Below are 56824 nucleotides of genomic sequence, written 5' to 3'. Positions count from 1 at the left end.
GGGGGCCGATGTCGCGCCGGGGTCCCGCGTCACGCCGCCGGACCGTCCCGCCGTGCCGGCGTCCGGCCCTCGGCGGCCCGCCGTGCCGGACCGGTCCGCCGCGCCGCTGTCCGGACGGTCCGGCGCCGGTGAGCCGTGCTTCCGTGTCGGGTCGTCACGTCGCGTCCGCGCCCTCACGCCCCGCTCGCGCGCCCCGGCGCCCCGCTTTCCTGATCCCTCGGCCACCTCCGCACCCTACGTCGTACCCGCGGTAACTTTCCCGGTCGCGACCCCTACCCATCAGTACGCCGCTGCTCTACTCTCCCCATTGCGCCAGTGTTCACTGGCAGAGTCGCGCGGACCAGGGAGGCGTCGGGATGACCGAGCACGAGCATGTACGGGTGGCAGTGATCGGGTCCGGCTTCGGCGGGCTGGGGGCCGCGGTGCGGCTGCGCCGCGAGGGCATCACCGACTTCGTCGTCCTGGAGCGGGCCGGCAGCGTGGGCGGCACCTGGCGCGACAACAGCTACCCCGGCTGCGCCTGCGACGTGCCCTCCCACCTGTACTCGTTCTCGTTCGCGCCCAACCCCGAGTGGCCGCGCACCTTCTCCGGGCAGGAGCACATCCGGGCGTACCTGGAGCACGTGGCGGACGTCTTCCGGCTCCGGCCCCACCTGCGCTTCGACTCCGAGGTCAAGATGATGACCTGGGACGCCGAGAAGCTGCACTGGGCCATCGAGACCAGCAGCGGCCACCTCACGGCCGACGTCGTCGTGTCCGCCACCGGGCCGCTCTCCGACCCCAAGGTCCCGGACATCCCGGGGATCGACACCTTCCCCGGCAAGGTCTTCCACTCGGCCCGCTGGGACCACGACTACGACCTGCGCGGCAAGCGCGTCGCCATGGTCGGCACCGGCGCCTCCGCCATCCAGATCGTGCCGTCCATCCAGCCCGACGTGGAGCGGCTGACGCTCTTCCAGCGCACCCCGCCGTGGGTGATGCCGCGCGTGGACCGGGCCATCAGCGGGGCCGAGCGGTGGCTGCACCGGCAGCTGCCGTTCACCACCCAGGCCCGGCGCGGACTCCTGTGGGGCATCAGGGAGCTGCAGGTCCAGGCGTTCACCAAGCGGCCCGACGAGCTCGGCCTGGTGGAGCGGCTGGCCAAGCGGAACATCGCGCGTGCCGTGAAGGACCCGGCGCTGCGCGCGAAGCTGACCCCCGACTACCGGATCGGCTGCAAGCGGATCCTGCTGTCCAACACCTACTACCCCGCGCTCACCCGGCCGAATGTCGACGTGGTGGCCTCCGGGCTGGCCGAGATCGACGGCTCGACCCTCGTCGCCGCCGACGGCAGCAGGGCCGAGGTCGACGCGATCGTCTTCGGCACCGGTTTCCACGTCACCGACATGCCGATCGCCGAACGGGTCGTCGGCGCGGAGGGCCGGACGCTCGCCGAGACGTGGAGCACCGGGATGAAGTCGCTGCGCGGCGCCACCGCGGCCGGATTCCCCAACTGGATGACGATCATCGGGCCCAACACGGGTCTCGGGAACTCCTCCATGATCCTGATGATCGAGTCCCAGCTGAACTACATGGCCGACTTCGTACGGCAGTTGGACGTCCTCGGGGGCCGCGCCGCCCTCGACGCGCGCCCCGCCGCGGTGGACGCCTGGAACGACCGGGTCCAGGAACGCATGAAGCGCACGGTGTGGAACACCGGCGGCTGCACCAGCTGGTACCTCGACGCCAACGGCGTCAACACCACCATCTGGCCCGGTACGACGAGCGAGTTCCGCAGCGCCACGCGCCGCGTCGACCTCGGGGAGTACGAGGTGCTGCGCGCGCCCGAGCCCCGGGACACGCCGGAGCCGCGCCGCAAGGGCACCCGCAGGAACAAGGTGGAGGCAGGGGCATGAGCCGGCTGACGCACGTGACGCACGGGGCGTACGCGCCTCCCGTGCCGGCCCGGGAACTGACCGCCGTCTCCGCCGACGGCGCGCGGCTGCACGTCGAGGTGCACGGACCCGAGGACGCGCCCACCGTCGTCCTCGCGCACGGATGGACCTGCTCCACCGCCTTCTGGGCGGCGCAGATCCGTGACCTCGCGGCCGACCACCGGGTCGTCGCCTACGACCAGCGCGGGCACGGGCGCAGTCCCGCGAGCGCCGCGTGCAGCACCGAAGCGCTCGCCGACGACCTGGAGGCGGTGCTCGCCGCCACCCTCGCACCGGGCCAGAAGGCCGTCCTGGCGGGACACTCCATGGGCGGTATGACGCTCATGGCCGCCTCGGCCAGGCCGCGCTTCCGGGAGCACGCCGCGGCGGCCCTGCTGTGCAGCACGGGCAGCTCGCGGCTGGTCGCCGAGGCGCGCGTGGTGCCGATGCGCGCGGGGCGGCTGCGGACGCGCCTCACCCGCTCCGTCCTCGGCTCCCGGGCGCCGCTCGGTCCCGTCACTCCGCTCGCCCGGCGGATCCTCAAGTACGCGACGATGGGGGCCGGTTCGTCGCCCGCCATGGTCGAGGCGTGCGCGCGGATCGTGCACGCCTGCCCGCGCAAGGTGCGGCACGCCTGGTCGGCCGTCCTCGAAGCGCTCGATCTCGACCACGGCGTACGGGAGTTGCGGGTGCCCACGGCCGTGGTCGCGGGGACGGCGGACCGGCTGACCCCGGTCGTGCACGCGCGCGCCCTCGTGGCGGCGCTGCCGAACTGCGTCGGTGCCACCGAGCTGCCGGGACTCGGGCACATGACGCCGGTGGAGGCACCGGAGTCGGTGACCTCCCGCATACGCGAGCTCGTCTCGGCGTACACGGACAGCGCGGGCGGGGCGGCGAAGAGCGCCGCGGACGGCGCGGAGATCAAGGAGGGCGCATGAGCAGCAGGGTGAGCCTGGAAGGACAGGTCGCTGTCGTCACGGGAGCGGCGCGGGGCGTCGGTGAACTCCTCGCGCGCAAGCTCTCCGCACGCGGCGCGAAGGTCGCGCTCGTCGGGCTGGAGGCGGACGCGCTCAAGCAGGTCTCGGAGCGGCTGCACAGCGAGAGCGACCACTGGTACGCAGACGTCACCGACCACGAGGCGATGGCGCGGGTCGCCGAGGAGGTCAAGCAGCGGTTCGGCAAGGTGGACATCGTCGTCGCGAACGCCGGTGTCGCCAGCGGCGGTCCCTTCGTCGACTCCGACCCCGTCGCCTGGCGGCGGGTGATCGAGGTGAACCTCATCGGATCGGCGGTGACGGCCCGGGCGTTCCTGCCCGTGCTGACGGAGAGCCGGGGCTACCTGCTCCAGATCGCCTCGCTCGCGGCGATCACGCCCGCCCCGATGATGACCGCGTACTGCGCGTCCAAGTCGGGCGTGGAGGCGTACGCGCACAGCCTGCGCGCCGAGGTCGGCTACAAGGGCGTACGCGTCGGCGTCGGGTACCTGTCGTGGACCGACACCGACATGGTGCGCGGTGCCGACCAGGACGAGGTCATGCGCGAACTGCGGCAGCGGTTGCCGTGGCCGTCCAACAAGACCTATCCGCTGGGCCCGGCCGTCGACCGGATCGTCGCCGGGATCGAGCGCCGCTCCAGCCATGTCTACGCGCAGTGGTGGCTGCGTGGCATGCAGGGCATCCGCGGCTATCTCCCCGGGATCATCGGGGCGGTCGGGCAGCGCGAGATGCGCCGGTTCGAACCGCGGCTGAGCGAGGTCCGCACCGGGTTGGTCGGGGCCGGCGGGGCTGCCGACGAGGAGGAGCGGACACACAAGTGACCTGCGGTTTCCCTGGGTTGGTCACCATGCGTGACTGATCGAAATGCGTGCGTAGTCGTGCCGTGTCAGTCTGGTCGAGCCCGATCCCCCTCACCCGAAACGGGAGTGAATCTCATGGGCATGCAGGACCAGTTCAAGGAGAAGGCCGAGCAGATGAAGCAGCAGGCGAAGAAGAAGATGGGCGACGCCCGCCAGGAGCCGGGCCAGCGTTCGCCGCAGGGTCACGAGCGCTCGCCCCAGGGTCACGAGCGTCCTCAGCAGGGCGGCGAGCGTGGCCAGCAGGGCCGCGAGCGTGGCCAGCAGGGTCGTGACCGCTCCACGCAGGACGCGGAGCGTACCCAGCGTGAGGCGCAGGACCGCTTCGACCAGGACTACGACGCCTAGTCGCTGCGCTCGCTTGAGCCGGGAGTGGGGTGCCCCCTTTGCGGGTGGGCACCCCGCTTCTTTTGTGTGTGTGGGTGGGGGCTACGGGGGTGTGTGGTTGGGGGGTGTCGCCTTCTGCGGGTGGGTGGGGGCTGGGCGCGCAGTTCCTCGCGCCCCTGGGGGGTGGGGGGTTGAGGGGGCGTGGTCTTGTGCGGGTGGGGTGTGGCTGGGCGCGCAGTTCCTCGCGCCCCTGGGGGCGTCGCCTTCTGCGGGTGGGTGGGGGCTTGGCGCGCGGTTCCTCGCGCCCCTCGGGGGCGCGGTCTTCTTGAGTCGGTCCGGGGCGGCCCCGTCAGGGGCGCGGGGAACTGCGCGATCAGCCCCCACCCACCCGCGGCGCACCGCGAATGCTCCCCCGGGAGAACCCTGGCCCCGGGGCTACTGGTGGGGGCGCGGAGGGAGCTTGGGGCGGGAGCGGTTGGGGACCGTGGAGTAGTCCGGCGGGGAGGCCGCGGGGTGGGACTTCAGGAGGTCCAGGGCCAGCTGGATCGCGTCGTCGAGCTGGGCGTGCCGGCCCTCTGCCCAGTCGAGCGGGGTGCGCAGGATCTCCAGGTCCGGGATGACGCCCCGGTTCTCGACGGACCAGCCGTACGCGTCGAACCAGGCCGCGTTCATCGGGACCGTGATCACCGTGCCGTCGCCGAGGCGGTGGCGGCCGGTCATGCCGACGACGCCGCCCCAGGTCCGCTGCCCCACCACGGGCCCCAGCTTCAGCAGCTTGAACGCCGCGGTGATCATGTCGCCGTCCGACGACGTCGCCTCGTCGGCCAGCGCGACCACCGGTCCGCGCGGCGCGTTCGAGGCGTACGACACCGGCTGGGCGTTGCGGGTCAGGTCCCAGCCCAGGATCGTGCGGGTCAGCTTCTCGACGACGAGTTCGCTGATGTGGCCGCCCGCGTTGCCGCGCACGTCCACGATGAGTGCCGGGCGGGACACCTCCATCCGCAGATCGCGGTTGAACTGGGCCCAGCCCGAGCCGCCCATGTCGGGGATGTGCAGATAGCCGCAGTGGCCGCCGCTCAACTCCCGTACGACCTCGCGGCGTTTGGCCACCCAGTCCTGGTAGCGCAGCGGCCGCTCGTCGATCAGCGGCACGACCGCCACCCGCCGCGACCGGCCCTCGCCCGCGGCGGGCGTGAACGTCAGCTCCACCGTGGTGCCGCCCGAGCCCGCCAGCAGCGGGTAGGGGCCCGTCACCGGGTCCACCGGACGCCCGTCGACATGGGTGAGCACCGCGCCCTCGCGGATGCCCGAGCCGGCGAGCGGTGAGCGGGCCTTGGAGTCGGAGGAGTCGCCGGGCAGGATGCGCTTGAGCATCCAGCTGCCGTCGCGGCGTACGAAGTTGGCGCCCAGCAGGCCCTGCCAGCGCTGGTAGTGGGCCGGGCCCTCGTTGCGGCGGGCGGCGGCGACGTACGCGTGCGACGTGCCCAGTTCGCCGAGGACCTCGCGCAGCAGGTCCGCGAACTCGTCGGGCGACGCGACCCGTTCGACCAAGGGGCGGTACTGGTCCAGGATGGCGTCCCAGTCGACGCCGCACATGTCCGGTTCCCAGAAGTAGGCGCGGGTGATGCGGCCCGCCTCCGCGTAGGCCTGGCGCCACTCGGCGGGCGGGTCCACCTCGTGCAGGATGCGGCGCAGATCGATCCAGACCGTGGAGTCGCTGTCGCCGGCCTCGGTGGAGGGCACGGCCCGCAGGTCGCCCTCGTCGGCGACCACCAGCCGGGCCCCGTCGCCGCTCACCGCGAACCAGTCCAGATGCGAGACGAGTTCGGACTTCTTCGCCTTCGTGATGTTGAAGAACTCCAGGGTGGGGCGGCCGGTCGTGTCGTCGGGGTTGGCGAAGGTCTCGCCCAGCGCGCCGGAGATCGGCCAGCGCAGCCAGACCAGTCCGCCGCCCGCGACCGGGTGGAGCGCCGAGTACTTGGAGGCGGTGACCGGGAAGGGCGTCACCCGGCTCTCCAGGCCTTCGAGTTCGACGGTGACCGCGCCGTCGCCGCCCTCGTCCTCGACCGGGTCCAGGCCCCCGGCGACCGGCCGCCCGTCCGGGTTGAGCGCGAAGGGGGACGGTGTCGCGGAGGACAGCGGCACCAGGTACGGGCGGCAGCCGAGCGGGAAGGACAGGTCGCCGGTGTGCACGTCGTAGACGGGGTCGAAGCCGCGCCAGGACAGGAAGGCCAGGTAGCGGCCGTCGCGCGTGAACACGGGGTTCTCGTCCTCGAAGCGGCCGTTGGTGACGTCGACGATGAGGCGGTCCTTTATCCGCGCCATCTTGATCTGCCGCAGCGAGCGGCCGATCCCGGGGTGGGACCAGGTCACCCACGCTCCGTCGGGTGAGAAGGCGAGGTCCCGCACGGGTCCGTTGATCGACCGGATCAGCTCGGTGACCTCGCCGTTGGACTCCTCGGTCGCGTCGGCGAGCAGCAGCCGCCCGTCGTTCGAGGCGATGGCGAGCCGCTCGCCCGCCGGGTCCGACACGAGCTCCTGCACCACGCCGAGTTCGCCGGAGGCGAGGCGGCGCGGCTCGCGGTCGCCGCTCGCGCGCGGCAGGTAGGCGATCTCGATGGCGTCCTCGCCGTCCGCGTCGGTGATGCAGGCGACCTGTCCGCCCGAGCCGAGCATCTCCGGCAGCCGGACCCGTACGCCCGGGGTGTCGATGATGGTGCGGGCCGGCCCGTCGCGGTGCGTGAGCCAGTACAGGCTGCCGCGGACGACGACGGCGCTGGCGCGGCCCGTCTCGTCCACGGAGATGCTGTCGACGTTCTGCGTCGCGGGCACCTGGTAGGTGCGGCGGCCGGCGCGCGGACCGCCGAGGCGCACGTCGAGGCGGCGCGGAATGGAATGCGCGGTCAGGTCGTCGACGATCCACAGGTCGCCCGCGCACTGGTAGACCACCCGGGTGCCGTCGGAGGCGGCGTGCCGGGCGTAGAAGGCGTCGTGGTCGGTGTGGCGGCGCAGGTCGGTGCCGTCGTACGCGCACGAGTACAGATTGCCGATGCCCTCGTGGTCCGAGAGGAAGGCGATCCGCCCGCCCGTGAACATGGGGCACGACAGATGTCCTTCGATGTCGGCGAGCAGATGCCGGCCGTGCAGCCAGATGCGCCCCATCGCGCCGCCCCGGTAGCGCTTCCAGGAGGCGGGCTCGTGCGGCGGGGTGCCGGTCAGCAGCAGGGTCTTGCGCTCGCCCTCGATGTCGGCGACCGCGATGTCGGCGACCGGCCCCCAGGGCAGCTTGCCGCCGGGGTCGCCGTCGGTGGGGACCTTGTAGGCCCAGGTGAAGTAGGAGAAGGGCTGGCCGTGCGAGGCGACGGCGAGGATGTCGCCGTCGGGGGACCAGCTGCAGACCTTGGTGTCCGAGCTGCCCCAGTAGGTGAGCCGTCTGCCGGGGCCGCCGGCGACCGGCGCCAGGTGGATCTCCGGCACGAGGCTGCGCCAGCTCGTGTACGCGATGTGCCGGCCGTCGGGGGAGAAGCGGGGGTGGCCGACCTTGGTGCGGTCGACGGTGACCCGCCAGGCGCGGCCGGGGCTGTCGAGGGGCGCCACCCACAGGTCGTCCTCGGCGACGAAACAGAGCAGGTCGCCGCTGACGTGCGGGAAGCGCAGGTAGCCGGGCGCGTTGCCGTCCGGGGCCGACGTCTGGGACTGGTCCTCGTACTCGTCGCTCACGTCCCCATGCTTTTCCGCTCGGCGACCCCCGGCAACTCGTGCAAGCGGAGACGTGACCCAGCGCACGTACGAAACTGTTTCGTTTCGCTTGCGTTGAGGGTATCTTCATGGACGTACACAGAAGATGTACACGCAGTCTTTCGGAGCAGGGAAGGTGAGTGGGATGGCTGAAGCCGCGACGGTGCGCCGCAGTCGGATCACGCCGGAGCGCGAGGCCGAGCTGTACGGCGCCGTGCTCGACCTGCTCCGCGAGGTCGGCTACGACGCCCTCACCATGGACGCCGTGGCCTCCCGCACCCGGTCCAGCAAGGCCACCCTCTACCGTCAGTGGGGCGGAAAGGCCGAGCTGGTCGCCAAGGCGATCCGGCACCAGAAGACGTCTGCCGGCGATGTCGACACCGGGTCCCTGCGGGGCGACTTCCACGCGATGGTGACGCGTGAGGACGACTGTCAGATGGAGCAGAACTCCGCGCTGATGCGGGGCCTGGCCATGGCACTGCACGGAAACCCCGATCTCCTGCAGGCCTTCCGGGAGCTCATCATCGATCCCGAGACCGAGGAACTGCGCGCGGTACTGCGGCGCGCCGTCCAGCGCGGGGAGATCCGCCCGGACAACCCCGCGCAGGACTACGTGCTGCACATGCTGATCGGTGCCTTCGCGGTGCGCGGAATCATCGACCAGCGACCGCCCACCCAGGAGTTCCTCGCCTCCTACGTCGACGCCGTGATCCTCCCCGCTCTCGGCGCCTGACTCACCACTTTCTGATCTGTCCCCGCCAGCGCACCTGACGCGACCGCTCACGTCGTCGGGCTGATCACCCCTGCCCCACCGGGCGATCACACCAGCCCCTGCCATCCCACGACCTGACCGGGAGAACGCCCTCGTGGCCACGTTCCTCTACAAACTCGGCCGACTCGCCTTCCGGCGACGGCACTTCGTCGCCCTGATCTGGGTGGCGCTGCTGACGCTCGCGGGCGTCGGCGCCGCCTCCGCGCCCGCACCGGGCCCGTCCTCCTTCTCGATCCCCGGCACCGAGGCGCAGAAGGCCTTCGACCTGTTGGAGAACCGCTTCCCCGGCATGAGCGCCGACGGAGCGACCGCGCGCGTCGTCTTCAAGGCGCCGGGCGGCGAGAAGATGACGGACAAGGCCAACAAGGCCACCGTCAAGAAGACCGTCAAGGAGCTCGCGAGCGGCTCGGAGGTCACCTCCGTCGCCGACCCGTTCAAGGCGAAGGCCGTGAGCAAGGACGGCTCGGTCGCCTATGCGGCGGTGAAGTACAAGGTCTCCGGCATGGAGCTGGAGGACTCCTCGAAGGACGCCCTGGAAACGGCCGCGCAGGACGCGCGGGACGCCGGGCTGACCGTCGAGGTGGGCGGTGACGCCCTGCAGGCGACGCCCGAGACCGGGTCAACCGAGATCATCGGTATCGCGATCGCCGCGGTCGTCCTCGTCATCACCTTCGGCTCGCTGATCGCGGCCGGACTGCCGCTGCTGACCGCGCTGATCGGCGTGGGCATCGGCGTCTCCACCATCGCCGCCCTCGCGAACGCCCTCGACCTGGGCACCACCACGTCGACCCTGGCCATGATGATCGGCCTCGCCGTCGGCATCGACTACGCCCTCTTCATCGTCTCCCGCTACCGGGCCGAGCTGGCCGAGGGCCGCGAGCGCGAGGAGGCGGCCGGACGGGCCGTCGGCACCGCGGGCTCCGCGGTGGTCTTCGCGGGCCTGACGGTCGTGATCGCCCTGGTCGGCCTGTCGGTCGTCAACATCCCGATGCTGACGAAGATGGGTGTCGCGGCGGCGGGCACGGTCGCCATCGCGGTGCTGATCGCGCTGACGATGATCCCCGCCCTGCTCGGCTACGCGGGCCGCAAGGTCCAGCCCGCGGGCAAGAAGAGCAGGCTGCTCGGTGGCGGGCGCGCCGCCAGGAAGGCGCCCCGGCCGAACATGGGCACCCGCTGGGCGAGCTTCGTGGTGCGCCGTCCGCTCGCCGTGCTGCTCCTCGGCATCGTGGGTCTGGGCGCGGCGGCGGTCCCGGCGACCTCCCTCGAACTGGGTCTGCCCGACGACGGCTCGCAGCCGACGTCGACCACCCAGCGCCGCGCGTACGACCTGCTGTCGGACGGCTTCGGCCCCGGCTTCAACGGCCCGCTGATGGTCGTCGTCGACGCCAAGTCCAGCGACTCCCCGAAGTCGGCCGTCGACGAGGTGTCCGACAAGGTCAAGGACCTCAAGGGCGTCGTGACGGTGACCCCGGCGGCGTACAACAAGGCCGGCGACACCGCGACGATCACCGTGATCCCCGACACCAAGCCGTCCTCGGTCAAGACCGAGGACCTGGTGCACTCCATCCGTGACGCGGGCGGCGAGATCAAGGCGGACACCGACGCGACCGTCCTGGTCACCGGCTCGACGGCGATGAACATCGACTTCTCGCAGAAGCTCAACGACGCGCTGGTGCCCTATCTGGCGCTGGTCGTCGGCCTGGCGTTCCTGCTGCTGATCGTGGTGTTCCGCTCGGTCCTGGTCCCGCTGAAGGCGGCCCTCGGCTTCCTGCTCAGCGTCATGGCGGCCCTCGGCGCGGTCGTCGCGGTCTTCCAGTGGGGCTGGCTGTCCGGCCTCATGGGCGTCGAGGAGACCGGCCCGATCATGTCGATGATGCCGATCTTCATGGTGGGCGTGGTCTTCGGTCTGGCGATGGACTACGAGGTCTTCCTCGTCACGCGGATGCGTGAGGCGTTCGTCCACGGAGAGAAGCCGGGCCAGGCGATCGTGACCGGCTTCAAGCACGGTGCGCGGGTCGTCACGGCGGCCGCGGTCATCATGATCGCCGTCTTCTCCGGCTTCATCGGCTCCAGCGAGTCGATGATCAAGATGATCGGCTTCGGTCTCGCGATCGCCGTCTTCTTCGACGCGTTCATCGTGCGCATGGCCATCGTCCCGGCGGTCCTGGCGCTGCTGGGCAAGCGCGCCTGGTGGCTGCCGAAGTGGCTCGACCGCTCGCTGCCCAACGTGGACGTCGAGGGCGAGGGCCTGCGCGACCTCGACGGCGGACGCCGCGACGAGGACGACGACCGGGCGCTGGCCGGGGTCTGATCCTCCGGTCACCGTCGGACGGGACGCTTCCCGTCCGACGGTCGACGAAACGACGGCTGCCGGGCCCACCCCCGTGGTGGGCCCGGCAGCCGTCGTTTCTCAGTGGGCGACCGGGGTGCCGGCGACCGTGTAGGTGCGGCGCAGGAAGCGCAGCAGCGCCTTCGAGTCGACCTGCACCAGTGCCACGCCCTTCGGCGAGTGGAACTCCATCACCGCCTGCACCCTGCCGCAGGGCCAGACGCGGACGTCGCCGCTGGTGACGGGTCCCCGCAGGCCCTGTTCCAGCAGTTCGCGCTCGAACGTCCACTCATGGGGGCCGGGCAGCGTGATGTGCACCTGGCGGGGGTCGTCCTCGGGGTCGTAGCGGAGGGCCACCGGCACGGTCCGGCGCTCGTCGTCGAGGGAGTCGGCGGTATCGGTGACGATGTGGGCGCGGGCGTACTGTTCAACGGCGTGCATGGACCGACTCCTTACGCTGCGTGCTCGTGAGCGGAATGTGTGAATCCGCCACCACGTCCAATGTGCCACATCTCACGGAAATCGCTCTCTGGAGACCCTTGACGGCAAGATTCCGGGAGCGTAAAAGCGATTCCGCTTTATTCGATGGTGCATCGCTCTTGCAAGTCGTTCGCAACAAGGCACTATCATCGAACGGTGCATGTACCTGACGGATTCATCAACGCCCCGGTCTCCGCGGTCACCGGAGTGGTCGCCGCCGGTGCCGTCGCCGTGAGCCTGCGCGGCGCCCGCCGTGAGCTCGACGAGCGGACCGCGCCGCTGGCCGGCCTGGTCGCGGCCTTCATCTTCGCCGTGCAGATGCTGAACTTCCCGGTCGCCGCCGGGACCAGCGGACACCTGCTCGGCGGTGCCCTGGCCGCGATACTCGTGGGCCCCTTCACGGGGGTCCTCTGCGTCTCCGTCGTCCTGCTGATGCAGGGCATCCTCTTCGCCGACGGCGGTCTCACCGCGCTCGGCGTCAACATCACGGACATGGCGATCGTCACCACGGTCGTCGCCTACGCCGCCTTCCGCGGCCTGGTGAAGGTGCTGCCCCGCAAGCGGCGGTCCGTGACCGTCGCCGCCTTCATCTCCGCGCTGCTGTCCGTCCCGGCCGCCGCCGTGGCCTTCACGCTCATCTACGCGGTCGGCGGCACCACCGACGTCCCGATCGCCAAGGTCGCCACGGCCATGATCGGCGTGCACGTCCTCATCGGCATCGGCGAGGCCGCGATCACCGCGCTGACCGTCGGCGCCGTCATCGCCGTCCGCCCCGACCTGGTGTACGGCGCGCGCGGGCTCCAGCAGCGGCTCAGGCTGCGGGTGGACGGGGAGCTCGTCGACGCCCCGGCCGCCACCCCCGTGCCGGCGGCCGCCCGCTCCTCGCACCGCAAGGTGTGGATCACCGGCCTGGTCACCTCCCTCGTCCTCGCCGGGTTCGTCAGCTTCTACGCCTCCGCGAGCCCCGACGGCCTGGAGAAGGTCGCCAAGGACAAGGGCATCGACACGAAGGTCGAGAAGCACGCGACGGAGGACTCCCCGCTCGCCGGATACGGCGTCAAGGACGTCTCCGACGCCCGGATCTCCGGCGGTCTCGCGGGCGTGATCGGCGTCGGCGTCACCGTCGTCGCGGGCAGCGCGGTCTTCTGGGCGGTCCGCAGGCGCCGTACGTCCGACGACGTGTCCCCCTCGTCCACCTCCCAGGTGGCCTGACGTGGGCGCGGGGCACGCACACCGCCTCTACCGCCACGGGCACTCGCCCGTGCACACCCTGCCTCCGCACACCAAACTCGCGGCGTGCTTCGCCTTCGTGGTCGTGGTCGTCTCCACCCCGCGCGAGGCGATGTGGGCGTTCGCGCTGTACGCCGTGCTCCTCGCGGCCGTCGCGTACGCGGCGCGCGTGCCCGCCGGGTTCCTGCTGAAGCGGCTGCTGATCGAGATCCCGTTCGTCGCCTTCGCGGTGCTGATGCCGTTCGTGGCCGAGGGCGAGCGGGTGGACGTCCTCGGGCTGTCGCTGAGCGTGAACGGCCTGTGGGGCGCCTGGAACGTCCTGGCCAAGGGCACGCTGGGCGTCGCCGCCTCGGTGCTGCTGGCCTCGACCACCGAGCTGCGCGAACTGCTGCTCGGCCTCCAGCGGCTCAGGCTCCCGCCGCTCCTCGTGCAGATCGCCTCCTTCATGATCCGGTACGGCGACGTCATCACCGACGAGATGCGGCGGATGCGCATCGCGCGGGAGTCGCGCGGCTTCGAGGCACGTGGCGTGCGGCACTGGGGTGTGCTCGCCAAGTCGGCGGGCGCGCTCTTCATCCGGTCCTACGAGCGGGGCGAGCGCGTGCACCTCGCCATGGTGAGCCGCGGCTATGCCGGCTCCATGCCGGTCATCGACGAGGTGACCGCGTCCCGGGCGCAGTGGACCCACGCGCTCGCCCTGCCCTTCGCCGCCCTCGTCGTATGTCTGCTGGGATGGACACTGTGACAGCTTCTCTGGAGGTCTCCGGCCTCGCCTTCGCCTACCCCGACGGCCACCAGGCCCTGTTCGGCGTGGACTTCCGCATCGGGCGCGGCGAACGCGTCGCGCTGCTCGGCCCGAACGGCGCCGGCAAGACCACGCTTGTCCTGCACCTCAACGGCATTCTGACCGGCGGCGCCGGCACGGTGACCGTGGCCGGTCTCCCGGTCGACAAGCGGAACATGGCGGAGGTCCGCCGCAAGGTCGGCATCGTGTTCCAGGACCCGGACGACCAGCTGTTCATGCCGACGGTGCGCGAGGACGTCGCCTTCGGCCCGGCCGCGGCCGGCCTCAAGGGAGCGGAGCTGGAGGAACGCGTCCGCACTGCACTGGAGTCGGTCGGCATGGCGGCCTTCGCCGACCGCCCCCCGCACCACCTGTCGTTCGGACAGCGGCGCCGGGTGGCGGTCGCGACCGTCCTCGCGATGGAGCCGGAGATCCTCGTCCTGGACGAGCCGTCCTCCAATCTCGACCCGGCCTCGCGGCGCGAACTCGCCGACATCCTGCGCTCGCTGGACGTCACCGTCCTCATGGTCACGCACGATCTGCCCTACGCCCTCGAACTGTGCCCCCGCGCCCTCGTCCTGAGCGAGGGCGTGATCGCCGCCGACGGGAGGACCGGCGAACTGCTCGGTGACGAGGAGCTGATGCGCACGCACCGCCTGGAGCTGCCCTTCGGGTTCGACCCGCGCTCCGTGACAATGGGCGCGTGACGAATCGACAGGACCCCGAGACAGCAGCGCCCGCAGCGCCCACCGGGTCCCTGCTGCTCGGCGACCAGCTGTGCTTCGCGTTGTACGCCGCGCAGCGGGCGGTGACCGCCGCGTACCGTCCGCTGCTCGACGAACTCGGCCTGACCTACCCGCAGTACCTGGTCATGCTCCTGCTGTGGGAGCGCGCCGAGACCACCGTGAAGGAGCTGGCGACCGCGCTGCACCTCGACTACGGCACGGTGTCGCCGCTGCTCAAGCGTCTGGAGTCGGCGGGTCTGGTGCGCCGCGAGCGCTCGGAGCGCGACGAACGCTCCGTGCTCGTCGCGCTCACCGGCCGCGGGGAGATGCTCCGGGAGCGCGCGGCGGACGTACCGCAGGCGCTGCTGGAGGCCACGGGGCTGTGCGGCGCCGAGGCCGAGCGGCTCCGGGAAGAGCTGGGCCACCTGGCGGAGCGGGCGGGGAAGGCGGCGCGGGCTCGCTGATCCCGGCGGTCGCCCTGCCGGGTCGCGACTGTCATCCCGGCGGTCGCCCCACAGGTGTGCGGCACCGAGATCCGGCCGGTCGCCCCACCGGGGTGCGGCACCGTGATCCGGGCGGTCGCCCCACCAGGTTGCGGCACCGTGCCGGGTTACCCGCGGTTTCCACCCCCCTGGCGGCACACCACGGCCTACCGGTCGGTATCTTGTGCGCGATGCATTTGTGCGCAGCTGTATTGCCTGCCATGACGCCTGCCCCGCTGCCCGGCGTCGTGGCCGCCGTGTCGCCCGTCGTGTCCTAAACGCTCAGGGGGAGGTCCCGCGATGATCGATGGCAGCGCTGTCGACACCCGCCCGACGAAGATCATGTACGTCGCCGAGGCCACCGCGCACGGCGGTCGCAACGGTTACGTGACCAGCCAGGACGGCCGGCTCGACCTGAAGGTCGCGATGCCTCCCGCCCTCGGCGGCGACGGCGACGGCACGAACCCGGAGCAGCTGTTCGCGGCCGGTTTCAGCGCCTGCTTCCACAACGCGCTCGTCCTGGTGGGCCGCCGCGCCGGATACGACCTCTCCGGCTCCACGGTCGCCGCGAAGGTCGGCATCGGCCCGAACAAGCAGCGCGGCTACGGACTCGCGGTCGCCCTGAGTGTCTCGCTCCCCGTCGTCGACCAGGAACTCGCGACGAAGCTCGTCGACGCGGCCCACGAGGTCTGCCCGTACTCGAACGCCACCCGCGGCAACATCGAGGTCACGATCCTGCTCGGTTGAGGGCTGTCCCGTGATCCCCGGTGGATCAGCGTGCGGCGTCGGATGCGGTGCATCGCAAGGCGGAGGGGCGTCCTCATACTGGGCGTATTCGGGCGATCCGACAACGCGGCGAGGTGCCGTAGCTGTCGTCGTGCGCCCGCCGGGGATCACGGGACAGCCCTTGAGGTCGCCGAGCGGCCGGCCCAGGAATCGGAGCCGGTACGTGCGTGTTGCACTCACCGTCGGCAGCGGTACGAGTGGGTGACAGGAGCGCGGGCGTGGACGTGAACGGCACAGTGGCCGAGGGCTTCGAGCCGGTCAGGGAGGCGTTCGTACGCAACTTCGAACTCCTCGGGGACCGGGGCGCCGCCGTCACCGTGTACCGCGACGGCCGGCGCGTGGTCGACCTGTGGGGCGGCACCCGCGACGTCGACGGCACTGCACCCTGGCAGCACGGCACCGCGCAGATCGTGCGCTCCGCGACCAAGGGCGTCGCCGCCGCCGTCCTGCTGCTGCTCGCCCAGCGCGGCGAACTCGACCTGGACGCCCCCGTCGGCCACTACTGGCCGGAGTACAAGGCGCACGGCAAGGAGCACACGCGCGTCCGGCACCTGCTCGCGCACCGGGCCGGGGTGCCCGTCCTCGACCGCCCGCTCACCCCCGCCGAGGCCGCCGACCCGGACCTGGCCGCCGCGGCCGTGGCCCGGCAGGCACCGGCGTGGGAGCCGGGGACGGAGCACGGCTACCACGCCCAGACCTACAGCTGGCTGACCGGCGAACTGGTCCGGCGGGTGACCGGGCGCACGATCGGCGCGTGGATCGCGGACGAGATCGCCGGGCCGCTGGGACTGGACCTGTGGGTCGGGCTGCCGGACGCGCAGACCGGGCGGGTCGGGCGGGTCGCGCAGGTCGAGGCCCCGCCGGCGCCGGGCGGCCTGCGGACCCGCCCGAAGCGGGCCGTCTTCGAGGCGTACGCCGACCCGGAGAGCCTCACGAGCAGGGCCTTCACGGCCATCACCCCGCTGCCGGACGAGAACGACCCGGCCTACCGGGCGGCGGTCCTGCCCGCCTCCAACGGCATCGCCACGGCGGACGGCCTGGCCCGTTTCTACGCCGCGCTGATCGGCGAGGTGGACGGCGTCGGGCTGTTCTCCCCGGACACCGTGACGGCCGCGCGCACGGAACAGTCGGCGGGCCCCGACCGTGTCCTGGTCGTGGGCACCCGCTTCGGCCTCGGCTACATGCTGCACGGCTCGGCCTCGCCCCTGCTCTCCCCGGGATCCTTCGGCCACCCCGGCCGCGGCGGCCCCCTCGGCTTCGCCGACCCCGAGTCGGGCATCGCGTTCGGCTACGTCACCAACGGCTACCGCAAGAGCGTGACCGCGGACGCCCGGGCACAGGCACTGGTCCGGGCGGTCCGCGCGTCGGTCGACGCCTGACGCCCCACGGGGCGCGCGTCCCGCGCGCGCTCCCGCCGGGTCCTCGCGGGCCCTAACCGGCGTGCAGCATCAGGCCGATGCCCACGACCAGCAGACCGGCCGCCGCGATCCGGGGCGCCCCGAACCGCTCCTTGAAGAAGACGGCGCCGATGGCCGCGCCCACGATGATCGAGGACTCCCGCAGAGCGGCGATCGGTGCGAGCTCCGCACGGGTCTGCGCCCACAGGACCAGCCCGTACGCCGCGACGGAGAGCGCCGCGCCGAGGAAGCCGACCGCCGCGAACGGCCGTAGCACGGAGACGAGTTCGCCGCGCCAGCGGTGCACGGCGTACGCCGGGATCACCACGCCCTCGACGGCCATCAGCCAGGCGATGTACGCGAGGGAGGAGCCCGAGGCGCGCACGCCCAGACCGTCGACGACGGTGTACGCGGCGATCGACGCGCCGGTCGCCAACGCCGCCCCGATCGCCGCCCAGTTGGGCCGGCGCCCGCGCAGCCCCCACAGGGCCACACCCGTCAGTCCCGCGCAGGACAGCGCGATGCCCGCGGCCGCCCAGCCGTCCGGCACCTCGTGCGCGAAGACCGCCGCGAGCGCGGTGACGATCAGCGGGGCGGTGCCGCGGGCGATCGGATAGGCCTGCCCGAAGTCGCCGAGCCGGAACGAGCGCATCAGCAGCACGTAGTACGCGACATGGATCACGGCCGACGCGATCAGGTACGGCCAGGCCCCGGACGCGGGGAACGGCACGAAGGGCACCAGGGCGAGGCCGATCAGCATGCCGCCGCCCGCGATCAGCGTGAAGCCGACGAGCTTGTCGCTGATGCGGTGCGCGATCGCGTTCCAGCAGGCGTGGGTGACCGCGGCGAGCAGGACGGCCGCGGTGACGACAGGGGTCACGCGGTCTGCTCGCGCACGTCCGCCAGCGTGGCCCCGGCGTGTGCGACCAGGCTCTCGGGGTCCATCGGGAAGACGACGTACGGGGTGCCCGCCGCGGCCCACACCGTGTCGTGGGCGAGCAGCGAACGGTCGGCCAGCACACGGGTCCTGGTGCGGTGGCCGAACGGCGGTACGCCGCCGATCGCGTACCCCGTGGTCTCCCGCACCACGGCGGCCTGCGCCCGGGTCACCTTCTCGGCTCCGAGCTCCTTGCGGACGAGCTCCAGGTCGACCCGGGACGCGCCGTCCATGAGCACGAGCACCGGCACGCCGTCCGCCGCGAAGATCAGCGACTTGCAGATCTGGCTCAGCTCGCAGCCGATCGCGGCGGCCGCCTCGGCGGCGGTACGGGTCGCGTCGGGGAAGCGGCGGATGCGTGCGTTCAGCTCGTCCAGCCCCAGCTCTGTGAGGGCCTCGGCGAAACGTGGGTGGGCGGCGTTGTCTTCCGTGGCGGTCATGAGCAGCACGCTAGCGGTCGGTGTACGCGGCACGCGAACGAGTTCCGGCCGCCCCCGCGCGCGGGAAGGGCCGGACAGGACCTAGTCCCACCAGAAGCGCCACAGCGGAGCGCCGACGAGGGACTGCGCGTACCGGGGGAACGGCGTCGGCGGGTCGTCCACGATGTTGTCGGCCGTGGTCAGGAGGTGTTCGAGGGCGACGCGTTCGGCCTGTTCCAGGGTGCGCGGCGGGCTTGCCACGGAGACGTACAGCGTCGCCCCCACCAGGGTGAGGACCCGCGCCCCGAAGCGGTCCTCCCAGCTGCGCAGCAGGGCGCACAGCAAGGTCTTCGGAGCGCCGCCGTACCAGTCGAGGAGCGCGGGGATGTCGGCGCTCCGCGCCGCGGCGACGAGACCGAGGCAGGCTTCCGTCAGCGTGTACGGGTCGTCGTCCACCAGCTGTGCGAAGGCCGCCCGGGCGGCCTCGTCGGGGTCGACGCCGCTGCCGGGCAGGGTGGCCGGGGCGAGTCCGGGCCACTGCTCGAAGGGCGGGCCGGGGTCGTCCTCCCACGGCTCGACGTCCTCGGGGCAGTCGAACGGCTCCGGCGGCACGTCGGGCTCCGCGAACCTGCGCCGCCGGTACTCGGCCCAGTTCTCGGCCAGTTCGGCTTCGAGGTCGAAGGCGTCGACCTCCGCGGGGTCGAAGGGGGCCGGGCGGACGTCGGAGTAGCAGAGGACCGGCAGCAGACCGGTGGCGGCCTGCTGCCGCTGGTGGCCGGTCCAGGCCGCAAGCGGGTCGGCCGGGGGCCTCTCGGAGCACCACATGACCGGGGTGCCGTCCGGGGTGCCCGTCAGGCGGCCGGCGGGCAGTCCTTCGGGGAGCGGGAACGTCATGCCCGGAGCGTAGGGCCGGCCACTGACAGCGCTCTTTGGGACGGTCTAGCTTCCGCTCTTGAGCAGGGCCGCCACGATCGGTCCGGCCGTGTCGCCGCCGTGCCCGCCCTGCTGCACGACGCCCGCCGCCGCGAGGTCGCCCTTCCACGCGGTGAACCAGCCGTTCGGCTTCTTCTGGCCGTCGACCTCGGCGGAGCCCGTCTTGGCGCCGTAGTCCGGGCCGAGGCCGGACATCGCCTCCGCGGCGGTTCCGTACCCCGCCGTGTACTGCATGACCTCGCGCAGCTGCGAGAGGGTCGAGGCGGACATGGTGCGGCTCGCCTTGGCCAGCGTGCGGTGGTCCACCGACGGGGCGACCAGGTAGGGCTGGTGGAAGGTGCCGGCCTTGACGGTCGAGGCGATCGAGGCCATGTTCAGCGGGTTCATGCGGACGCCGCCCTGGCCCATCAGCTCGGCCGCCATCTGCGCGTTGCTCTGCACCGGCACGGCGCCGTCGAAGGACGGCACCCCGATGGACCAGTTGTTCAGCCCGATCCCGAAGACCTGCTGGGCCTGCTTGGTCAGGTCGTCGTCCTTCAGCTCCTTCGCCTGGGTGATGAAGGCCGTGTTGCAGGACCGCGCGAAGCTCGCCTTGAACGTGCCGTTCTTGATCTCGAAGTCGTCGTCGTTGTGGAACTTCCAGCCGCCGTACGTCGCGGTCTTGGGGCACGGGTGCGGCTTGTCGGCCGAGGCGAGCCCCTTGTCGAACAGCAGCGACGCCGTGATCACCTTCATCGTGGAGCCGGGCGCGAGGGAGCCCTGGAAGGCGGTGTTGAAGCCGTGACTCGTGTTCGCGACGGCGAGGATCTCACCCGTCGACGGGCGCATCACGACCACCGACGCCTTCTCCTTGGCGGCCACCTGACGCTCGGCGGCCGACTGGAGGGCCGGGCTGAGCGTGGTCTCCACGGTGCCCGGCGTGCCCTCGCTCAGCGCCAGCAGGGTCTTGTCGGGGGTCTTCTGCGTGCCCTTCTTCGCGGCCTTGCGGACCACGCGCAGCTCGATGCCCGCCTTGCCGCCGGCCGTCTTGCCGTACTTCTCGCGCAGTCCGTCGAGGACCGTGCCCAGCGAGGGGTACTTCGCGGCGGTCAGCTCCTTGCCGTCACGGTCGAGGGCCTTGACCGGGGGCGTGCCCGACTCGCCGGTGACGAGCCGGTCGCCGTCCTGGAGGTCCGGGTGGACGACGGACGACGCCCAGCCGACCAGCGGGACGCCGTCCTTCGCGCGCCGCACGACCGTCAGCTTCGAGTCGTACGCGAGGGGCTTGCTCTTGCCCTTGTACGTGACGGTGGCCTTGACGGAGAACGGGACGGCGGCGCCCGACCGCGTGCCGCCGGTCAGCGTCACACCCGTGATGTGCGCCTCCTTGGCGTAGCCGGTCAGCGTGGTGGTCGCGGCGGCCGAGTCGTCGGTGGCCGCGGCGGCCTTCGCCACGTCGCCGCTCTGCCAGGCGGTGAGGAAGGCCGTCGAAGCCTTGTGCACCTCGGACGCGGACAGCGGACCCGTCTTCACGGCCTTGCGGGTGGTGGCCTGCGATCCCTCGTCGGCCGCCGCTCCGCCGTCGTACAGGCTGTAGACGCCGAACGCCCCGCCGACCACGACGACGGCGATCACCCCGCCGAGCACGGCGGGCTGCTTCGTCTTCTGCCGCTCGGCGACGCGTCTTCTCTTGCCCACAGCTACTCGTCCTCCGCTGAATACCCTGGTGCCCCCGTGGCCTCATGTTTCCAACGATGACCACCACCCTAGGGTCCCGCTCCGTCCGGGGTGACTTCAGCCACCGGTTCGTAGCACAGCTGCGACGATCGGACCGGCGGCGTCGCCCCCGTGACCGCCCTCCTGGGTCATGGCGGCCGCCGCGACGTCGTTGCGGTACCCGGTGAACCAGCTGTTCGACTTCGCCTGGCCGTCGACCTCGGCGGAACCGGTCTTGGCGCCGTAGTTCGGTCCGAGCCCGGCCATCACCTGCGCGGCCGTGCCGCTGACCGCGGTGCGGTTCATCATGGCCCGCAGCTGGGCGACCGTGCCCGCGGACAGGCCCTTGGCGTTGGCCAGCTCACGTTCGTCGAGGGCGCGCGGCACGATGACCGGCTGCCGGAAGACGCCCGTCATGGCGGTCGCCGTCACCGACGCCATGTTCAGCGGCGACATCTGGACCTGGCCCTGGCCGATCAGGTTGGCGGCCGTGTCCGGGCCCCCGGAGGCGGGGACGGAGCCGTCGAAGGACGGGATCCCGGTCTTCCAGTTGTCCTGGCCGAGGCCGAAGTTCTGCTGCGCCTCGTTCGTGAGCCAGTCGACCTTGAGGTCGTCCGCGTACTTCACGAACGCCGTGTTGCACGAGCGCGCGAACGACTCGGACAGCGTGGCGTTCTCGTTGGGTTGCATCCCCTTCAGATTGTGGAAGGTCTGGCTCTGCCACACGGCGTCGGGCGGACAAGGCGCGGGCCCCGTCGCCGTCGTGACGTCGCGGTCGATGAACATGGCGGCGCTGATGATCTTCATGGTGGAGCCGGGGGCGAGCTTGCCGAGGAAGGCCGCGTTGAAGCCGTCCTCGCGGTGGTTGGCGACCGCGAGGACCTCGCCGGTGCTCGGCTTCACGGCCACCACCGACGACTCGTCGTACCGAAGGACGGCCTTCTCCGCGGCGGCCTGCGCGTTCGCGCTGAGTGTGGTGCGGACCTTGCCCGCGCGCCCCTTGGCGAGCACCACCAGCGGGGTGTCCGGGCTCTGGTCGCCGTGCCGGACGGCGAGCTCGATCCCGGGCGAACCACCCGCCGTGTCACCGTACTTGTCGCGCAGCGCGTCCAGGATCGGCCCCAGAGAGGGGTACTTCTCCTTCGTCAGGACAACGTTGTTCCGGTCCACGGCCTCGATCGCCGGGTTCGCCGACTCGCCCGTGACCAGCGTGTCCCCGTCCTTCAGGTCGGGGTGCACGACGGACGGCTTCCAGCCGACCAGTGCCTTCCCCGTCGTCTCGCCCCGCACGACGCTCAGTTCGGAGTCGTACGAGAAGGGCTTGCTCTTCCCCTCGTACGACACCGTCGCGCTGACCGAGAAGGGCACGGTCGTGCCGGACGGCGTGCCCGGTGTGATCCGTACCTTCGTGAGACGGGCCTCGGCGCTGTAGGAGGCCAGCAACGTCTCGGCCGCCGTCGCGTAGTTGGTGTACTGCGCCGCCTTGGCCGCGTCGCCCTTCTCCCAGGCGGTGAAGAAGGCGCGGCTGGTCTCCTTGACCTCCGCGCCGCTCGGCGGACCCGTCTTCACGGGTGCCGGCTCGGCCATGCCCCCGTCCCCGCTGACCGCGGTCACCAGGTTGTACGCGCCGTACCCGGCGCCCCCCACCATCACCGTGAACACGCTGCCGATGACGACAGCCTTCGCCCCTCTGCGCATCGCGCCGCCCCTCCCCGTAAGGCTTCGCACTGTAGGCCGGGGAAGTGAGAGCCGTGACCGGAGTTTCCAGATGTTGTCCGAAGAGAGATCAGAAACAGGATCGAACCGGACAACGGGCCACACTCTTGAACGTTGTTCATTCATGGGTCTGTGCGAACAGTGCGAGGGCGCGGCTGATCGCCGCGCCCTCGCACCGGGTCGGAGCGCCGGGGGCGAGGGAAGGACCGTCAGCCGCCGGCCGGCTGCATCGCCGGGGAGGGTTCGTGCCCGCCCGTGTCCAGCCGGAACGGCGGGTACTCGTCGGTCATGAGGAACACGTAGACGAGCACGCGCAGTATCCAGCGCACCAGGCCCATGAGGAGATCGAACAGGCCGCGCGGGTAGGTCCCGGTGAACGCCAGGATCGCCACCGCGATCAGGGAGAGCAGGCCGATGACGCCGAAGGAGAGGGGGCCGTAGTCCTGCAGGTACCGGTAGGTGGTCAGGCCGCCGCCGACCAGGACCGCGATCAACAGAAACTGCGGGATGGCCAGCAGCCACTTGACCAGGACCAGCCCGCGTGAGAGCCGCGCGGGATAGGCGACGTCGACGTGGACCGGGTAGCCGGGCACGTCCTTGAGTGTGAACGGTGGGTACTCGTCGGTGCCGAGCACCACGGAGGCGTAGTAGTCGACGCGCGTCTTCCAGCGTATGACCCCGACGTTGAAGTCGAAGAGCGGCCGGGGATAGCGCGCGGTGATGAGGATGCTGAAGAACGCGACGACGCTCACCAGCAGGAACGCGATCTGCAGGAAGAACAGGACGACGTAGTGCGGGACGGCGAGGAGCCACTTCACCAGCCACATCCATCGGGTGAGCCGGGGGTCCAGCGTCGCTTCGACGCGCAGGGGGTGGGTGGAAGCGGGGGGCATGACGGCCACCGCCTTTCGTGCGGGGGATGGGGGACGCGTCCCATGCACCGCACCGCCGCGGCTGTGCCGGACGATGCGGGCGGGTCACTTGCTCCGTATGAGCCGTATGACCCATTAGCTCCCGCTGTGCGAAGCCCGTCATGCCCCGTGATCGCGGGGCAGGGGAATCCGTGACTTGACGGACGGCGGCGCACCGGTGGCTGCGCGGCCGCATCCTGAGCGGTGATCGCCGGCGGCCCCGACTCGCCCGCACCTCTTGGGGATTGGCCGGCCGAGTCGCTCTCGGCGGACCGGAGGACGGGCGGGTGGTGGCCGTGATGCGACTGTGACGTACGGCGCTGCCGCTCGATGCCATGCTGCGCACATGTCTGATGAATCAGTCGACGGCGCGGTCGCTCCGCCGCCCGCCTCGGCGCCGGCGGGATCCGGAACCGCACGGGGGCGTCGGTTCCGGGGCGCCCTGGTGGTGTCGGCGGTTGCCGGGCTCGTGGTCGGTTCGGGTGCCGTCGCGCTGGCATGGAATCTGTCCGGGCCCGACGACGACCGGGCGTTCACGCTGGTGGGGCAGGCGCGCATCGAGGGCGGCCTCGGAGCCACGGGGTCCTGCAGCGGCAGTCACGAGTTCTCCGACGTCGACAAGGGCGCACTGGTGACCGTCTACGACTCGGCAGGCCGGGTCGTCGCGACCGGGTCGCTCGGAAGCGGCGCCTACGACGACTCCCCGGCGTGTGTCTTCCCGATCGCCGTGCGCGGGGTGCCGGGCGGATCGGCGTCGTACTCGGTGCAGGTCGGCTGGCACGGGAAGAAGCGGATCACGCACGAGCAGGCACGGACCGGAGGCCTGGTCGTGACGCTCGACTAGCCGGGACCGCCCGTGCGCCGCGCGAGGCCGGCCGACGGAGGCCGGCCTCGCGCGGCGGTGTCCTGCCGGTCGGTCGGATCCGCGTCGAGGGTGCCCGGCGTGGTCGGTGCCCGGTTCGTTGCCGGGGAGGGATGTGCTGCGGGGTGGTGAGCTGGCTGGTCGCTGGACAGACGTCATGAACTCGCCGGATAGGCTGCCGCCTCTTGTATCGGCATCCTCCTGAAGAGGTGTGAATGAAGACAGGCAGACGAACCGTGGCGGTGGCCACGTTCGTGGGGGCGCTGGGGCTCTCGGTGCTGAACGCGCCGACGGCTCAGGCAGCGGACACAGGCATCACTGTGTCGGACATCGTCATCAACAACGGCAAGCCGATCGTCGTGGGCACGACGAAGGTGGTGGAGCCGCCCATCAGTTTCAACATCGCGCTGCCTTCCGGGTACAGCACCGCCGACCCTTTCCGCTACGACGCGTACCCCTTCCTGTATCGCGGCAGCATGCAGACGGCCGCCGACACCGGGGAGAACTTCATCGGGCCGGGCGGCTACACCTGCTACGAGAGCGACGCCAAGCACGCTCGCTGCGAGGGCAACCTCTACATCGACCCGCACCCGAGTCAGGATCACGTCGACTCCAACAGCGACGCCACGACCTGGAAGGTGGGAGTCTCGCTGAAGCTGTTCAAGGCCGATGGCGGCCTCAAGGCCGGGGAGCGGGAGACGCGGTCCACGACCGTTCAGCTGAAGCGCGCGGCCAAGGCGACCACCGACGCCTCGCCGGAGCCGGTCACCAAGGGCAAGTCGATCACCGTCACCGGCAAGGTCACCCGGGCGAACTGGGCCACGAAGAAGTACGACGCCTACAGCGGCCGTACGGTCAGCCTCCAGTTCCGCGCCAAGGGCGCCGACACGTACAAGACGGTCAAGAAGGGCACCACCAGCAGCACCGGGGGTCTGAAGACCACGGTCACCGCCTCGGTCGACGGCTACTACCGCTGGGTGTACTACGGCAACTCGACGACCGGCGTCGCCACCAGCACGGCCGACTACGTCGACGTGCGCTGATGCCCCGGGTGCCGGGTCGGGATCTTCCCGTCCTTGGCCCTGGCGGGCGTGACCCCCGTCCGGTCGCGTAGCCCGCGATCTGCCACTGCGGTCGGCCCGGCCGTGCGACGGTGATCAACCATGACAGCCAACGGCCGACAACGGCCAAGAGGGCGCGGCCACCGGCCGCGCCCTCTTGGTGTGTCCACCCGGCTAGACCCAGGTGTCCAGCCACATCCGCGATCTCCAGTCGTCTATGGGGATCGAGGTGCCGGTGTACAGGGGCCAGAAGTAGATGAAGTTCCACGCGATCAGCAGGACCAGGACGCCGGCGCCGGCCGCGCCGATCACGCGGCGGCGTTCTCCGCAGCCGGGTGGGCCGAGGATCGCGCCGATCAGCATGGCGACGGCCAGGCAGAGGAACGGCACGAAGACGACGGCGTAGAAGAAGAAGATCGTGCGTTCCTGGTACATGAACCAGGGCAGATAGCCGGCCGCGATGCCGCAGGCGATCGCGCCCGCGCGCCAGTCGCGGCGGAACGCCCAGCGCCACAGCACGTAGAGGACCGCGAGGCAGGCCGCCCACCACAGGAGCGGGGTGCCCAGCGCCAGCACCTCACGGGCGCACTTGTCGCCCGCGTCGGCGGGGCAGCCGTCCTTGCCGGGCAGCGGGGACTCGTAGAAGTACGAGACCGGGCGGCCGAGGACGAGCCAGCTCCACGGGTTCGACTGGTAGGTGTGCGGCGAGGACAGCCCGACGTGGAACTTGTAGACCTCGTGCTCGTAGTGCCACAGGCTGCGCAGCCAGTCGGGCAGCCAGGTCCAGTGACCGCCCCTGCCGTCGGTCACCGCCCAGTTGCGGAAGTAGCCGCCCCTGCCGTTGTCCGGGGAGAGGATCCAGCCGAGCCAGGAGGTGAGGTAGACGGCCAGCGCGACCGGGACCGTCGCGAGGAACGTGATGCCGGTGTCGTGCCGGAGCGCCGCGAGGTAGGGGTGGCGGGCGCCCGCCACCCGGCGCGAGGCCGCGTCCCACAGGACCGCCATGACGCAGAACGCGGCGAGGACGTAGAGGCCGTTCCACTTGGTGCCGATGGCCAGGCCCAGCATCAGGCCCGCGCCCCAGCGCCAGGGGCGCCGGCCGAGGCGGGTCGTCTCGGCGATGTGCGCGTCGGGGCGCACCACCCCGTCCCCGTCGGCGGGCAGTGCGGCCGCGAGCCGGGCGCGGGCGTGGTCGCGGTCGACGACCAGGCAGCCGAAGGCGGCCAGCACGAAGAACATGAGCACGCCGTCGAGCAGCGAGGTGCGGCTCATCACGAAGTGCAGGCCGTCCACCGCCATCAGCGCGCCCGCGAGGCAGCCGAGGAAGGTCGAGCGGAACAGCCGTCGCCCGATCCGGCACAGCAGCAGCACCGACAGCGTGCCGAGCAGCGCGGTCATGAACCGCCAGCCGAAGGGGTTGAACCCGAACATCCATTCGCCGAGTCCGATGACGTACTTCCCGACGGGCGGATGCACGACGTACGCGGCGTCGCTCGGGACGGTCACATGGCCGTTGCCCTGGAGGATCAGGTCGTTGGCGTCCTTGGCCCAGTTGACCTCGTAGCCGCGGTGGATGAGCGCCCAGGCGTCCTTGGCGTAGTACGTCTCGTCGAATATCACCGCCTTCGGGCTGCCCAGGTGCCAGAACCGCATCAGCCCGGCCATCAGGGTCACCAGCAGCGGGCCGCCCCAGCCGGACCAGCGCGTGATGCGCTCCGCGACCTCGTGGCGCAGCCCGAGCGTGGCCCAGATGCGCGGGCTGGGCTCTGCGTACGGCGGTACGAGCCGGTCGCGCACATCGCTTCTGGGCGGCGCCGTGTAGCCGAAGCGGCGCAGCCGCAGCTGCCACGACGGCCACTGCGCGTCGGTGGCCTGCCCCTGCCGGGTGTCCGTGGAGGACGCGGTACTGGTCACCGCGCCATCGTAGGGAACAGGTCTGTGGGAGTCCCGTGCACCGGCCGTAAATGGGTGGAAGCCGCTGTCCGGGCGAACACCCGAGCCGGATTCCGGCCGCACGCCCGAGCCGGATTCCGGTCGGGTGCCGGAGCCGGATTCCCGGGCGGGTGCCCGCGCGGGAATGCGGGCGGGGCGGCGGCAGGGCGGGCGGCGACCGGCGCCGCCGGGCCCTGCGAGGATGGAGCCGTGACAGGAACCCTTGTGTTGGCAGGCACCCCCATCGGCGACATCGAGGACGCGCCGCCGCGGCTCGCCGCGGAACTGGCCGGGGCCGACGTGGTCGCCGCCGAGGACACCCGCCGGCTGCGCCGGCTCACCCAGGCGCTGGGCGTGCAGCCCGCCGGACGCGTCGTGTCCTACTTCGAGGGGAACGAGGCCGCCCGCACACCGGAGCTGGTCGAGGCGCTGGCCGGCGGTGCGCGGGTGCTGCTGGTGACCGACGCCGGCATGCCGTCCGTGTCGGACCCCGGCTACCGGCTGGTCGCCGCCGCCGTGGAGAAGGACATCAAGGTCACCGCCGTACCCGGCCCCTCCGCCGTGCTCACGGCGCTGGCGCTGTCGGGGCTGCCCGTCGACCGCTTCTGCTTCGAGGGCTTCCTGCCGCGCAAGGCGGGCGAGCGCCTGTCGCGGCTGCGTGAGGTCGCCGACGAGCGCCGCACCCTCGTCTACTTCGAGGCCCCGCACCGGCTCGACGACACGCTCGCCGCGATGGCCGAGGTCTTCGGGACGGAGCGGCGCGCCGCCGTCTGCCGGGAGCTGACGAAGACGTACGAGGAGGTCAAGCGGGGTCCGCTGGGCGAACTCGCGGCCTGGGCCGCCGAGGGCGTGCGCGGGGAGATCACCGTCGTCGTCGAGGGCGCCGCGCAGAAGGGCGCCGAGGAACTGGACGCCGCCGAGCTGGTGCGCAGGGTGCGGGTGCGTGAGGAGGCGGGGGAGCGGCGCAAGGAGGCGATCGCGGCGGTGGCCGCGGAAGCAGGTATTCCCAAACGTGAGGTCTTCGATGCCGTCGTCGCGGCAAAGAATGCCGAACGAAGCGCCCCATAGAAGGGCAAAGGGCGGTGCCGCAAGGCAAAGCCCAGGCCGGGTGGCGGGACCTTTCCGACAAGGAACGGCCAAAACGGATCCAACAGTCGACAGGCCTGATGCGTTCGCGTGCGCGAAAGCGTCCACTGGTTGAAGGGACGCACCCGTCCCTCGCCCCCGTTCGCCGGGGGCGCTCGTCCAGCGGACAACAGGAGCTGGCATGAGTGAGATCGCAGGACAGACCGGGCATCGCAGCGCGGCGACCGCCGTCGTCCATGAGTCGTACTCCTTCGCCTGCATGCGCTGCGGGCACGGCTGGGAGCAGTCGTACGAGATAGAGCACCACCTCGACGCCGAGGGCAGTGAGTTCGTGATGTACGTGGCGAACGGGCACGTCGTGCCGTCGCCGCTCAGCCGGCCCACCTGCCTCAACTGCGACAGCCATGTGGTGCGCATCATGCGCGCCGGTCAGGTGTCCTCCGCTCTGAACTCCATGCACGCCGCGCACCCGCACCGTGCGGTGCCCCGGCAGCCCGAGCAGGCGCCGCGGGAGCCGGGCGGCGACGGCGCGGCCCCGGCGGAGCCGAAGGAGCCGCACCACTGGCACCTCTCGGACCTGCTGCACCCCTTCCAGCACCGCAAGGCGGGATGACCTTCCTCGGGTGAGGGCCGGCATGCCCCTTTCGTAGGATCGGGGCATGCCTTCCTCCGCCTCCGACAAGAACGCCGCACCCCCGCTCCCCGAGCCCCTGCGGGTGCCCGTCGCCGACTCGCACACCCATCTCGACATGCAGTCCGGCACGGTCGAGGAGGGCCTCGCCAAGGCCGCGTCGGTCGGAGTGGCGACGGTCGTCCAGGTCGGCTGCGACGTGAAGGGCTCGCGCTGGGCCGCCGAGACGGCCGCCGCGTACGACGCCGTCCACGCGACGGTCGCCCTGCACCCCAACGAGGCGCCGCGTATCGTGCACGGCGACCCCGACGGCTGGTCCCGGCAGGGCGCACGCCGCCCGGGCGGCGAGGCCGCGCTGGACGAGGCGCTCGCCGAGATCGACCGCCTCGCGGCGCTGCCGCAGGTCAAGGGCGTCGGCGAGACCGGACTCGACTACTTCCGCACGGGCCCCGAGGGCAAGGCGGCGCAGGAGCGCTCCTTCCGTGCCCACATCGAGATCGCCAAGCGGCACGGCAAGGCCCTCGTCATCCACGACCGCGACGCCCACGCCGACGTGCTGCGCATCCTCAAGGAGGAGGGCGCGCCCGAGCGGACCGTCTTCCACTGCTACTCGGGCGACGCCGACATGGCCGCGATCTGCGCCGGCGCCGGCTACTTCATGTCCTTCGCCGGCAACATGACCTTCAAGAACGCCCAGCCGCTGCGCGACGCGCTGGCGGTGGCGCCCCTGGAGCTCGTGCTCGTCGAGACCGACGCGCCCTTCCTGACGCCCGCGCCGTACCGCGGACGGCCCAACGCGCCGTATCTCATTCCGGTCACGGTGCGCGCCATGGCCGAGGTGCGCGGTATCGGCGAGGACGCGCTGGCGACCTCGATCTCCGCCAACACTGCGCGCGCGTTCGATTACTGACGGATAACGGTTCCCGGGGTTCTTCCTGGTCACGCACGGGTCATGCGCGGGGGAGTGTCGCGACACAGCGTAGTCGCGTTGCTTGGGAGAGTGACGACCGCTCCGCTAGGTTCTGGTCGCCCATTCCGGACCCTGGAGCGTGTCGTCGTGAGCAGCTCGCAGTACGAGACGTATGGAACGACTGGTGTCACCACCGGTGCGACGGGAGCGCCGCACCCGGACGAGACGCCGCCGTACGCGCCGCCGTACGACGACGAGCGGCCGCCGTACCCGGACACCGCGGCGCCGCGGGGGAGCGAGGAGCCGCATCGCCCCGCCTTCCCGGACACCTACCGGCCCGCGTACGAGTCGCCCGGGGTGCCCCGGCACGAGGCGCCGACGGAGCCGTTGCTGCCCCGCCATGAGGCGCCGACGGAGCCCCTGCTTTCCCGGCACGAGGCGCCGACCGAGCCCCGGCTGCCCCGGCAGGGCCCGGACGCAGGCGCCGGACGGCCGCCGGCGGCCGTGGGGGCGCCGCGGCCCGGCGGGCGGGCCGAGGTGCGGCGCGCGGCCCGGCGCAGGCGGACCGCCGAGCGCCCCGACCCGCTCCGGCGGCTGCTCCCGCAGGCACTCGTCGTCGCGTTCCTGGCCGGCGGCACCTCGGCGTTCGTCGCCAGCGACAAGGCGATCGAACTCACCGTCGACGGGAAGTCGCGCACCCTGCACACCTTCGCGGACGACGTCACCGAACTGCTCGCCGAGGAGGGCGTGCGGGTGGGCTCGCACGACGTGGTGGCGCCCGCGCCGGGCACACCGCTCGCCAGCGGTGACGAGGTCGCCGTCCACTACGGGCGTCCCGTGGAGCTCACCCTCGACGGGCAGCGGCGCCAGGTGTGGACGACGGAACCCACCGTGGACGGGGCGCTCAGACAGCTGGGGGTGCGCGCCGAGGGCGCGTACCTGTCGGCGTCGCGGTCCCGCACCATCGGACGCGCGGGCCTCGACCTCGCCGTCCGCACCGAGCGCATGGTGACGATCATGGCGGACGGCCGGGCACGGACCATCCGCACGAACGCGGCGAGCGTCCGGGAGGCCGTCGAGGAGGCCGGCATCACCCTGCGCGGGCAGGACACGACCTCCGCGCCACCCGGCAGCTTCCCGCGCGACGGTCAGACGGTCACCGTCATGCGGATCACCGGCAGCAGGGAGGTCCGCGAGGAGGCCATCCCGTACGGGGTGCGGCGGACCCAGGACCCCTCGTTGTTCAAGGGCACCGAGGTCGTCGAGCAGGCCGGGCGGCCCGGGGCGCGCCGGGTCACCTACGCCCTGCGGACCGTCAACGGCGTCCGGGAGCGGCGGCGCCGCATCGAGGCCGAGACGGTGCGCGAGCCGCGGGCGCAGCTGGTGAAGGTCGGCACGAAGCCGCTCCCGATGTCCGTCGACGGCGCCGACGGCCTGGACTGGGCCGCCCTCGCGGCCTGCGAGTCCGGGGGCCGGCCCCACGCGGTCGACCCCTCCGGCACCTACGGCGGGCTCTACCAGTTCGACAACCGCACCTGGCACGCCCTCGGCGGCAAGGGCCGCCCCCAGGACGCTCCCGCGGCCGAGCAGACCTTCCGGGCGAAGAAGCTGTACCTGCGGCGCGGAGCCAGTCCCTGGCCGCACTGCGGGGCCCGGCTGCACGGGTGAGCGCCCGGCCCACGGCCCCGCGGCGGGGGGCGTGAAAACGGCGGGGCCCGCCGCCCCCGTACGCTTGGTCCGTGACCAGCCCCACCCCCGACGCCCTCCTGGGCCCCGCCGACATCCGTGAACTCGCGGGAGCCCTCGGCGTACGCCCCACCAAACAGCGCGGCCAGAACTTCGTGATCGACGCGAACACGGTGCGCCGGATCGTCCGCACCGCCGAGGTGCGTGACGACGACGTCGTCGTGGAGGTGGGACCCGGCCTCGGCTCACTGACGCTCGCCCTGCTGGAGGCCGCCGACCGGGTCGTCGCCGTCGAGATCGACGACGTGCTGGCGGGGGCGCTGCCCTCGACCGTCGCGGCCCGCATGCCGGAGCGCGCGGACCGGTTCGCGCTGGTCCACTCCGACGCGATGGACGTCCAGGAGCTGCCCGGCCCGCCCCCCACCGCGCTGGTCGCCAACCTCCCGTACAACGTCGCCGTGCCCGTCCTGCTGCACATGCTCGAGACCTTCCCGACCATCGAGCGCACCCTCGTGATGGTCCAGGCGGAGGTCGCCGACCGGCTCGCGGCCGGGCCCGGCTCGAAGGTGTACGGCGTCCCGTCCGTCAAGGCGAACTGGTACGCCGAGGTGAAGCGGGCCGGATCCATCGGCCGCAATGTCTTCTGGCCCGCGCCCAACGTCGACAGCGGACTGGTCGCGCTCACCCGGCGCGCCGAGCCCCTCAAGACCTCGGCCTCCCGGCGCGAGGTGTTCGCCGTGGTGGACGCCGCGTTCGCGCAGCGCCGCAAGACCCTGCGGGCCGCACTCGCCGGCTGGGCCGGCTCCGCGGCGGCGGCCGAGGCCGCGCTGGTCGCCGCCGGTGTCTCGCCGCAGGCCCGCGGGGAGTCGCTGACCGTGGAGGAGTTCGCCCGTATCGCCGAGCACCGTGCCGCCCCCGGCGGCACCGGCACCGGCACCGAGACCACCGTGAAAACCGAGACCACCGAGAACGAGGAGTCGGGCCAGTCGTGACGCAGACGGTGACGGTACGCGTCCCTGCCAAGGTCAACGTCCAGCTCGCGGTCGGCGGCGCCCGCCCCGACGGCTTCCACGACCTGGCGAACGTCTTCCTCGCGGTCGGCCTGTACGACGAGGTGACGGTCACCCCGGCGGACGAGCTGCGCATCACCTGCGCGGGCCCGGACGCCGCCGAGGTGCCCCTGGACCGCACGAACCTGGCGGCCCGTGCCGCCATCGAACTCGGCCGCCGCCACGGCATCGACCCGGCCGTCCACATCCACATCGCCAAGGACATCCCCGTCGCGGGCGGCATGGCGGGCGGCAGCGCGGACGGCGCGGGCGCCCTGGTCGCCTGCGACGCGCTGTGGGGCACCGACGCCTCACGCGACGAACTCCTCGGCATCTGCGCCGACCTGGGCAGCGACGTGCCGTTCAGCCTGGTGGGCGGGGCGGCGCTCGGCGTCGGCCGGGGCGAGCAGCTGCGGGCCCTGGAGGTCGGCGGGACGTTCCACTGGGTCTTCGCGATGGCCTCGCGCGGCCTGTCCACGCCCGCGGTGTTCCGGGAGTTCGACCGGATGAACGAGGGGCTGCGGGTGCCCGAGCCGGTCGCCTCGCAGGAACTGCTGGACGCCCTCGCGAAGGGTGACGCCGGGGCCCTCGCGCGCGCCGTCTCCAACGACCTCCAGCCGGCCGCCCTCTCGCTCTTCCCGGAGCTCGCCGACACCCTCGCCGCGGGCCGGGCGGCCGGCGCGCTCGCCGCGCTCGTCTCCGGGTCCGGTCCGACGACCGCGTTCCTCGCGGCGGACGCGGAGTCGGCGGCCGCGGTCGCCGAGGCCCTGCGCGCCTCCGGCACCTGCCGGTCGGTGCGCGCCACCGAGAGCCCGGCCCCGGGCGCCACGGTCCTGTAGCGAGCCGCTCTCCCGGACACCACCGCGGTGTCCGGGGCTTCGGCCCGTCCGGCGTGCGTGCACGAGGCCGCCGTGGGGTCCCGGGCGCCGGCCCCGCGCGTCCCGGGAACGGGCAGCGCGACGGGGACGGGGAAAGCCCTGGCTCGGCGCCTTCGCCGCGCGGACTACCCTTGAGGGTCGATCGTCCCCCTTGGCAGGAGAGAAATGGCCGTCAACCTGGTCAATGTCGAGTCCGTCAGCAAGGTGTACGGCACCCGTGCACTGCTCGACGGAGTCTCCCTCGGCGTCAGCGAGGGCGATCGGATCGGTGTCGTCGGACGCAACGGTGACGGCAAGACCACCCTCATCCGGATGCTCGCCAAACTGGAGGAGGCCGACACCGGACGCGTCACGCACTCCGGCGGCCTGCACATCGGCGTCCTGACGCAGCACGACTCCCTCGACCCCGCGGCCACCGTCCGCCACGAGGTCATCCGGGACATGGCCGACCACGAGTGGGCGGGCAACGCCAAGATCAGGGACGTCCTGACGGGCCTGTTCGGCGGGCTGGACCTGCCCGGCTTCCCGCAGGGCCTGGACACGGTCATCGGCCCGCTGTCCGGTGGCGAGCGCCGGCGCATCGCGCTGGCCAAGCTGCTCATCGACGAGCAGGACCTGATCGTCCTCGACGAGCCGACCAACCACCTCGACGTCGAGGGCATCGCCTGGCTCGCCCGGCACCTGCGCGAGCGCCGCTCGGCGCTGGTGTGCGTGACCCACGACCGCTGGTTCCTCGACCAGGTCTGCACCCGCATGTGGGACGTGCAGCGCGGCGCGGTGTACGAGTACGAGGGCGGATACTCCGACTACGTCTTCGCCCGCGCCGAGCGCGAGCGCATCGCCGCCACCGAAGAGGTCAAACGGCAGAACCTGGTGCGCAAGGAGCTCGCCTGGCTGCGCCGCGGCGCCCCCGCCCGCACCTCCAAGCCCCGCTTCCGCGTCGAGGCCGCGAACGAGCTGATCGCCGACGTGCCGCCGCCGCGCGACAAGAGCGAGCTGATGAAGTTCGCCGGCTCCCGGCTCGGCAAGACCGTCTTCGACCTGGAGGACGTGACCGTGCAGGCCGGGCCCAAGGTGCTGCTCAAGCACCTGACCTGGCAGCTCGGCCCCGGCGACCGGATCGGCCTGGTCGGCGTGAACGGCGCCGGCAAGACCTCGCTGCTGCGCGCGCTGGCCGACGCCGCCCGCAGCGACGGGGAGCGTCAGCCCGCGGCCGGACGGATCGTCACCGGCAAGACCGTGAAGCTCGCCTACCTCTCCCAGGAGGTCGCCGAACTCGACCCGAACTGGCGCGTCCTGCAGGCCGTGCAGCAGGTGCGCGACCGCGTCGACCTCGGCAAGGGGCGCGAGATGACGGCGGGTCAGCTGTGCGAGACGTTCGGCTTCAACAAGGAGAAGCAGTGGACGCCGGTCGCCGACCTGAGCGGTGGTGAGCGGCGCCGGCTCCAGCTGCTGCGGCTGCTGATGGACGAGCCCAACGTCCTCTTCCTCGACGAGCCCACCAACGACCTCGACATCGAGACGCTCACCCAGCTGGAGGACCTGCTCGACGGGTGGCCCGGCTCGATGGTCGTGATCTCCCACGACCGGTTCTTCATCGAGCGCACGACGGACAACGTGTTCGCGCTGCTCGGCGACGGCACCCTGCGCATGCTGCCCCGTGGCATCGACGAGTACCTGGAGCGCCGCCGCACGATGGAGGAGGCCGCGGCCGCCGCCGTGCTCGCCGCCGCGCCCGCGCCCGCGAAGTCGGCGTCCGCCGCCGACGCCCGCGCCGCGAAGAAGGAACTCCAGCGGATCGAGCGGCAGCTGGACAAGATCTCCGAGAAGGAGACCAAGCTGCACACCCAGATCGCCGACAACGCCACCGACTTCGGGAAGGTGGCCAAACTGGACGCCGAACTGCGCGAGTTGGCGGGGGAGCGCGAGGATCTGGAACTGCGCTGGCTGGAGCTCGCCGAGGACGCGTGACCGGGGCGTGCGGAGCGCCGCCGTGCTGTGCGATGGCGGCGCGCGCTCGGCGTGAAGGGCGCGTGAAGGCGCGTAACGACGGCATCACAGGCCGGTTCTCCCTTGGGAACAGGGGCCGGACCAGCCCCCTGCGTGTACGCGACAGAGTGATAGAAAGGGCCGTCTGAGAACAGTCTGAGATCCACCGGGACAGAGCGGAAATCCAGCGCCGCCGGTGGGGCGCCACATCAGTGAAGAGGGGGAAGCGCTGATGAGTCAGCCGCCTGGTCAGCCGCCGCAGGGCGGTTTCGGAGCACCGCAGGACCCACGCGCACAGGGCGGATTCGGTACGCCTCCGCCGCCCGCGCAGCCGCCCGCGTCTCCACCGACTCCGCCCGCCGGTGCCCCGCAGCCCGGCTACGGATACCCGCAGCAGCCCGGCCCCTACAGCCAGCCGGGACCGTACGGTCAGCCGCAGCAGCCGGGGCCGTACACCCAGCCCGGCCCCTACGGGCAGCCGCAGCAGCCTGGTTACGGATACCCGCCCCAGGCGCAGTACCCGGGCGCGCCCGGCACCCCGCCGCCCGGCGGCGGCTCCAAGAATCCCTTCAAGGGCAGGCCCGCCCTCATCATCGGCGCCGCGGTGGCCGCGCTGCTCGTCGTCGGCGGCACCGTCTGGGCCGTCAGCGCCGGCGGCAGTGACGACGGCAAGAAGCCCGTCGCCGACAAGAGCCACAGCCCGAAGCCCACCGTCTCCGACGACCCGGTCAACCCCGGGGACGGCAGCGGTGACGGCGGTGAGGACTCGGAGAACCTCAACGAGGGCCGGAAGCCGGGCGAGGCCAAGGTGCTCTGGTACAAGTCGGCGCCCGACGCGCCCGGTTCCGGTGCCGACGCCCCCGGCCTGTGGGTCACCGACAAGGCTGCGGTGAAGGCCGCGTACAAGCAGGTCTTCGCCTTCAACGTCACCGACGGCAAGCCCACTTGGGACGCGCTGACCATGCCGCAGAAGATCTGCGCGGTCACCCCGCAGAAGACGTCCGACGGCAAGGCCGTCATCGCGTACATGAGCGGCCCCGGCAGCAGCGCCAAGTGCAACCAGCTCCAGCAGATCGACCTGAACACCGGCGCCAAGGGCTGGAGCGGCAAGGTCCCCGACGGTGAACTCTTCGACAGCACCATCTCCGTGGAACTGTCCATCACCGGCGACACGCTGATGGTCGGCCGCTCCATGTCCGGTGTGGCCTACGACGTCGGCAGCGGCAAGAAGCTCTGGGAGAAGACGAAGTACGGCACGGGCTGCTACCCGGCCGGCTTCGCGGGCGGCACCAAGCTCGTGGCCGTCTCGTCCTGTTCGGCCGGCAGCGACAACAAGCACGACGAGGTTCAGGAGCTGGACCCGGCGACCGGCAAGGTCAGGTGGACCACGAAGATCCCCAAGGGCTGGACCGTCGAACGCGCCTACTCCGTCGCCCCCGTCGTCCTCTACATGACCAACGACGACAAGAAGCGGGTCAACGTCACCGCGCTGAAGAACAACGGCGGTCTGCGCTCGCAGCTGGAGAGCAAGGACTCCTTCGCGCCCGAGTGCGGATACGCCGTCCTCGACCGCGATCTGACGGGCTGCTTCGGCACCGCCGCCGACGCCAACACCCTCTACCTGCCGACCGAGGCGAAGACCGGCGCCAACGAGGTCGTCGCGTTCAGCCTGGAGACCGGCAAGGAGAAGTGGCGCGTCAAGTCCCCGGCGGACGAGACGATGCTGCCCATGAGGATGGAGGGCACCAACCTCATCGCGTACGTCGAGCCGTCGTACGACGGCGGGGGGAAGATCGTCTCGATCCCCACGACCGGCACCGGCCACCGGCCCACCACGCTGCTGCAGAACCCGCAGGGCACCGCGGACATCGAGAACGGCTTCTTCTCGAAGGCGGTCGACTACGTCGACGGGCGTTTCTACATCTCCACCACCCGGCTGACGGGCCAGGACGACGCGAAGGAGAAGTTGATGCTGGCGTACGGCAAGTGAGCCGGCCACCGCTCCCGTCCGTCCGGGCCTCCCACTCCTTCGTCCCCTTCGCATCCGAGGAACACACGTCATGAGCCAGCCGCCGCCCCCGCCGCCGAACCAGCCCCCTTCCAACGAGCCCCCGCAGGGCGGTTTCGGCGCGCCCCAGGACCCGCCCCCCGGCGGTTTCGGGGCACCTCAGGACCCGCCCCCCGGCGGTTTCGGGGCACCTCAGGACCCGCCCCCCGGCGGCTTCGGCGCCCCGACGCCCCCGCCGCCGGCGCAGGGTCCCGGCTACGGCTACCCGCAGACGCCCCCGCCGCCGCAGACGGCTCCGCCCGCCGCGCCGCAGCAGCCGTACGGCTATCCGCAGACGCCGCCCCCGGCCCAGCCCGGTTACGGCTATCCCGGACAGCAGCCGCAGTACGGCGCCCCGGGCCAGCAGGCCCCGTACGGCTACCCGCAGCAGCAGACCATGCCGATGCAGCCGCAGGCCCCGCAGGGCGGCGGCGGCGGCCGGAAGGTCAACAGCCAGCTGGTCATCATCGTGGCCGCCGTGGTCGCGGTCGCGCTGATCGTCGGCGGCGGTGTCTGGTACGCCTCGTCCTCCGGCAAGGACGACAAGAACACCGCGGGCACGTCCGGCGGCAGCAAGGGCGGCAAGGACGGCAAGGGCGACGGCACGTCCGGCGGTTCCACCGGCGGCAAGGAGAAGGTCCCCTCCGACACCAGCGCCGAGCTGCTGTTCCAGGTGCCCGCGCCCGCCGTCAAGAACGACAGCAGCGCCACCACCGTCGGCTCCTGGCTCACCGACAAGGTGTACGTCAAGAGCGGCAACGCCGAGGTCGACGGCTACGACCCCAAGACCGGCGCCAAGGTGTGGACGATCAAGCTGCCCGGCCCGGTGTGCCAGGCCAGCCGCCACGCCACCGAGGCCAACCGCACGGCGATCATCTACGAGCCCGCCATGCCGACCAAGGAGGATCCGTCGCACGGCTGCAGCCAGCTCGCCGCCCTCGACCTCGACGCCGGCAAGAAGCTGTGGACCAAGACGCTCAAGTCCGGTGACCAGCTGGTCAACATCGACAACGTCACCGTGAGCGGCAACACGGTCGCCGCGGGCAGCACCAGCGGCGGCGGCGCCTTCGACATCTCCACCGGAAAGGCGCTGTGGGCGCCCAAGCCGACCGACAGCTGCTACGACGCCGGCTACGGCGGTGGCGAGAAGCTGGTCGCGGTCCGCAAGTGCGGCGAGTACGGCAGCACCCGCCAGCTGCACATCCAGACCATCGACCCGAAGTCCGGGAAGGTGCTCTCTGAGTACAAGATGTCGCCCGGCATCGAGTACGCGAGCGTCGTCTCCACCGACCCGCTGGTCGTGGCCGCCGACGTCGGCGACTCCGCCGGGGACGGCAGCGGCATCTCGGACTTCTTCTCCATCGACAACAAGACCGGCAAGCTGCGCACGAAGATCTCCGCGCCCGGCAAGACGTACGCGGCCCGCTGCGACGGCATCAGCCGGATCGAGTACTGCTCCGGTCTCGCCGTCGGCAACGACAAGCTCTACATCCCGACCGAGGAGCACGACGGCACCGGGGAGTACAGCCGCACCAACGAGATCGTCGCCTTCGACCTCTCCACCGGCAAGCAGACCGGCCAGCGCGGTGACGCCGGTGACGGCTACACCATCACCCCGCTGCGCATGGACGGCACCAACCTCCTCGCCTACAAGCGCCCGCCGTACGACAAGGGCGGGCAGGTCGTCTCCTTCGACGGCACCTCCTTCAAGGAGACCAAGCTCCTGGAGAACCCGGCGGGCGAATCGGTCCGCGACGCGGAGTCCAGCATGCTCCCGGAGTACGCCGAGTTCATCTACCGTGACGGCCGCCTTTACATGTCGCAGGTCTACGCCCACAAGCCGTCCTCCGCGGACGACAAGGAGTACCTGGTGGTCGCCTTCGGCACCAAGTAGCCGAGCCGGTCCGCGCCGTGCGGCCCCGTCCCTGCTCAGGGGCGGGGCCGCACGCGTACCCCTCATCACTCCCGAATGGGAGAGATTTCGATATTCCGGGGCACATCTCTCCAGTAGGGGAAGCGCAACGTCGAACAAGCGTGTAGCTTCCGGGGGATGGAGAGCCGGGGGGCTCCTAATCCACGGGGAACCAGTGGGGATGCTTGGGGGGACTGGGGGGTTGCCTGATGGGAGTGCGGCTCATGGTGGTCGACGACCACCGATTGCTCGCCGAGGCGTTGGCCTCGGCCTTGAAGCTGCGCGGGCACCGGGTGCTCGCCGCGGCGGCGCCCGCCGCGGGGGCGGCGGAGCTGGTGATCACACGGGCACCCGAGGTGTGCCTGCTCGGCACGGCCGCACCGGCCGAGCCGGGGATCTTCGACCCGGTGGTGAAGATCAAACGGGAACGGCCGCAGGTGGCCGTCCTCGTCCTGGGCCCGGTGCCGAACCCGCGGGGCATCGCCGCCGCGTTCGCCGCCGGAGCGTCGGGCTACGTACGCCACGACGAACGCATAGAGGGCGTCGAGCGCGCGATCATGAAGGCGCGGGCGGGTGAGGCGGCCGTGGCCCCGCAGCTCCTCCAGGGCGCCTTCAGCGAACTGCTCAACCCGGCCGCCCAGCCCGACGACGAGGGGCAGCGGCTGCTCCAGATGCTCACCCCGCGCGAGGTGGAGGTGCTCGTGCGGGTCGCGGACGGCGAGGACACCCGGCTCATCGCGGCCGGCATGGGCATAGCCCCGTCGACGGCCCGCACCCATGTGCAGCGGGTGCTGATGAAGCTGGGTGTGGGATCGCGTCTCGAGGCGGCGGCGCTGGCCGCCCGCACCGGTCTGCTGGACCGGGCGGGGCCGGTGCCGGCCCCGCCCGGCGGGACGGAGGAGCCCCTGTGAGGTCCGGGGCCTACGCGGAGGGCCGCCGCTCGTCGAAGCTGGCGAAGTAGGCGGCGGCCATGTCCTCGTCGGCGTGGCCCTGGGCGGCGGCGCGGCCGAAGCGCTCCGCGGCCGCGGCGGCCACGTCGAGGCGAACACCGCTGTGCTCTCCGGCCCGGACGATCAGACGGGCGTCCTTCTCGGCGGTGGCGACCGCGAAACTCGGCGGTGTCAGCCGGTCCTCCAGGACCAGGTCGGCCTTGGCGCGCAGATAGACCATGTCGAGCGGGCCGTCGGCGATCAGGTCGAAGAAGCCGTGCGGGTCCACGCCCAGGCTCTGCGCCAGGGCGAGGACCTCGCCGCTGGCGGCGGTGGCCGCGAGGACCCAGCTGTTGGCGACGAGCTTGAGGCGCGTCGCGCTGCCGGCCGCGCCGTCCTCGCCGGTCCACACGGTGCGTGAGCCGACGGCGTCGAAGACCGGCGTCACGGTGTCGCGGCTGTCCGCCGGGCCCGCCGCCAGCACGGTCAGCTGCCCCGCCTCGGCGGGCTGACGGGTGCCGAGGACCGGCGCGTCGAAGAAGACCAGTCCGTGCTCGCGGGCGAAGCCGGCCAGCTCGGGGACGGACTCGATGCCCGCGGTCGTCGACTGCACCCAGGCGGCGCCGGGGCGCAGGCCGGGCGCCGCCTGCCGCATGACATCGAGGGCGGCGGCACCGTCGTACAGCACGGTGAGGACGACCTCGGCGTCCTGGACCGCCTCGGCGGGAGTGCCGGCGACGTGGATGCCGTCGGCGGCCAGCGGCTCGGCCTTGTCGTGGCTGCGGTTCCAGGCCCGGACGGTGTGTCCGGCCCGTGCGAGGCTGCGCGCCATCGCGGCCCCCATGATCCCGGTGCCGAGGACGCTCACGGTGAGCTTCACGGGCCGGTCGGTGGCGTTCGGCGTGGTCATGAGGGGTGCGCTCCTTCTCGGTGGACGGGGCAGGGGGTGCCTACAGCGGTACGGGGCCGGAGTCCCGAAGAACTCCAGCCCCGTACGCGGACGCTACTCGCTGTCCTGCTCCTCGGGCAGGACGTGGGGCGCCGGCGGCGGCGTCGGACGCAGCTTCAGCCAGACGAGGAAGAACAGGCCGAGGAGCAGCATGCCCAGGCCGGTCCACAGGTTGATGTTGACGCCCTGGGCCTTCTCGATGGCGGCGTCGGAGTCGGTGAGGCCGGTGATCCCGACGATGAGGCCGTAGAGCACGAACAGGAGTCCGATGATGCGGCGCAGGTCGAAGATGCGGGCGGCGGTGGCGGACTTGCCCTCCAGCTCGGTGACTTCCCGCTGGACGTCCTTCTCGGAGAACCCGGAGTGTCCGGAATGCTCGGTCATGATGTCTCAATCCTCCCGCGATCAGAACGAGAACGGGATGTAGCAGGCGGCCGCGATGATCACTGCGCCCCAGCCCAGCAGGGCCGGCTTGCGGTACCAGGCGTCGTCCCCGGGGGCGGCAGGTTCCTCCATGCCGGGGGAGCGGGTGCCGTAGACCAGGCCCTGGAGCTCCTCCTCCGGCTTCGGGGCGGTGAACAGAGACACGACGACCATGACGACCGCACCGGCGACGAAGCCCGCGATCGCGGAGACGAAGTTGGCGCCCTGGTCGGTGGGGATGTCGATGATGCCGCGCTTGTAGAGGACGAAGTAGTTCACCATCGCGGTCACGGTGCCGGCGAGCAGGCCCCAGAAGCCGGACTTGGTGGAGGCGCGCTTCCAGAACATGCCGACGATGAAGACGACGAACATCGGCACGTTGAAGAAGGAGAAGAGCGTCTGGAGGTAGCTCATGATGTTCGAGAACGACGACGCCAGGAACGCCGTGCCCACCGAGGCGGCCACGCCGATCGCGGTGATGAGGCGGCCGAAGCGCACGTAGTACGCGTCCTCGCGGCCCCGGACCACGTACTTCGCCCAGATGTCGTTGGTGAACACCGTGTTGAAGGACGAGACGTTGGCGGCCATGCCGGCCATGAAGGCGGCGAGCAGACCGGTCACCGCGATGCCGAGCACGCCGTTGGGCAGCAGTTCCTGCATCAGGTAGGGGATGGCGTCGTTGTACTGGAGGTCGGAGCCGGGGGTGCCGATCTTGGGCACGAGGACGGCGGCGACCAGGCCCGGGATCATCACCAGGAAGACGATGAAGATCTTCGGGAACGCGGCGATCAGCGGGGTGCGCTGGGCGGCGGAGAGGTTCTTCGCGGACAGGGCGCGCTGCACCTCGGCGAAGTTGGTGGTCCAGTAGCCGAAGGACAGGACGAAGCCGAGACCGAGCACGATGGTCAGCCAGTTGGCGCCGAGCGGGTTGGCGCTGCCGATGCCGGTGCCGCCCCAGGCGGTGACGAAGTCGTGGCCGTGGGTCTTGGAGAGGGAGTCGGTCAGACCGTCCCAGCCGCCGACCTTCTTCAGGCCGAGCACGACGATCGGGATGAGGGCCGCCAGGATCACGAAGAACTGGAGCACCTCGTTGTAGATCGCCGAGGACAGGCCGCCGAGCGTGATGTAGGCGAGTACGAAGAAGCCGGCGACCAGGATGGCCACCCACTGCGGCCAGCCGAGGAGTGCCTCGACGACGATCGCGAGGGCGTAGAGGTTCACACCGGCGATCAGGATGGCCGCGAAGGCGAACAGGATCGAACTCAGCAGGTGGGCCGACTTGTCGAAGCGGAGCAGCAGCATCTCCGGGACGGAGCGGACCTTGCTGCCGTAGTAGAAGGGCATCATCACCAGGCCGAGGAAGACCATGGCGGGGATGGCGCCGATCCAGTACCAGTGGACGGTGTAGGCGCCGTACTGGGCGCTGTTCGCGGCCATGCCGAGGATCTCGGTGGCGGCCAGGTTGGCCGAGATGAAGGCCAGGCCGGTGATCCACGCCGGCAGTGACCGGCCCGACAGGAAGAAGTCCAGGGTCGTCTTCACCGAGCGGCGGGCGGCGAAGCCGATGCCGAGAACCACGGCGAAGTAGATCGCCATGATCGCGTAATCGAGCCCGTTGGTGGGAAGCCGTAGCCCCGCCGCCAGTTCTGTGGGGGTATGTGTGGGGGTTTGCATGCGTACTCGCTTCGTTGCGCGAACTGAACCTGAGCGGAACCTACGCCTCCGTGTTCAGTAATTGAACACTTCTGATGGTGCTCTTTGTTTGATTGTGATGTTGACGGCTGTGGTGACTTGTGTTTTGGTATGTTGGGTTCTGTTTGAAGGTTCGGTGGCTCGACTGGGGAGTCCGAAGTGAAGAAGACCTCGACCCGACTGGCCGACGGTCGTGAGCTCATCTACTACGACCTGCGCGACGACACCGTGCGCGACGCGGTCGACCGGCGTCCGCTGGAGCGCACCGTCACCACCTCCGAGATCCGCCGCGACCCGCTGCTCGGCGACAGCGTCGCCGTCGCCTCGCACCGCCAGGGCCGCACCTACCACCCGCCGGCCGACGAATGCCCCCTGTGCCCCTCCCAGGGCGAGCGACTGAGCGAGATCCCGGACTCCTCGTACGACGTCGTGGTCTTCGAGAACCGTTTCCCCTCCCTGGCCGGCGACTCCGGACGCTGCGAGGTCGTCTGCTTCACCTCCGACCACGACGCCTCCTTCGCCGATCTGACCGAGGAGCAGGCGGGTCTCGTCCTGGAGGCGTGGACGGACCGCACGGCCGAGCTGTCCCATCTCTCCTCCGTCGAACAGGTCTTCTGCTTCGAGAACCGCGGGGCCGAGATCGGCGTCACCCTCGGCCACCCGCACGGGCAGATCTACGGCTACCCCTTCACCACCCCGCGTACCGCCCTGATGCTGCGCTCGCTCGCCGCGCACAAGGAGGCGACCGGCGGCGAGAACCTCTTCGACGAGGTCGTCGCGCGTGAGCTCGCCGACGGCTCCCGGGTCGTCCTGTCGAGCGACCACTGGGTCGCCTTCGTGCCGTACGCGGCGCACTGGCCCTACGAGGTCCACCTGTATCCGCGCCGTCGCGTCCCCGACCTGCTCGGCCTCGACGCGGACGCGCGCACAGAATTCCCCCAGGTCTATCTGGAACTCTTGAGGCGCTTCGACCGGATCTTCGGTGAAGGTGAGCCCCCGACGCCGTACATCGCCGCATGGCACCAGGCGCCGTTCGGCCCGCTGGAGGAGTTCGACGGCGTCAACCGGGACGACTTCGCGCTCCACCTCGAGCTTTTCACCATCCGCCGCACTTCCGGCAAGCTGAAGTTCCTCGCGGGTTCCGAATCCGGCATGAGCGTGTTCATCAACGACGTGCCGCCGGAGACCGCGGCCCAGCGACTGCGAGAGGTAGCGAGTTCATGAGTGGGAAGTACCTGGTCACCGGCGGCGCGGGCTATGTGGGCAGCGTGGTCGCGCAGCACCTGGTCGAGGCCGGGCACGAGGTCACCGTCCTCGACAACCTCTCGACCGGGTTCCGCGAGGGCGTGCCCGCCGGGGCCGCCTTCGTCGAGGGCGACATCCGCGACGCCGCGAAGTGGCTGGACTCCTCGTACGACGCCGTGCTGCACTTCGCCGCCTTCTCGCAGGTCGGCGAGTCCGTCGTGAAGCCCGAGAAGTACTGGGACAACAACGTCGGCGGCACCATGGCGCTGCTCGCCGCGATGCGTGAGGCGGGCGTCCGCAAGCTGGTCTTCTCGTCCACCGCCGCCACCTACGGCGAGCCGGAGCGGACCCCGATCGTCGAGACCGCGCCCACACGGCCGACCAACCCGTACGGCGCCTCGAAGCTCGCCGTCGACCACATGATCACCGGTGAGGCGGCGGCGCACGGACTCGGCGCGGTCTCCCTGCGCTACTTCAACGTGGCGGGCGCCTACGGCTCCTGCGGCGAGCGGCACGACCCCGAGTCGCACCTCATCCCGCTCGTCCTCCAGGTCGCCCAGGGCCGCCGCGACGCCATCTCGGTCTACGGCGACGACTACCCGACGCCGGACGGCACCTGCGTCCGCGACTACATCCACGTCGCCGACCTCGCCGAGGCCCATCTGCTGGCGGTCGCCGCCGCCACCCCCGGCGAGCATCTGATCTGCAACCTCGGCAACGGCAACGGCTTCTCCGTCCGCGAGGTCATCGAGACGGTGCGCCAGGTCACCGGCCACCCCATTCCCGAGGTCGTGGCGCCGCGCCGCGGCGGCGACCCGGCGGTGCTGGTCGCGTCGGCCGAGGCCGCCCGGGAGCACCTCGGCTGGAATCCGTCCCGCGCGGATCTCGCGGGGATCGTCGCGGACGCGTGGGAGTTCGCACAGAACAGGTCGAAGGAGCAGTAGGTGGGGGTTCGCGAGGGCTTCGAAGAGCTGTACGGCGCCGCACCCGAGGGTGTCTGGGCGGCGCCCGGCAGGGTCAACCTGATCGGCGAGTACACGGACTTCAACGAGGGGTTCGTCATGCCGCTCGCGCTGCCGCACACGGCCGTGGCGGCCGTGTCGCGGCGCGCGGACCGGGTGCTGCGGCTGCACTCCGCGGACATCGAGGGGCCGGTCGTCGAGCTGGACATCGACGCGCTGGTCCCGCTGTCCGACACGGGCTGGGCCGCGTACCCGGCCGGTGTGGTGTGGGCGCTCGGCGAGGCGGGGCACGCGGTCGGCGGCGCCGATCTGCATCTCGCCTCGACCGTGCCCACCGGGGCGGGCCTCTCCTCGTCCGCGGCGCTGGAGGTCGTGACGGCGCTCGCCCTCAACGACCTGTACGAACTCGGTCTCACCGGACCGGAGCTGGCGCGGCTCGCGCAGCGGGCCGAGAACGACTTCGTGGGCGTGCCCTGCGGGATCATGGACCAGACCGCGTCGGCCTGCTGCACCGAGGGGCACGCCCTGCACCTCGACTGCCGGGACCTGTCGATCCGCCAGGTCCCGTTCGACCTGGCCGCCCAGGGGCTCGAACTGCTCGTCGTCGACTCCCGGGTGAAGCACGCCCTGGGCGACGGGGCGTACGCCGAGCGGCGTGAAGGGTGCGAGGAGGGCGCGCGGCAGCTGGGCGTCTCCCATCTGCGGGACGTGCCGTACACCGGCCTCGACGCGGCGCTGGCGCGGCTGTCCGACGAGCGGGTCCGCCGCTACGTCCGGCACGTCGTGTCCGACGACCACCGGGTGGAACAGGTCATCGCCCTGCTGGACGCGGGTGATGTCCGGGCGATCGGGCCGGTCCTCACCGAAGGCCACGTCTCCCTGCGGGACGACCTGCGGATCTCCTGCCCGGAGCTGGACCTCGTGGTGGCGACGGCCAACGCGGCCGGGGCGCTGGGCGCCCGCATGACGGGAGGCGGCTTCGGCGGGTCGGCGGTCGTCCTGGTGGAGTCGGCCGACGTGGACACGGTCACCAAGGCGGTGGCCGAGGCCTTCGCCGCCGCGGGGTACACCGCTCCGCGGGTCTTCCCGGCGGTCCCGTCCGCAGGGGCGCGCCGCCTGGTCTGAGCGAGGACGCCGGGCGGGCCGCGCGAAGCGGTCCGTCCGGCCGGAACCCGCTGCCGTCAGGCCAGTTGCTTGGTCAGGGTGTACTCCGTGACGCCCGGCGGATAGTCGGGGATCACGCAGACCACGTCGTAGCCGTGGCGACGGTAGAAGCCGGGGGCCTGGAAGTCCCAGGTCTCCAGGCGGGCCGCGCGGCAGCCGCGCTCGTCGCCGGCCAGCCGCTCGGCCTCTGCGAGCAGGCGCGAGCCGAGTCCGGCGCCGCGGTGCCGGTCGTCGACCCACAGGTAGGTCACGTGCAGCCACGTCGTCCAGGTGTGGCCGACGAGTCCGCCGGCGAGTGCGCCGTCGGCGTCCAAGGCCCAGACGTGGAGCGGAACTTCCCGTTCACCAGGGGTTCCGCGCAGGGCGCGGAGGACGGGAGACGCCCGCGTGTTGGTGTCGAGCAGACGTCGGCGGAGCAGATCCCGCCGGTCTTTGTCGTCTCCTGTCTCGATACGAAACATAAGACTCACCATAAACGCGCTGGCCAACCAGTTCTGCAATTTACCTTCCGCTCCGGGCCCTTCGCCTTACCCTGATGAACAGCACCGGTGGGGGCCGGTGCTGATCAGGGGGCGAGACAGTCGGGTACGACGCCCGAAGTGGGGGTAGCACTTCCAGCACGGCGGCGGCCGTGCGGCTGAGGCACCCTGCTTTCCGGACCGGAAGCGGTCCGGGATCACTTCGGGCGCCGTACCCGCACCGGTCGTCCCCCGACAGTGGGGGTTTCAGTGGTTCGCATCCGAGTACTGGTCGTCGACGACCATCGCATCTTCGCCGAGTCGCTCGCTGCCGCACTCGCGGCCGAGCCCGACGTCGACGTGTCCGCAGCGGGCAGCGGCCCCGCCGCGCTGCGCTGCCTGGAACGCGCGGCGGCGGAAGGACGCCGGTTCGACGTACTGCTCGTCGACGCGGACCTGGGCGGCAATCTGCCCGGCATGCGTCCGGCGGTGCAGGTCCAGGAGAGCAACGAGGACGGCATCGTCGACGGCATCTCGCTCGTGGCCGGCGTACGGTCCGGGCAGCCGAGCGTCCGCACCGTCGTACTGGCGGAGAAGGACGATCCGCGCCGCGCCGCGCTCGCGCTCCAGGCGGGCGCCTCGGGGTGGGTCGCCAAGGACTGCTCCCTGTCGCGTCTGCTCACCGTCATCCGCGGAGTGCTGCGCGACGAGACGCACCTGCCGCCCGCCCTGCTCACCGGCGTGCTGCGGGAGTTGACCGCGGCGCGCAAGCACCGGACGGAGAGCGAGCGGCTCGTCGAGTCGCTCACGCCCCGCGAACGTGAGGTGCTGCGCTGCATGGTGGCCGGGCTGGGGCGCAAGGCCGTGGCCGAGCGGCTGTTCCTGTCGCCGCACACCGTCCGGACACACATGCAGAACGTCCTCGGCAAGCTGGGCGTGCACTCGACGCTGGCCGCCGTGGCACTCGCCCGCCGGGCCGGCGTCGGGCCCGTCGACCTAGCCGGGGATGTTGTCGAACGGGGCGGTCAACTGGCGTAGCAGTCCCGCCAGTTCGCCGCGCTGGGTCCTGCTGAGCTCCGCCAGGATCGCGCGCTCCTGCTCCAGCAGTCCCGCCAGCGCCTGGTCCGCCCGGTCGCGGCCCTCGTCCGTCAGGCGTACCAGCACACCCCTGCGGTCGCTCGGGTCGGGGAGGCGCTCCACCAAGCCCTTCTTCGTCAGCCGGTCGATGCGGTTCGTCATCGTGCCCGAGGTGACGAGGGTCTGGGTGAGCAGCTGTCCGGGGGAGAGCTGATAGGGCGATCCGGCACGCCTGAGCGCGGTCAGGACGTCGAACTCCCAGGGCTCCAGGCTGTGCTCGGAGAACGCCAGTCGGCGTGCGCGGTCCAGGTGCCGGGCCAGTCTGCTCACCCGGCTGAGTACTTCCAGCGGCTCCACGTCGAGGTCCGGGCGCTCCCGGCGCCACGCTGCGACCAGCCGATCGACCTCGTCCTCCATGACGATCAGTGTAGTGGTTGTGTCGACATGAAGTCTCTTGATGTGGAGTCTCTTGACGTCGAGATATCTTGGATGTGAGGGTGGAGGCAGGCGGCCGGGCGCCCCGCGGTGCCGGACGGCCCCGCGGCCGCGGCGATCGGGGGTCCGCCGCGGGCCCGGCCGCCGGGTCCGGCCGCCGTTCTTGCGACCGTCGTTCCGAGGAGGCCCTCATGACTGCCGGCACCACCCCCACCTGGGACCCGAGCCAGTACCTGCGTCACGCCGAGCACCGCGCGCGGCCCTTCGCCGACCTCCTCGCCCGGGTCCCGGCCCTCCCGCACGAACCGGCCCGCATCGCCGACCTCGGCTGCGGCCCCGGCAACGTCACCGTCCAGCTCGCCGGACGCTGGCCGGACGCGCACATCACCGGCTACGACAACTCCCCGGAGATGCTCGCCAGGACGAAGGAGTACGCGGGCGCCACGGCCGGCGGCGGCCTGCTCGACTTCGCCCACGCGGACCTCACCGACTGGGCGCCGACCCAGACGTACGACCTGATCGTCTCGAACGCGGCGCTCCAGTGGGTGCCGGGCCACCTCGACGCGTTCCCCGGCTGGCTCGACGCCCTCGCCCCCGGCGGCGTCCTCGCCTTCCAGGTACCGAACAACCTCGACGCGCCCCTGCACGCCCTGCTGCGGGAACTCGCCGGCAGCGCCCGCTGGAAGGAGCACCTCGGCGGCCTCCTGCGCCCCGACGACTCCGTCCACGACCCGCTCGTCTACCTGGACCGGCTGGCCCGCCTCGGCTGCGCGGTGGACGTCTGGGAGACGACGTACATGCAGCAGCTGACGGGCGAGGACCCGGTCCTGGACTGGGCGAAGGGCACCGCCCTGCGCCCCGTGCTCACCGCCCTCGCCGACGAACCGGAGGCGCGGGACGCCTTCGTCGCCGAGTACCGGGAGCTGCTCCGCGACGCCTACCCGGCCGAGCCGTACGGCACGGTCCTGCCCTTCCGCCGCCTGTTCGCCGTCGCCCGGACGGCCCGCTGATGCTCGCCGCCGTCGACCATGTCCAGCTCGCCGCCCCGCCCGGCGCCGAGGACCGGCTGCGCGCGTACTACGTGGGCGTCCTCGGGATGACCGAGGTGCCCAAGCCGCCCGTGCTCGCCGCCCGCGGCGGCTGCTGGTTCACGGCCGGGCCGGTGCAGCTGCACCTCGGCGTCGAGGACGACTTCCGGCCCGCCCGCAAGGCCCACCCCGGACTCCGGGTCACCGGCATCACGGCGTACGCCGCCCGCCTGGAAGCTCTGGGAGCGGTCGTGACCTGGGACGACGACCTCCCCGGCCACCGGCGTTTCTACTCCGAGGACCCCGTCGGCAACCGTCTGGAGTTCCTCGAACCCCGCTGAGCGAGCGGGACCGGGGCGGGGCTCGGGCCCCCGCCCCGGTCCCCTTTAGGACTTGCGGTGCCCGATCAGACGGGGCTTCGGCTCCAGGCCGTCCAGACCGTGCCAGGCGAGGTTGACCAGGTGCGCCGCGACCTCCGCCTTGCGGGGCTTGCGGACGTCCAGCCACCACTGGCCCGTCAGGGCGACCATGCCGACCAGCGCCTGCGCGTACAGCGGCGCGAGCTTCGGGTCGAATCCGCGGCTCTTGAACTCCCGGCCCAGGATGTCCTCCACCTGGGTGGCGATGTCCGAGATCAGCGACGCGAACGAACCCGTCGACTGCGGGATCGGGGAGTCGCGGACCAGGATGCGGAAGCCGTCCGTGTACTCCTCGATGTAGTCCAGCAGGGCGAAGGCGGCCTGCTCGCACAGCTCCCGCGGATGCCCGGCGGTCAGGGAACCGGTCACCATGTCCAGCAGCCGCCGCATCTCGCGGTCCACGACCACCGCGTACAGGCCCTCCTTGCCGCCGAAGTGCTCGTACACCACCGGCTTGGAGACGCCGGCCTTGGCCGCGATCTCCTCCACCGACGTGCCCTCGAAACCCTTGGCCGCGAACAGGGTGCGGCCGATCTCCAGCAGCTGCTGACGACGCTCGGCACCGGTCATGCGGGTGCGGCGCGCACGCCGCGGCTTGTCGTTGCTGCTCGAAGTGCTGGAGTCGGTCGCCACGCCGTCAATCATGCCGCGTCGGCGGTTTCCGTCTTGCGCCGGGAGCCCGCCCCGTCCGTATTCCGGCGGGAATCGATACGGGAGCGTGACGGCCAGCGCACGTCGTACGCCCAGCCGAGCTGCTCGAACCAGCGGATGATCCGCGCCGAGGAGTCCAGCTGCCAGCGCTCGACGCCGTGCCGAGCGGACGTCGGGTCCGCGTGGTGGAGGTTGTGCCACGACTCGCCGCAGGAGAGCACGGCCAGCCACCACACGTTGCCCGAACGGTCACGCGACTTGAACGGGCGCTTGCCCACCGCGTGGCAGATCGAGTTGATCGACCAGGTCACGTGGTGCAGCAGCGCCACCCGCACCAGCGAGCCCCAGAAGAAGCCCGTGAAGGCGCCCCACCACGACATCGTCACCAGACCGCCGATCAGCGCCGGCAGGGCCAGGGACAGCGCCGTCCAGAAGACGAACTGCCGGGAGATCGCACGGATCGCCGGGTCCTTGACCAGATCCGGCGCGTACTTCTCCTGCGGGGTCTGCTCCTCGTCGAACATCCAGGCGATGTGGGCCCACCACAGGCCCTTCATCAGGGCCGGGACCGTCTCCCCGAAACGCCACGGCGAATGCGGGTCGCCCTCCGCGTCGGAGAACTTGTGGTGCTTGCGGTGGTCGGCCACCCAGCGCACCAGAGGCCCCTCGACGGCCAGCGAACCCATGATCGCCAGAGCGATCCTCAGGGGCCGCTTCGCCTTGAAGGAACCGTGCGTGAAGTACCGGTGGAAACCGATCGTGATGCCGTGGCAGCCGAGGTAGTAGAAGAACACCAGCAGACCGAGGTCCAGCCAGCTCACCCCCCAGCCCCAAGCCAGTGGCACCGCCGCGAGCAGCGCGAGGAACGGGACGGCGATGAAGAGAAGAAGCGTGATCTGTTCGAGTGACCGCTTCTGCTCGCCGCCCAGGGTTGCGGACGGGAGCGGGGAGTCGTTCGCCTCCGGGGCGTCGTCGATCACATCGGAGCTCGTGGTCATGGGCGTCCCCTGTGGGGTTCGAGGGTGAGGAGAAGAGCCGGGTCCGGCATCCGAGAGTCCCCCCGCCGTCTGACGGGAGTCCCTACGGTTGCGTAACCTACGGCGTCGTAAGTATGGCAGCGCGTAGCCCGGCGGCAAGAGCCCGTGAGCCTGCGCGTCCGCATGGACACCTATCCTTGGAGTCGGTCGGACAGCGCGGTCCGTTCTGTTTTCTTCCCGGATGCCACGTCCCTAAGCGGCACCCGCCGCGCGGTCGCCACCCGGGTTCCCTCCCAGACGAGCTTCGAACGAGATTCCCCACTCTTCAGACGAGCTTCAACACTGCAAGGAGCCGCACCTGTGAGCAGTGCCGACGACCAGACCACGACGACCAGCAGCGAGCTGCGCGCCGACATCCGCCGACTGGGTGACCTCCTCGGTGAGACGCTCGTCCGCCAGGAAGGCCCCGAGCTGCTGGAACTGGTCGAAAAGGTCCGCCGACTGACCCGCGAGGACGGCGAGGCCGCCGCCGAGCTGCTGCGCGGCACCGAACTGGAGACCGCGGCCAAGCTGGTCCGCGCCTTCTCGACCTACTTCCACCTCGCCAACGTCACCGAGCAGGTCCACCGAGGCCGCGAGCTGGGCGCCAGGCGGGCCGCCGAGGGCGGGCTCCTCGCCCGCACGGCCGACCGGCTCAAGGACGCCGACCCCGAGCACCTGAGGCAGACCGTCAAGAACCTCAACGTGCGCCCGGTCTTCACCGCCCACCCCACCGAGGCGGCGCGCCGCTCCGTCCTGAACAAGCTGCGCCGCATCGCGGCCCTCCTGGAAACCCCGGTCATCGAGTCCGACCGCCGCCGTTACGACATCCGGCTGGCCGAGAACATCGACCTGGTGTGGCAGACCGACGAGCTGCGCGTGGTCCGCCCGGAACCCGCCGACGAGGCCCGCAACGCGATCTACTACCTCGACGAGCTCCACGCGGGCGCCGTCGGCGACGTCCTGGAGGACCTCACCTCCGAGCTGGAGCGCGTCGGCGTCGTCCTCCCGGACGAGACCCGGCCCCTCACCTTCGGCACCTGGATCGGCGGCGACCGCGACGGCAACCCGAACGTCACCCCCGCCGTCACCTGGGACGTCCTGATCCTCCAGCACGAGCACGGCATCAACGACGCCCTCGACCTCATCGACGAGCTGCGCGGCTTCCTGTCGAACTCCATCCGCTACACCGGCGCCACCGAGGAGCTCCTGGACTCCCTGCGGAGCGACCTCGAACTCCTCCCGGAGATCAGCCCCCGCTACAAGCGCCTCAACGCCGAGGAGCCCTACCGCCTCAAGGCCACCTGCATCCGGCAGAAGCTGGAGAACACCAAGCAGCGCCTCGCCAAGGGCACCGCGCACGAGCCGGGCCGCGACTACCTCGGCACCGCCGAGCTGCTGCGCGACCTCACCCTCATCCAGACCTCGCTGCGCGAGCACCGCGGCGGCCTGTTCGCCGACGGCCGGATGAACCGCACCATCCGCACCCTCGCCGCCTTCGGCCTCCAGCTCGCCACCATGGACGTGCGCGAGCACGCGGACGCCCACCACCACGCGCTCGGCCAGCTCTTCGACCGCCTCGGCGAGGAGTCCTGGCGCTACGCCGACATGCCGCGCGACTACCGCGCCAAGCTGCTCGCCAAGGAGCTCAGGTCCCGGCGCCCGCTCGCCCCGACCCCCGCGCCGCTCGACGCCGCCGGGCAGAAGACCCTCGGCGTCTTCGAGACGGTCAGGAAGGCCCTGGAGATCTTCGGCCCCGAGGTCATCGAGTCGTACATCATCTCGATGTGCCAGGGCGCCGACGACGTGTTCGCCGCCACCGTCCTCGCCCGCGAGGCCGGACTGCTCGACCTGCACGCCGGCTGGGCGAAGATCGGCATCGTGCCGCTGCTGGAGACCACCGACGAGCTCAAGGCCGCCGACACCATCCTGGAGGACATGCTCTCCGACCCGTCCTACCGCCGTCTGGTGGCGCTGCGCGGGGACGTCCAGGAGGTCATGCTCGGCTACTCCGACTCCTCGAAGTTCGGCGGCATCACCACCTCGCAGTGGGAGATCCACCGCGCCCAGCGCCGGCTGCGCGACGTCGCCCACCGTTACGGCGTACGGCTGCGGCTCTTCCACGGCCGCGGCGGCACCGTCGGCCGCGGCGGCGGCCCCTCGCACGACGCGATCCTCGCGCAGCCCTGGGGCACCCTGGAGGGCGAGATCAAGGTGACCGAGCAGGGTGAGGTCATCTCCGACAAGTACCTCGTGCCCTCGCTGGCCCGCGAGAACCTGGAACTCACCGTCGCAGCGACCCTCCAGGCGTCCGCCCTGCACACCGCGCCGCGCCAGTCCGACGAGGCCCTCGCCCGCTGGGACGCGGCGATGGACGTCGTCTCCGACGCCGCCCACTCCGCCTACCGCAAGTTCGTCGAGGACCCCGACCTGCCGACGTACTTCCTCGCCTCCACGCCGGTCGACCAGCTCGCCGACCTGCACCTGGGCTCGCGGCCCTCCCGCCGCCCCGGCTCGGGCGTCTCGCTCGACGGACTGCGCGCCATCCCGTGGGTCTTCGGCTGGACCCAGTCCCGGCAGATCGTGCCCGGCTGGTTCGGCGTCGGCTCCGGCCTCAAGGCACTGCGCGAGGCGGGCCTCGACACCGTGCTCGACGAGATGCACGAGCAGTGGCACTTCTTCCGGAACTTCCTCTCGAACGTCGAGATGACCCTCGCGAAGACCGACCTGCGGATCGCCCGCCACTACGTCGACACCCTCGTCCCCGACGAGCTCAAGCACGTGTTCGCCGTCATCGAGGCCGAGCACGAGCTGACCGTGCGCGAGGTGCTGCGCATCACCGGCGGCGAGAAGCTGCTCGACACCAACCCGGTGCTCCAGCAGACCTTCTCCATCCGCGACGCCTACCTCGACCCGATCTCCTACCTCCAGGTCGCGCTGCTCAAGCGACAGCGCGACGAGGCGGCGGCCGGCGAGGAGCCGGACCCGCTGCTGTCGAGGGCGCTGCTCCTGACCGTCAACGGTGTCGCGGCGGGCCTGCGCAACACCGGCTGACCGCACCCGTGCACGAAGGGCGTCCCCACGCGCGCGTGGGGACGCCCTTCGGCGTGCACAGGAGTTCGGCGTTCACAGGAGGAGGAAGGTGACCGTCAGCAGGGCGACGCCCGTGCCCGCCATCGCCCACGCCGCACGCGTCAGACGCAGACCGCCCGCGACCACGACCGAGGCGAGCAGCAGCGCACCCGCGAGCGGCACCCAGGAGTAGAGGAGCCCGGCGGGGCCGCTGCGGACGACGTCGTCGCTGCCCGGCTTCACGGTGACCGTGTACGTCCGGCCCTTCCGCACCGCGACCGACTGGTCGATCGTCACGTGCGCGCGAGCCCTCGAACCCGCCGACACCGGCGTGTACGGCCCCGAACAGCGCCCGTCCGAGCACGTCCGCACGACCATCGTGCCCTGCTCCCGGCCCTTGCCGAGCATCACGTGCTGAGCGGTGCCCCAGGAGGCCCACACGCCCGCGACGAGGATCAGCCCGGCGACCGTGCCCATCGCCGCGAGCCGCCCGAACCGCAGCGCGGCGAACGCGCTCTGACTGGAGGTGACGGCAGGCATGGCGGGGATCATTGGCCATGGCTGCGCGCCCGGTCAACTCCGGTGGGGGACAAGTCGGCAGTTGTGCGCGTACATCGGCCGCTCGCGCCGACCGGTGCGCGGGGTCCGGCGGTCCGGCGCGTGAGCGGTCCGGCGGTCCGGCGCGCGAGCGTGCCGTCCGGGCGCCCGCGGGGGCCCGGCCGGGCCCGCGCCCGAGGCCCGCGCCCGCTCAGGAGTTGTACGTGCCCTGCGCCCGCTCCAGGCCCTCGATCACCAGGCACTCCGCGGCGTCCGCCGCGCGGTCCACGAAGTAGTCGAGCTCCTTGCGCTCCGCCGACGCGAAGTCCTTCAGCACGAAGTCCGCGACCTGCATACGGCCCGGCGGCCGGCCGATCCCGAAGCGCACCCGGTGATAGTCCGGCCCCATCGCCTTCGTCATCGACTTCAGCCCGTTGTGGCCGTTGTCGCCGCCGCCCAGCTTGAGGCGCAGCACTCCGTAGTCGATGTCCAGTTCGTCGTGGACGGCGACGATGTTCGCCACCGGCACCTTGTAGAACTCGCGCAGCGCGTTCACCGGGCCACCGGACAGATTCATGTACGACATCGGCTTCGCCAGCACCACCCGGCGGTTCGCCGGTCCCGGCGGGCCGATGCGCCCCTCGATCACCTGCGCCTGGGCCTTCCCGGCCCGCTTGAACTTCCCGCCGATCCGCTCCGCCAGCAGATCGGCCACCATGAATCCCACGTTGTGGCGGTTCATGGCGTACTCGGGGCCGGGATTGCCGAGGCCCACGATCAGCCAGGGGGCATTGGCGTCGGTCGTCACGTCCGTGTCTCCCATGTGTCCTTGATACGCGCCGGGTCCCGGCGACGGATACCCGGCGGGTCCTGCCGGCGCGCCGTGCTCTCGATACGCGGCAGCCGCCGCTCCGTGAAGGAGCGGCGGCTGACGGAAGAGATCCCGGCGGGGATCAGGCCTCGGCGCCGGCCTCGGCGGCGGCCTCTTCCTCGCCCTCGGCGGCGGGCTCCTCGGCCTGCGCGGCCAGGACCTGGAGGACGACCGCGTCCTCGTCGATCGCCAGCGTGGTGCCCTTGGGCAGCGTGATGTCCTTGGCGTGGATGGAGGCACCGGCCTCCAGGCCCTCGACGGAGACCGTGACCGACTCCGGGATGTGGGTCGCCTCGGCCTCGACCGGCAGGGTGTTGAGCACGTGCTCGAGCAGGTTGCCGCCCGCGGCCAGCTCGCCCTCGGCGTGCACCGGGATCTCGACGGTGACCTTCTCGCCGCGCTTCACGAGCAGCAGGTCGACGTGCTC

The 56824-nt window shown here is 71.5% G+C and carries 50 protein-coding genes (1 of these 50 running past the window's edge); 31 read left to right on the top strand and 19 right to left on the bottom strand.

Going from position 1 to position 56824, the window contains the following annotated elements; translation table 11 throughout:
- Positions 1–356 precede the first annotated feature (356 nt).
- The 4 genes from ACSYGO_RS21330 (at position 357) to ACSYGO_RS21315 (ending at position 4113) form a co-directional block, all read left to right on the top strand.
- Positions 357–1895, top strand: coding sequence for a flavin-containing monooxygenase (locus ACSYGO_RS21330; RefSeq protein ID WP_426677711.1), 1539 nt, complete (start codon positions 357–359; stop codon positions 1893–1895).
- Entirely contained in the window at positions 1892–2851 is a 960-nt protein-coding gene (locus ACSYGO_RS21325; RefSeq protein ID WP_426677712.1) for an alpha/beta fold hydrolase, read from the top strand. The genes ACSYGO_RS21330 and ACSYGO_RS21325 overlap by 4 nt, the downstream gene beginning before the upstream one ends.
- The gene (locus ACSYGO_RS21320) at positions 2848–3729 is read left to right on the top strand and encodes an SDR family oxidoreductase (protein ID WP_426677713.1); all 882 of its coding nucleotides are present in this window, start codon (positions 2848–2850) and stop codon (positions 3727–3729) included. Before ACSYGO_RS21325 ends, ACSYGO_RS21320 begins: the two co-directional genes overlap by 4 nt.
- Before the next feature lie 114 nt (positions 3730–3843).
- Positions 3844–4113 carry a hypothetical protein gene (locus ACSYGO_RS21315; protein ID WP_426677714.1) on the top strand — a complete coding sequence of 90 codons (270 nt, stop codon included), beginning with the start codon at positions 3844–3846 and terminating at the stop codon, positions 4111–4113.
- A 414-nt stretch (positions 4114–4527) separates the two neighbouring features.
- Here the strand turns inward: ACSYGO_RS21315 and ACSYGO_RS21310 are convergent, their stop codons facing one another.
- On the bottom strand, positions 4528–7812 hold the full coding sequence (locus ACSYGO_RS21310) for a S41 family peptidase (RefSeq protein WP_432176406.1): 3285 nt from the start codon (positions 7810–7812) through the stop codon (positions 4528–4530).
- Positions 7813–7975: 163 nt separating this feature from the next.
- On the opposite strand from ACSYGO_RS21310, the gene ACSYGO_RS21305 reads away from it, so the two are divergent.
- Both ACSYGO_RS21305 and ACSYGO_RS21300 read left to right on the top strand, forming a co-directional pair.
- Positions 7976–8563: a TetR/AcrR family transcriptional regulator gene (locus tag ACSYGO_RS21305; RefSeq protein ID WP_426677716.1), complete on the top strand. Its 588-nt coding sequence runs from the start codon at positions 7976–7978 to the stop codon at positions 8561–8563.
- Between the two features lie 133 nt (positions 8564–8696).
- On the top strand, positions 8697–10913 hold the full coding sequence (locus tag ACSYGO_RS21300; protein ID WP_426677717.1) for an MMPL family transporter: 2217 nt from the start codon (positions 8697–8699) through the stop codon (positions 10911–10913).
- Positions 10914–11012: 99 nt separating this feature from the next.
- Here ACSYGO_RS21300 and ACSYGO_RS21295 read toward each other — a convergent pair whose 3' ends face one another.
- Positions 11013–11372 (bottom strand): SsgA family sporulation/cell division regulator, encoded by a 360-nt coding sequence (locus tag ACSYGO_RS21295; protein ID WP_426677718.1) that lies wholly within the window; start codon positions 11370–11372, stop codon positions 11013–11015.
- Between the two features lie 195 nt (positions 11373–11567).
- On the opposite strand from ACSYGO_RS21295, the gene ACSYGO_RS21290 reads away from it, so the two are divergent.
- From ACSYGO_RS21290 to ACSYGO_RS21265, 6 genes are all read left to right on the top strand, one after another.
- Positions 11568–12623, top strand: a complete 1056-nt coding sequence (locus ACSYGO_RS21290; protein ID WP_460387247.1) for an energy-coupling factor ABC transporter permease — start codon at positions 11568–11570, stop codon at positions 12621–12623.
- Between the two features lies 1 nt (position 12624).
- The gene (gene cbiQ, locus ACSYGO_RS21285; protein ID WP_028804876.1) at positions 12625–13386 is read left to right on the top strand and encodes a cobalt ECF transporter T component CbiQ; all 762 of its coding nucleotides are present in this window, start codon (positions 12625–12627) and stop codon (positions 13384–13386) included.
- On the top strand, positions 13374–14132 hold the full coding sequence (locus ACSYGO_RS21280; RefSeq protein ID WP_435220447.1) for an energy-coupling factor ABC transporter ATP-binding protein: 759 nt from the start codon (positions 13374–13376) through the stop codon (positions 14130–14132). Before cbiQ ends, ACSYGO_RS21280 begins: the two co-directional genes overlap by 13 nt.
- Positions 14129–14614, top strand: coding sequence for a MarR family winged helix-turn-helix transcriptional regulator (locus ACSYGO_RS21275; protein WP_426677722.1), 486 nt, complete (start codon positions 14129–14131; stop codon positions 14612–14614). The genes ACSYGO_RS21280 and ACSYGO_RS21275 overlap by 4 nt, the downstream gene beginning before the upstream one ends.
- A gap of 318 nt (positions 14615–14932) precedes the next feature.
- Positions 14933–15379 carry an organic hydroperoxide resistance protein gene (locus tag ACSYGO_RS21270; RefSeq protein ID WP_359496395.1) on the top strand — a complete coding sequence of 149 codons (447 nt, stop codon included), beginning with the start codon at positions 14933–14935 and terminating at the stop codon, positions 15377–15379.
- A gap of 257 nt (positions 15380–15636) precedes the next feature.
- Positions 15637–16797, top strand: coding sequence for a serine hydrolase domain-containing protein (locus ACSYGO_RS21265; protein ID WP_435220446.1), 1161 nt, complete (start codon positions 15637–15639; stop codon positions 16795–16797).
- Positions 16798–16849: 52 nt separating this feature from the next.
- On the opposite strand, the gene ACSYGO_RS21260 is transcribed toward ACSYGO_RS21265, so the two are convergent.
- The 6 genes from ACSYGO_RS21260 to ACSYGO_RS21235 all read right to left on the bottom strand — a co-directional run bounded on the left by ACSYGO_RS21260 (position 16850) and on the right by ACSYGO_RS21235 (position 23408).
- The gene (locus tag ACSYGO_RS21260) at positions 16850–17695 is read right to left on the bottom strand and encodes an EamA family transporter (RefSeq protein WP_426677724.1); all 846 of its coding nucleotides are present in this window, start codon (positions 17693–17695) and stop codon (positions 16850–16852) included.
- Positions 17692–18192: a YbaK/EbsC family protein gene (locus ACSYGO_RS21255; RefSeq protein ID WP_460387246.1), complete on the bottom strand. Its 501-nt coding sequence runs from the start codon at positions 18190–18192 to the stop codon at positions 17692–17694. The genes ACSYGO_RS21260 and ACSYGO_RS21255 overlap by 4 nt, the downstream gene beginning before the upstream one ends.
- A gap of 81 nt (positions 18193–18273) precedes the next feature.
- Complete coding sequence (locus ACSYGO_RS21250) at positions 18274–19065, bottom strand: DUF4253 domain-containing protein (protein WP_435220445.1); 792 nt, start codon at positions 19063–19065, stop codon at positions 18274–18276.
- Positions 19066–19110: 45 nt separating this feature from the next.
- Positions 19111–20781 (bottom strand): penicillin-binding transpeptidase domain-containing protein, encoded by a 1671-nt coding sequence (locus tag ACSYGO_RS21245; RefSeq protein ID WP_460387245.1) that lies wholly within the window; start codon positions 20779–20781, stop codon positions 19111–19113.
- Positions 20782–20877: 96 nt separating this feature from the next.
- The gene (locus ACSYGO_RS21240; RefSeq protein WP_460387244.1) at positions 20878–22497 is read right to left on the bottom strand and encodes a penicillin-binding transpeptidase domain-containing protein; all 1620 of its coding nucleotides are present in this window, start codon (positions 22495–22497) and stop codon (positions 20878–20880) included.
- 227 nt (positions 22498–22724) lie between these two features.
- Positions 22725–23408 carry a DUF4389 domain-containing protein gene (locus tag ACSYGO_RS21235; protein WP_432176401.1) on the bottom strand — a complete coding sequence of 228 codons (684 nt, stop codon included), beginning with the start codon at positions 23406–23408 and terminating at the stop codon, positions 22725–22727.
- A 364-nt stretch (positions 23409–23772) separates the two neighbouring features.
- Between ACSYGO_RS21235 and ACSYGO_RS21230 the strand changes: the two genes are divergently transcribed.
- Entirely contained in the window at positions 23773–24270 is a 498-nt protein-coding gene (locus tag ACSYGO_RS21230; protein ID WP_432189699.1) for a hypothetical protein, read from the top strand.
- A gap of 233 nt (positions 24271–24503) precedes the next feature.
- Positions 24504–25331, top strand: coding sequence for a hypothetical protein (locus ACSYGO_RS21225; protein WP_432176399.1), 828 nt, complete (start codon positions 24504–24506; stop codon positions 25329–25331).
- A gap of 192 nt (positions 25332–25523) precedes the next feature.
- Here ACSYGO_RS21225 and ACSYGO_RS21220 read toward each other — a convergent pair whose 3' ends face one another.
- Complete coding sequence (locus ACSYGO_RS21220) at positions 25524–27263, bottom strand: dolichyl-phosphate-mannose--protein mannosyltransferase (RefSeq protein WP_426677731.1); 1740 nt, start codon at positions 27261–27263, stop codon at positions 25524–25526.
- Positions 27264–27491: 228 nt separating this feature from the next.
- Between ACSYGO_RS21220 and rsmI the strand changes: the two genes are divergently transcribed.
- From rsmI to ACSYGO_RS21170, 10 genes are all read left to right on the top strand, one after another.
- A complete protein-coding gene (gene rsmI / locus ACSYGO_RS21215; protein WP_095934891.1) occupies positions 27492–28349 on the top strand; it encodes a 16S rRNA (cytidine(1402)-2'-O)-methyltransferase in 858 nt (285 codons plus the stop codon).
- A gap of 199 nt (positions 28350–28548) precedes the next feature.
- On the top strand, positions 28549–28980 hold the full coding sequence (locus tag ACSYGO_RS21210; RefSeq protein WP_426677732.1) for a hypothetical protein: 432 nt from the start codon (positions 28549–28551) through the stop codon (positions 28978–28980).
- A gap of 46 nt (positions 28981–29026) precedes the next feature.
- Complete coding sequence (locus ACSYGO_RS21205) at positions 29027–29908, top strand: TatD family hydrolase (protein WP_426677733.1); 882 nt, start codon at positions 29027–29029, stop codon at positions 29906–29908.
- A 147-nt stretch (positions 29909–30055) separates the two neighbouring features.
- Positions 30056–31576 carry a ubiquitin-like domain-containing protein gene (locus ACSYGO_RS21200; protein ID WP_460387243.1) on the top strand — a complete coding sequence of 507 codons (1521 nt, stop codon included), beginning with the start codon at positions 30056–30058 and terminating at the stop codon, positions 31574–31576.
- 71 nt (positions 31577–31647) lie between these two features.
- A complete protein-coding gene (rsmA, locus tag ACSYGO_RS21195) occupies positions 31648–32586 on the top strand; it encodes a 16S rRNA (adenine(1518)-N(6)/adenine(1519)-N(6))-dimethyltransferase RsmA (RefSeq protein WP_426677735.1) in 939 nt (312 codons plus the stop codon).
- Complete coding sequence (locus ACSYGO_RS21190; RefSeq protein ID WP_432174218.1) at positions 32583–33482, top strand: 4-(cytidine 5'-diphospho)-2-C-methyl-D-erythritol kinase; 900 nt, start codon at positions 32583–32585, stop codon at positions 33480–33482. The genes rsmA and ACSYGO_RS21190 overlap by 4 nt, the downstream gene beginning before the upstream one ends.
- 204 nt (positions 33483–33686) lie before the next feature.
- Positions 33687–35492, top strand: a complete 1806-nt coding sequence (locus tag ACSYGO_RS21185) for an ABC-F family ATP-binding cassette domain-containing protein (protein WP_426677737.1) — start codon at positions 33687–33689, stop codon at positions 35490–35492.
- Positions 35493–35742: 250 nt separating this feature from the next.
- Complete coding sequence (locus ACSYGO_RS21180) at positions 35743–37500, top strand: outer membrane protein assembly factor BamB family protein (RefSeq protein WP_460387242.1); 1758 nt, start codon at positions 35743–35745, stop codon at positions 37498–37500.
- 70 nt (positions 37501–37570) lie between these two features.
- On the top strand, positions 37571–39451 hold the full coding sequence (locus ACSYGO_RS21175; RefSeq protein ID WP_460387241.1) for an outer membrane protein assembly factor BamB family protein: 1881 nt from the start codon (positions 37571–37573) through the stop codon (positions 39449–39451).
- 227 nt (positions 39452–39678) lie between these two features.
- Complete coding sequence (locus ACSYGO_RS21170; protein WP_095934883.1) at positions 39679–40380, top strand: helix-turn-helix transcriptional regulator; 702 nt, start codon at positions 39679–39681, stop codon at positions 40378–40380.
- Positions 40381–40390: 10 nt separating this feature from the next.
- Here the strand turns inward: ACSYGO_RS21170 and ACSYGO_RS21165 are convergent, their stop codons facing one another.
- The 3 genes from ACSYGO_RS21165 to ACSYGO_RS21155 all read right to left on the bottom strand — a co-directional run bounded on the left by ACSYGO_RS21165 (position 40391) and on the right by ACSYGO_RS21155 (position 43444).
- Positions 40391–41308, bottom strand: coding sequence for an NAD(P)-dependent oxidoreductase (locus ACSYGO_RS21165; protein WP_426677741.1), 918 nt, complete (start codon positions 41306–41308; stop codon positions 40391–40393).
- Between the two features lie 93 nt (positions 41309–41401).
- Positions 41402–41731 (bottom strand): hypothetical protein, encoded by a 330-nt coding sequence (locus ACSYGO_RS21160; protein ID WP_426677742.1) that lies wholly within the window; start codon positions 41729–41731, stop codon positions 41402–41404.
- 21 nt (positions 41732–41752) lie between these two features.
- Positions 41753–43444, bottom strand: a complete 1692-nt coding sequence (locus ACSYGO_RS21155) for a sodium:solute symporter family protein (protein ID WP_426677743.1) — start codon at positions 43442–43444, stop codon at positions 41753–41755.
- A gap of 177 nt (positions 43445–43621) precedes the next feature.
- On the opposite strand from ACSYGO_RS21155, the gene galT reads away from it, so the two are divergent.
- The 3 genes from galT to galK are packed head-to-tail and all read left to right on the top strand — an operon-like array spanning position 43622 to position 46794.
- Positions 43622–44686 (top strand): galactose-1-phosphate uridylyltransferase, encoded by a 1065-nt coding sequence (galT, locus tag ACSYGO_RS21150; protein WP_426677744.1) that lies wholly within the window; start codon positions 43622–43624, stop codon positions 44684–44686.
- Positions 44683–45651, top strand: a complete 969-nt coding sequence (gene galE / locus ACSYGO_RS21145) for a UDP-glucose 4-epimerase GalE (RefSeq protein WP_426677745.1) — start codon at positions 44683–44685, stop codon at positions 45649–45651. Before galT ends, galE begins: the two co-directional genes overlap by 4 nt.
- A complete protein-coding gene (gene galK / locus ACSYGO_RS21140; RefSeq protein WP_426677746.1) occupies positions 45652–46794 on the top strand; it encodes a galactokinase in 1143 nt (380 codons plus the stop codon).
- A 56-nt stretch (positions 46795–46850) separates the two neighbouring features.
- Here the strand turns inward: galK and ACSYGO_RS21135 are convergent, their stop codons facing one another.
- Positions 46851–47306 carry a GNAT family N-acetyltransferase gene (locus ACSYGO_RS21135; protein WP_359496451.1) on the bottom strand — a complete coding sequence of 152 codons (456 nt, stop codon included), beginning with the start codon at positions 47304–47306 and terminating at the stop codon, positions 46851–46853.
- A gap of 255 nt (positions 47307–47561) precedes the next feature.
- Between ACSYGO_RS21135 and ACSYGO_RS21130 the strand changes: the two genes are divergently transcribed.
- Positions 47562–48329 (top strand): LuxR C-terminal-related transcriptional regulator, encoded by a 768-nt coding sequence (locus ACSYGO_RS21130; protein ID WP_028804901.1) that lies wholly within the window; start codon positions 47562–47564, stop codon positions 48327–48329.
- Here the strand turns inward: ACSYGO_RS21130 and tamR are convergent.
- Positions 48288–48785 (bottom strand): MarR family transcriptional regulator TamR, encoded by a 498-nt coding sequence (gene tamR, locus ACSYGO_RS21125; RefSeq protein WP_095934875.1) that lies wholly within the window; start codon positions 48783–48785, stop codon positions 48288–48290. The genes ACSYGO_RS21130 and tamR overlap by 42 nt on opposite strands.
- Positions 48786–48994: 209 nt before the next feature.
- On the opposite strand from tamR, the gene ACSYGO_RS21120 reads away from it, so the two are divergent.
- Positions 48995–49813: a trans-aconitate 2-methyltransferase gene (locus ACSYGO_RS21120; RefSeq protein WP_460387240.1), complete on the top strand. Its 819-nt coding sequence runs from the start codon at positions 48995–48997 to the stop codon at positions 49811–49813.
- A complete protein-coding gene (locus ACSYGO_RS21115) occupies positions 49813–50172 on the top strand; it encodes a VOC family protein (RefSeq protein WP_432174224.1) in 360 nt (119 codons plus the stop codon). The genes ACSYGO_RS21120 and ACSYGO_RS21115 overlap by 1 nt, the downstream gene beginning before the upstream one ends.
- A gap of 45 nt (positions 50173–50217) precedes the next feature.
- On the opposite strand, the gene ACSYGO_RS21110 is transcribed toward ACSYGO_RS21115, so the two are convergent.
- Both ACSYGO_RS21110 and ACSYGO_RS21105 read right to left on the bottom strand, forming a co-directional pair.
- A complete protein-coding gene (locus ACSYGO_RS21110; protein WP_426677749.1) occupies positions 50218–50895 on the bottom strand; it encodes a TetR/AcrR family transcriptional regulator in 678 nt (225 codons plus the stop codon).
- Entirely contained in the window at positions 50892–51899 is a 1008-nt protein-coding gene (locus ACSYGO_RS21105) for an acyl-CoA desaturase (RefSeq protein ID WP_426677750.1), read from the bottom strand. Before ACSYGO_RS21105 ends, ACSYGO_RS21110 begins: the two co-directional genes overlap by 4 nt.
- A 339-nt stretch (positions 51900–52238) precedes the next feature.
- Between ACSYGO_RS21105 and ppc the strand changes: the two genes are divergently transcribed.
- Positions 52239–54971 carry a phosphoenolpyruvate carboxylase gene (gene ppc, locus ACSYGO_RS21100; protein ID WP_426677751.1) on the top strand — a complete coding sequence of 911 codons (2733 nt, stop codon included), beginning with the start codon at positions 52239–52241 and terminating at the stop codon, positions 54969–54971.
- Positions 54972–55043: 72 nt separating this feature from the next.
- On the opposite strand, the gene ACSYGO_RS21095 is transcribed toward ppc, so the two are convergent.
- From ACSYGO_RS21095 to ACSYGO_RS21085, 3 genes are all read right to left on the bottom strand, one after another.
- Complete coding sequence (locus tag ACSYGO_RS21095; RefSeq protein ID WP_426677752.1) at positions 55044–55541, bottom strand: hypothetical protein; 498 nt, start codon at positions 55539–55541, stop codon at positions 55044–55046.
- A gap of 196 nt (positions 55542–55737) precedes the next feature.
- Positions 55738–56349, bottom strand: coding sequence for an aminoacyl-tRNA hydrolase (gene pth, locus ACSYGO_RS21090; protein ID WP_460387239.1), 612 nt, complete (start codon positions 56347–56349; stop codon positions 55738–55740).
- A 130-nt stretch (positions 56350–56479) separates the two neighbouring features.
- Positions 56480–56824: the 3' portion of a 50S ribosomal protein L25/general stress protein Ctc gene (locus tag ACSYGO_RS21085; RefSeq protein ID WP_426677753.1), read on the bottom strand. 255 nt of this gene lie beyond the right edge of the window; the window shows 345 of its 600 coding nt (coding positions 256–600); its start codon lies off the right edge, out of view; the stop codon is at positions 56480–56482.

The organism is Streptomyces krungchingensis (assembly GCF_054729265.1).
The sequence above is the reverse complement of the archived record's forward strand: the minus strand, read 5'-3'. Positions and strand labels throughout refer to the sequence as shown.

What these genes read in the sequence shown, in the direction of transcription:
- ACSYGO_RS21330 (WP_426677711.1), top strand. Translation starts at nt 357, where the DNA reads ATGACCGAGCACGAGCATGTACGGGTGGCAGTGATCGGGTCCGGCTTC.
- ACSYGO_RS21325 (WP_426677712.1), top strand. Translation starts at nt 1,892, where the DNA reads ATGAGCCGGCTGACGCACGTGACGCACGGGGCGTACGCGCCTCCCGTG.
- ACSYGO_RS21320 (WP_426677713.1), top strand. Translation starts at nt 2,848, where the DNA reads ATGAGCAGCAGGGTGAGCCTGGAAGGACAGGTCGCTGTCGTCACGGGA.
- ACSYGO_RS21315 (WP_426677714.1), top strand. Translation starts at nt 3,844, where the DNA reads ATGGGCATGCAGGACCAGTTCAAGGAGAAGGCCGAGCAGATGAAGCAG.
- ACSYGO_RS21305 (WP_426677716.1), top strand. Translation starts at nt 7,976, where the DNA reads ATGGCTGAAGCCGCGACGGTGCGCCGCAGTCGGATCACGCCGGAGCGC.
- ACSYGO_RS21295 (WP_426677718.1), bottom strand. Translation starts at nt 11,372, where the DNA reads ATGCACGCCGTTGAACAGTACGCCCGCGCCCACATCGTCACCGATACC.
- ACSYGO_RS21280 (WP_435220447.1), top strand. Translation starts at nt 13,374, where the DNA reads ATGGACACTGTGACAGCTTCTCTGGAGGTCTCCGGCCTCGCCTTCGCC.
- ACSYGO_RS21270 (WP_359496395.1), top strand. Translation starts at nt 14,933, where the DNA reads ATGATCGATGGCAGCGCTGTCGACACCCGCCCGACGAAGATCATGTAC.
- ACSYGO_RS21255 (WP_460387246.1), bottom strand. Translation starts at nt 18,192, where the DNA reads ATGACCGCCACGGAAGACAACGCCGCCCACCCACGTTTCGCCGAGGCC.
- ACSYGO_RS21250 (WP_435220445.1), bottom strand. Translation starts at nt 19,065, where the DNA reads ATGACGTTCCCGCTCCCCGAAGGACTGCCCGCCGGCCGCCTGACGGGC.
- ACSYGO_RS21240 (WP_460387244.1), bottom strand. Translation starts at nt 22,497, where the DNA reads ATGCGCAGAGGGGCGAAGGCTGTCGTCATCGGCAGCGTGTTCACGGTG.
- ACSYGO_RS21235 (WP_432176401.1), bottom strand. Translation starts at nt 23,408, where the DNA reads ATGCCCCCCGCTTCCACCCACCCCCTGCGCGTCGAAGCGACGCTGGAC.
- ACSYGO_RS21230 (WP_432189699.1), top strand. Translation starts at nt 23,773, where the DNA reads ATGTCTGATGAATCAGTCGACGGCGCGGTCGCTCCGCCGCCCGCCTCG.
- ACSYGO_RS21225 (WP_432176399.1), top strand. Translation starts at nt 24,504, where the DNA reads ATGAAGACAGGCAGACGAACCGTGGCGGTGGCCACGTTCGTGGGGGCG.
- ACSYGO_RS21210 (WP_426677732.1), top strand. Translation starts at nt 28,549, where the DNA reads ATGAGTGAGATCGCAGGACAGACCGGGCATCGCAGCGCGGCGACCGCC.
- ACSYGO_RS21205 (WP_426677733.1), top strand. Translation starts at nt 29,027, where the DNA reads ATGCCTTCCTCCGCCTCCGACAAGAACGCCGCACCCCCGCTCCCCGAG.
- ACSYGO_RS21185 (WP_426677737.1), top strand. Translation starts at nt 33,687, where the DNA reads ATGGCCGTCAACCTGGTCAATGTCGAGTCCGTCAGCAAGGTGTACGGC.
- ACSYGO_RS21180 (WP_460387242.1), top strand. Translation starts at nt 35,743, where the DNA reads ATGAGTCAGCCGCCTGGTCAGCCGCCGCAGGGCGGTTTCGGAGCACCG.
- ACSYGO_RS21175 (WP_460387241.1), top strand. Translation starts at nt 37,571, where the DNA reads ATGAGCCAGCCGCCGCCCCCGCCGCCGAACCAGCCCCCTTCCAACGAG.
- ACSYGO_RS21170 (WP_095934883.1), top strand. Translation starts at nt 39,679, where the DNA reads ATGGGAGTGCGGCTCATGGTGGTCGACGACCACCGATTGCTCGCCGAG.
- ACSYGO_RS21165 (WP_426677741.1), bottom strand. Translation starts at nt 41,308, where the DNA reads ATGACCACGCCGAACGCCACCGACCGGCCCGTGAAGCTCACCGTGAGC.
- ACSYGO_RS21160 (WP_426677742.1), bottom strand. Translation starts at nt 41,731, where the DNA reads ATGACCGAGCATTCCGGACACTCCGGGTTCTCCGAGAAGGACGTCCAG.
- ACSYGO_RS21155 (WP_426677743.1), bottom strand. Translation starts at nt 43,444, where the DNA reads ATGCAAACCCCCACACATACCCCCACAGAACTGGCGGCGGGGCTACGG.
- galE (WP_426677745.1), top strand. Translation starts at nt 44,683, where the DNA reads ATGAGTGGGAAGTACCTGGTCACCGGCGGCGCGGGCTATGTGGGCAGC.
- ACSYGO_RS21135 (WP_359496451.1), bottom strand. Translation starts at nt 47,306, where the DNA reads ATGGTGAGTCTTATGTTTCGTATCGAGACAGGAGACGACAAAGACCGG.
- tamR (WP_095934875.1), bottom strand. Translation starts at nt 48,785, where the DNA reads ATGGAGGACGAGGTCGATCGGCTGGTCGCAGCGTGGCGCCGGGAGCGC.
- ACSYGO_RS21120 (WP_460387240.1), top strand. Translation starts at nt 48,995, where the DNA reads ATGACTGCCGGCACCACCCCCACCTGGGACCCGAGCCAGTACCTGCGT.
- ACSYGO_RS21115 (WP_432174224.1), top strand. Translation starts at nt 49,813, where the DNA reads ATGCTCGCCGCCGTCGACCATGTCCAGCTCGCCGCCCCGCCCGGCGCC.
- ACSYGO_RS21110 (WP_426677749.1), bottom strand. Translation starts at nt 50,895, where the DNA reads ATGATTGACGGCGTGGCGACCGACTCCAGCACTTCGAGCAGCAACGAC.
- ACSYGO_RS21105 (WP_426677750.1), bottom strand. Translation starts at nt 51,899, where the DNA reads ATGACCACGAGCTCCGATGTGATCGACGACGCCCCGGAGGCGAACGAC.
- ACSYGO_RS21095 (WP_426677752.1), bottom strand. Translation starts at nt 55,541, where the DNA reads ATGATCCCCGCCATGCCTGCCGTCACCTCCAGTCAGAGCGCGTTCGCC.
- pth (WP_460387239.1), bottom strand. Translation starts at nt 56,349, where the DNA reads ATGGGAGACACGGACGTGACGACCGACGCCAATGCCCCCTGGCTGATC.